The organism is Bradyrhizobium sp. CCBAU 53351, assembly GCF_015291745.1.
GTDB lineage: Bacteria > Pseudomonadota > Alphaproteobacteria > Rhizobiales > Xanthobacteraceae > Bradyrhizobium.
This window is the reverse complement of record NZ_CP030059.1, coordinates 4,133,863-4,188,948: the sequence shown is the minus strand read 5'-3', so window position 1 is coordinate 4,188,948 and position 55,086 is coordinate 4,133,863. Positions and strand designations below refer to the sequence as shown.

At 65.8% G+C, this 55,086-nt stretch carries 57 protein-coding genes (2 of these 57 cut by a window edge); 25 read left to right on the top strand and 32 right to left on the bottom strand.

Going from position 1 to position 55,086, the window contains the following annotated elements; all coding sequences use genetic code 11:
• The 3 genes from XH83_RS19795 to rpsF form a co-directional block, all read right to left on the bottom strand.
• On the bottom strand, nt 1-709 hold the 5' portion of the coding sequence (locus XH83_RS19795) for a DUF2232 domain-containing protein (protein ID WP_194402471.1). 269 nt of this gene lie to the left of the window's left edge; only the first 709 of its 978 coding nucleotides appear in the window; its start codon is at nt 707-709; the stop codon falls past the left edge of the window.
• 131 nt (nt 710-840) lie between these two features.
• Nucleotides 841-1,080 carry a 30S ribosomal protein S18 gene (gene rpsR, locus XH83_RS19790; protein WP_007592020.1) on the bottom strand — a complete coding sequence of 80 codons (240 nt, stop codon included), beginning with the start codon at nt 1,078-1,080 and terminating at the stop codon, nt 841-843.
• A gap of 5 nt (nt 1,081-1,085) precedes the next feature.
• Nucleotides 1,086-1,589 (bottom strand): 30S ribosomal protein S6, encoded by a 504-nt coding sequence (gene rpsF, locus XH83_RS19785; RefSeq protein ID WP_008133548.1) that lies wholly within the window; start codon nt 1,587-1,589, stop codon nt 1,086-1,088.
• Between the two features lie 336 nt (nt 1,590-1,925).
• Here rpsF and XH83_RS19780 point away from each other — a divergent pair, with 336 nt between their 5' ends.
• From XH83_RS19780 to gmk, 9 genes are all read left to right on the top strand, one after another.
• A complete protein-coding gene (locus XH83_RS19780) occupies nt 1,926-2,615 on the top strand; it encodes a TetR/AcrR family transcriptional regulator C-terminal domain-containing protein (protein ID WP_194402470.1) in 690 nt (229 codons plus the stop codon).
• 3 nt (nt 2,616-2,618) lie between these two features.
• A complete protein-coding gene (locus tag XH83_RS19775; RefSeq protein WP_194402469.1) occupies nt 2,619-3,644 on the top strand; it encodes a fatty acid desaturase family protein in 1,026 nt (341 codons plus the stop codon).
• 201 nt (nt 3,645-3,845) lie between these two features.
• Nucleotides 3,846-4,805 (top strand): ACP S-malonyltransferase, encoded by a 960-nt coding sequence (fabD, locus tag XH83_RS19770; protein ID WP_194402468.1) that lies wholly within the window; start codon nt 3,846-3,848, stop codon nt 4,803-4,805.
• A gap of 67 nt (nt 4,806-4,872) precedes the next feature.
• Nucleotides 4,873-5,610 (top strand): 3-oxoacyl-[acyl-carrier-protein] reductase, encoded by a 738-nt coding sequence (gene fabG, locus XH83_RS19765; protein WP_027557576.1) that lies wholly within the window; start codon nt 4,873-4,875, stop codon nt 5,608-5,610.
• Between the two features lie 312 nt (nt 5,611-5,922).
• The gene (locus tag XH83_RS19760) at nt 5,923-6,162 is read left to right on the top strand and encodes an acyl carrier protein (protein WP_008130699.1); all 240 of its coding nucleotides are present in this window, start codon (nt 5,923-5,925) and stop codon (nt 6,160-6,162) included.
• A gap of 108 nt (nt 6,163-6,270) precedes the next feature.
• Nucleotides 6,271-7,536: a beta-ketoacyl-ACP synthase II gene (gene fabF / locus XH83_RS19755; protein ID WP_194402467.1), complete on the top strand. Its 1,266-nt coding sequence runs from the start codon at nt 6,271-6,273 to the stop codon at nt 7,534-7,536.
• Nucleotides 7,537-7,659: 123 nt separating this feature from the next.
• Nucleotides 7,660-8,934 carry an endolytic transglycosylase MltG gene (gene mltG, locus XH83_RS19750; RefSeq protein WP_194402466.1) on the top strand — a complete coding sequence of 425 codons (1,275 nt, stop codon included), beginning with the start codon at nt 7,660-7,662 and terminating at the stop codon, nt 8,932-8,934.
• Nucleotides 8,935-9,049: 115 nt separating this feature from the next.
• The gene (locus XH83_RS19745) at nt 9,050-9,937 is read left to right on the top strand and encodes a YicC/YloC family endoribonuclease (protein WP_194402465.1); all 888 of its coding nucleotides are present in this window, start codon (nt 9,050-9,052) and stop codon (nt 9,935-9,937) included.
• Between the two features lie 3 nt (nt 9,938-9,940).
• On the top strand, nt 9,941-10,600 hold the full coding sequence (gene gmk, locus XH83_RS19740; protein ID WP_194402464.1) for a guanylate kinase: 660 nt from the start codon (nt 9,941-9,943) through the stop codon (nt 10,598-10,600).
• Here the strand turns inward: gmk and XH83_RS19735 are convergent.
• The 4 genes from XH83_RS19735 to XH83_RS19720 form a co-directional block, all read right to left on the bottom strand.
• Complete coding sequence (locus tag XH83_RS19735) at nt 10,533-11,774, bottom strand: hypothetical protein (protein ID WP_246776272.1); 1,242 nt, start codon at nt 11,772-11,774, stop codon at nt 10,533-10,535. The genes gmk and XH83_RS19735 overlap by 68 nt on opposite strands.
• 128 nt (nt 11,775-11,902) lie before the next feature.
• Nucleotides 11,903-12,409 (bottom strand): hypothetical protein, encoded by a 507-nt coding sequence (locus tag XH83_RS19730; RefSeq protein WP_194402463.1) that lies wholly within the window; start codon nt 12,407-12,409, stop codon nt 11,903-11,905.
• 37 nt (nt 12,410-12,446) lie between these two features.
• Nucleotides 12,447-13,787, bottom strand: coding sequence for a caspase family protein (locus tag XH83_RS19725; RefSeq protein ID WP_194402462.1), 1,341 nt, complete (start codon nt 13,785-13,787; stop codon nt 12,447-12,449).
• Nucleotides 13,788-13,919: 132 nt separating this feature from the next.
• A complete protein-coding gene (locus tag XH83_RS19720; protein WP_194402461.1) occupies nt 13,920-14,801 on the bottom strand; it encodes a GyrI-like domain-containing protein in 882 nt (293 codons plus the stop codon).
• Between the two features lie 245 nt (nt 14,802-15,046).
• On the opposite strand from XH83_RS19720, the gene XH83_RS19715 reads away from it, so the two are divergent.
• Entirely contained in the window at nt 15,047-15,301 is a 255-nt protein-coding gene (locus XH83_RS19715; RefSeq protein WP_194402460.1) for a hypothetical protein, read from the top strand.
• Nucleotides 15,302-15,379: 78 nt separating this feature from the next.
• On the opposite strand, the gene XH83_RS19710 is transcribed toward XH83_RS19715, so the two are convergent.
• Nucleotides 15,380-16,081 carry a Crp/Fnr family transcriptional regulator gene (locus tag XH83_RS19710; protein WP_194402459.1) on the bottom strand — a complete coding sequence of 234 codons (702 nt, stop codon included), beginning with the start codon at nt 16,079-16,081 and terminating at the stop codon, nt 15,380-15,382.
• 16 nt (nt 16,082-16,097) lie between these two features.
• Nucleotides 16,098-16,337: a hypothetical protein gene (locus XH83_RS19705; protein WP_194402458.1), complete on the bottom strand. Its 240-nt coding sequence runs from the start codon at nt 16,335-16,337 to the stop codon at nt 16,098-16,100.
• 157 nt (nt 16,338-16,494) lie between these two features.
• Between XH83_RS19705 and XH83_RS19700 the strand changes: the two genes are divergently transcribed.
• Complete coding sequence (locus XH83_RS19700; protein ID WP_194402457.1) at nt 16,495-17,232, top strand: Crp/Fnr family transcriptional regulator; 738 nt, start codon at nt 16,495-16,497, stop codon at nt 17,230-17,232.
• A gap of 13 nt (nt 17,233-17,245) precedes the next feature.
• Here the strand turns inward: XH83_RS19700 and XH83_RS19695 are convergent, their stop codons facing one another.
• The 9 genes from XH83_RS19695 to lptF all read right to left on the bottom strand — a co-directional run bounded on the left by XH83_RS19695 (nt 17,246) and on the right by lptF (nt 27,351).
• Nucleotides 17,246-17,962: a Crp/Fnr family transcriptional regulator gene (locus tag XH83_RS19695; protein WP_194402456.1), complete on the bottom strand. Its 717-nt coding sequence runs from the start codon at nt 17,960-17,962 to the stop codon at nt 17,246-17,248.
• Nucleotides 17,963-18,302: 340 nt separating this feature from the next.
• Nucleotides 18,303-18,539: a hypothetical protein gene (locus XH83_RS19690; protein ID WP_194402455.1), complete on the bottom strand. Its 237-nt coding sequence runs from the start codon at nt 18,537-18,539 to the stop codon at nt 18,303-18,305.
• A 77-nt stretch (nt 18,540-18,616) separates the two neighbouring features.
• Nucleotides 18,617-19,675, bottom strand: a complete 1,059-nt coding sequence (locus XH83_RS19685; RefSeq protein WP_194402454.1) for an alcohol dehydrogenase — start codon at nt 19,673-19,675, stop codon at nt 18,617-18,619.
• Between the two features lie 24 nt (nt 19,676-19,699).
• The gene (gene rsmA / locus XH83_RS19680) at nt 19,700-20,557 is read right to left on the bottom strand and encodes a 16S rRNA (adenine(1518)-N(6)/adenine(1519)-N(6))-dimethyltransferase RsmA (protein WP_194402453.1); all 858 of its coding nucleotides are present in this window, start codon (nt 20,555-20,557) and stop codon (nt 19,700-19,702) included.
• On the bottom strand, nt 20,554-21,594 hold the full coding sequence (gene pdxA / locus XH83_RS19675; RefSeq protein WP_194402452.1) for a 4-hydroxythreonine-4-phosphate dehydrogenase PdxA: 1,041 nt from the start codon (nt 21,592-21,594) through the stop codon (nt 20,554-20,556). The genes rsmA and pdxA overlap by 4 nt, the downstream gene beginning before the upstream one ends.
• A complete protein-coding gene (locus tag XH83_RS19670; protein ID WP_194402451.1) occupies nt 21,594-22,532 on the bottom strand; it encodes a peptidylprolyl isomerase in 939 nt (312 codons plus the stop codon). Before XH83_RS19670 ends, pdxA begins: the two co-directional genes overlap by 1 nt.
• Before the next feature lie 69 nt (nt 22,533-22,601).
• Nucleotides 22,602-25,088, bottom strand: a complete 2,487-nt coding sequence (locus XH83_RS19665; RefSeq protein WP_194402450.1) for an LPS-assembly protein LptD — start codon at nt 25,086-25,088, stop codon at nt 22,602-22,604.
• Nucleotides 25,088-26,185, bottom strand: a complete 1,098-nt coding sequence (lptG, locus tag XH83_RS19660; RefSeq protein ID WP_194402449.1) for an LPS export ABC transporter permease LptG — start codon at nt 26,183-26,185, stop codon at nt 25,088-25,090. The genes XH83_RS19665 and lptG overlap by 1 nt, the downstream gene beginning before the upstream one ends.
• Nucleotides 26,182-27,351 (bottom strand): LPS export ABC transporter permease LptF, encoded by a 1,170-nt coding sequence (gene lptF, locus XH83_RS19655; RefSeq protein WP_194402448.1) that lies wholly within the window; start codon nt 27,349-27,351, stop codon nt 26,182-26,184. The genes lptG and lptF overlap by 4 nt, the downstream gene beginning before the upstream one ends.
• 339 nt (nt 27,352-27,690) lie before the next feature.
• Between lptF and XH83_RS19650 the strand changes: the two genes are divergently transcribed.
• The 3 genes from XH83_RS19650 to XH83_RS19640 all read left to right on the top strand — a co-directional run bounded on the left by XH83_RS19650 (nt 27,691) and on the right by XH83_RS19640 (nt 30,327).
• Nucleotides 27,691-29,190: a leucyl aminopeptidase gene (locus tag XH83_RS19650; protein ID WP_194402447.1), complete on the top strand. Its 1,500-nt coding sequence runs from the start codon at nt 27,691-27,693 to the stop codon at nt 29,188-29,190.
• 7 nt (nt 29,191-29,197) lie between these two features.
• A complete protein-coding gene (locus XH83_RS19645; RefSeq protein WP_194402446.1) occupies nt 29,198-29,650 on the top strand; it encodes a DNA polymerase III subunit chi in 453 nt (150 codons plus the stop codon).
• Nucleotides 29,651-29,841: 191 nt separating this feature from the next.
• Nucleotides 29,842-30,327, top strand: a complete 486-nt coding sequence (locus tag XH83_RS19640; RefSeq protein ID WP_194402445.1) for a hypothetical protein — start codon at nt 29,842-29,844, stop codon at nt 30,325-30,327.
• A gap of 70 nt (nt 30,328-30,397) precedes the next feature.
• Here XH83_RS19640 and XH83_RS19635 read toward each other — a convergent pair whose 3' ends face one another.
• Nucleotides 30,398-31,318, bottom strand: a complete 921-nt coding sequence (locus XH83_RS19635; protein WP_194402444.1) for a LysR family transcriptional regulator — start codon at nt 31,316-31,318, stop codon at nt 30,398-30,400.
• Between the two features lie 125 nt (nt 31,319-31,443).
• Here XH83_RS19635 and leuC point away from each other — a divergent pair, with 125 nt between their 5' ends.
• The 4 genes from leuC (at nt 31,444) to XH83_RS19615 (ending at nt 35,882) form a co-directional block, all read left to right on the top strand.
• Nucleotides 31,444-32,868, top strand: coding sequence for a 3-isopropylmalate dehydratase large subunit (gene leuC / locus XH83_RS19630; RefSeq protein WP_194402443.1), 1,425 nt, complete (start codon nt 31,444-31,446; stop codon nt 32,866-32,868).
• On the top strand, nt 32,865-33,473 hold the full coding sequence (gene leuD, locus XH83_RS19625) for a 3-isopropylmalate dehydratase small subunit (protein ID WP_194402442.1): 609 nt from the start codon (nt 32,865-32,867) through the stop codon (nt 33,471-33,473). The genes leuC and leuD overlap by 4 nt, the downstream gene beginning before the upstream one ends.
• A 64-nt stretch (nt 33,474-33,537) precedes the next feature.
• A complete protein-coding gene (locus XH83_RS19620) occupies nt 33,538-34,860 on the top strand; it encodes a 2-hydroxycarboxylate transporter family protein (protein WP_194402441.1) in 1,323 nt (440 codons plus the stop codon).
• Nucleotides 34,861-34,916: 56 nt separating this feature from the next.
• Nucleotides 34,917-35,882: a tripartite tricarboxylate transporter substrate-binding protein gene (locus XH83_RS19615; protein WP_194402440.1), complete on the top strand. Its 966-nt coding sequence runs from the start codon at nt 34,917-34,919 to the stop codon at nt 35,880-35,882.
• 94 nt (nt 35,883-35,976) lie between these two features.
• On the opposite strand, the gene XH83_RS19610 is transcribed toward XH83_RS19615, so the two are convergent.
• The 4 genes from XH83_RS19610 to XH83_RS19595 all read right to left on the bottom strand — a co-directional run bounded on the left by XH83_RS19610 (nt 35,977) and on the right by XH83_RS19595 (nt 38,871).
• Nucleotides 35,977-37,842: an ABC-F family ATP-binding cassette domain-containing protein gene (locus XH83_RS19610; protein WP_194402439.1), complete on the bottom strand. Its 1,866-nt coding sequence runs from the start codon at nt 37,840-37,842 to the stop codon at nt 35,977-35,979.
• A 61-nt stretch (nt 37,843-37,903) separates the two neighbouring features.
• The gene (locus XH83_RS19605) at nt 37,904-38,077 is read right to left on the bottom strand and encodes a hypothetical protein (RefSeq protein ID WP_194402438.1); all 174 of its coding nucleotides are present in this window, start codon (nt 38,075-38,077) and stop codon (nt 37,904-37,906) included.
• 227 nt (nt 38,078-38,304) lie between these two features.
• Entirely contained in the window at nt 38,305-38,559 is a 255-nt protein-coding gene (locus XH83_RS19600; protein ID WP_135165369.1) for a sulfur globule protein precursor, read from the bottom strand.
• 141 nt (nt 38,560-38,700) lie between these two features.
• Entirely contained in the window at nt 38,701-38,871 is a 171-nt protein-coding gene (locus XH83_RS19595; protein WP_194402437.1) for a hypothetical protein, read from the bottom strand.
• Between XH83_RS19595 and ndk the strand changes: the two genes are divergently transcribed.
• Both ndk and XH83_RS19585 read left to right on the top strand, forming a co-directional pair.
• Nucleotides 38,864-39,286 (top strand): nucleoside-diphosphate kinase, encoded by a 423-nt coding sequence (gene ndk, locus XH83_RS19590; RefSeq protein WP_194402436.1) that lies wholly within the window; start codon nt 38,864-38,866, stop codon nt 39,284-39,286. The two genes, XH83_RS19595 and ndk, sit on opposite strands and share 8 nt — an antisense overlap.
• 44 nt (nt 39,287-39,330) lie before the next feature.
• On the top strand, nt 39,331-40,191 hold the full coding sequence (locus XH83_RS19585; RefSeq protein ID WP_194402435.1) for a TerC family protein: 861 nt from the start codon (nt 39,331-39,333) through the stop codon (nt 40,189-40,191).
• A gap of 6 nt (nt 40,192-40,197) precedes the next feature.
• Here the strand turns inward: XH83_RS19585 and XH83_RS19580 are convergent, their stop codons facing one another.
• The 5 genes from XH83_RS19580 to XH83_RS19560 all read right to left on the bottom strand — a co-directional run bounded on the left by XH83_RS19580 (nt 40,198) and on the right by XH83_RS19560 (nt 45,723).
• A complete protein-coding gene (locus tag XH83_RS19580; RefSeq protein ID WP_194402434.1) occupies nt 40,198-40,509 on the bottom strand; it encodes a DUF3240 family protein in 312 nt (103 codons plus the stop codon).
• The gene (locus XH83_RS19575; RefSeq protein ID WP_194402433.1) at nt 40,506-43,580 is read right to left on the bottom strand and encodes an efflux RND transporter permease subunit; all 3,075 of its coding nucleotides are present in this window, start codon (nt 43,578-43,580) and stop codon (nt 40,506-40,508) included. The genes XH83_RS19580 and XH83_RS19575 overlap by 4 nt, the downstream gene beginning before the upstream one ends.
• Nucleotides 43,581-44,615 (bottom strand): efflux RND transporter periplasmic adaptor subunit, encoded by a 1,035-nt coding sequence (locus XH83_RS19570; RefSeq protein WP_246776270.1) that lies wholly within the window; start codon nt 44,613-44,615, stop codon nt 43,581-43,583.
• A 257-nt stretch (nt 44,616-44,872) separates the two neighbouring features.
• Nucleotides 44,873-45,433, bottom strand: a complete 561-nt coding sequence (locus XH83_RS19565) for a cytochrome b/b6 domain-containing protein (RefSeq protein ID WP_194402431.1) — start codon at nt 45,431-45,433, stop codon at nt 44,873-44,875.
• 11 nt (nt 45,434-45,444) lie between these two features.
• The gene (locus tag XH83_RS19560; protein WP_194402430.1) at nt 45,445-45,723 is read right to left on the bottom strand and encodes a PepSY domain-containing protein; all 279 of its coding nucleotides are present in this window, start codon (nt 45,721-45,723) and stop codon (nt 45,445-45,447) included.
• Between the two features lie 199 nt (nt 45,724-45,922).
• Here XH83_RS19560 and XH83_RS19555 point away from each other — a divergent pair, with 199 nt between their 5' ends.
• The 3 genes from XH83_RS19555 to XH83_RS19545 are packed head-to-tail and all read left to right on the top strand — an operon-like array spanning nt 45,923 to nt 48,230.
• Nucleotides 45,923-46,183, top strand: coding sequence for a PepSY domain-containing protein (locus XH83_RS19555; RefSeq protein WP_246776508.1), 261 nt, complete (start codon nt 45,923-45,925; stop codon nt 46,181-46,183).
• Nucleotides 46,183-46,848, top strand: a complete 666-nt coding sequence (locus XH83_RS19550; protein ID WP_194402429.1) for a response regulator transcription factor — start codon at nt 46,183-46,185, stop codon at nt 46,846-46,848. The genes XH83_RS19555 and XH83_RS19550 overlap by 1 nt, the downstream gene beginning before the upstream one ends.
• Nucleotides 46,845-48,230 (top strand): sensor histidine kinase, encoded by a 1,386-nt coding sequence (locus XH83_RS19545; RefSeq protein WP_194402428.1) that lies wholly within the window; start codon nt 46,845-46,847, stop codon nt 48,228-48,230. The genes XH83_RS19550 and XH83_RS19545 overlap by 4 nt, the downstream gene beginning before the upstream one ends.
• A gap of 28 nt (nt 48,231-48,258) precedes the next feature.
• On the opposite strand, the gene ppx is transcribed toward XH83_RS19545, so the two are convergent.
• The 4 genes from ppx to XH83_RS19525 all read right to left on the bottom strand — a co-directional run bounded on the left by ppx (nt 48,259) and on the right by XH83_RS19525 (nt 53,453).
• Nucleotides 48,259-49,761: an exopolyphosphatase gene (gene ppx / locus XH83_RS19540; RefSeq protein WP_194408326.1), complete on the bottom strand. Its 1,503-nt coding sequence runs from the start codon at nt 49,759-49,761 to the stop codon at nt 48,259-48,261.
• Between the two features lie 15 nt (nt 49,762-49,776).
• A complete protein-coding gene (locus XH83_RS19535; protein ID WP_194408325.1) occupies nt 49,777-51,969 on the bottom strand; it encodes an RNA degradosome polyphosphate kinase in 2,193 nt (730 codons plus the stop codon).
• Between the two features lie 158 nt (nt 51,970-52,127).
• Nucleotides 52,128-52,805 carry a DnaA ATPase domain-containing protein gene (locus XH83_RS19530; protein ID WP_194402427.1) on the bottom strand — a complete coding sequence of 226 codons (678 nt, stop codon included), beginning with the start codon at nt 52,803-52,805 and terminating at the stop codon, nt 52,128-52,130.
• Between the two features lie 105 nt (nt 52,806-52,910).
• Nucleotides 52,911-53,453 (bottom strand): CDP-alcohol phosphatidyltransferase family protein, encoded by a 543-nt coding sequence (locus XH83_RS19525; RefSeq protein WP_025035876.1) that lies wholly within the window; start codon nt 53,451-53,453, stop codon nt 52,911-52,913.
• A 157-nt stretch (nt 53,454-53,610) separates the two neighbouring features.
• Here XH83_RS19525 and purM point away from each other — a divergent pair, with 157 nt between their 5' ends.
• Nucleotides 53,611-54,684 carry a phosphoribosylformylglycinamidine cyclo-ligase gene (gene purM / locus XH83_RS19520; RefSeq protein WP_194402426.1) on the top strand — a complete coding sequence of 358 codons (1,074 nt, stop codon included), beginning with the start codon at nt 53,611-53,613 and terminating at the stop codon, nt 54,682-54,684.
• Nucleotides 54,684-55,086, top strand: partial view of a phosphoribosylglycinamide formyltransferase gene (purN, locus tag XH83_RS19515; RefSeq protein ID WP_194402425.1) — the 5' portion only. Its footprint extends 251 nt past the window's final position; the window shows 403 of its 654 coding nt (coding positions 1-403); it begins with the start codon at nt 54,684-54,686; its stop codon lies off the right edge, out of view. Before purM ends, purN begins: the two co-directional genes overlap by 1 nt.

The following is a 55,086-nucleotide window of genomic DNA, read 5'->3' as shown; positions in this document are numbered from 1 at the left end:
AGAAGGCGAGCGCGATGCAGAGCCCCACCAGCGTCATCGGCGGCAGCTCCGCCGTCTTCATGTCCGGCCACGGGCGCCGCAGCCGGCCCGACGTCGCGGTGATCTTGGCGCTGAGCCAGAGGTTGAGGGTCAGCGTCATCATCGCGATGACAGTGGCCCCGGCCGGCGCGATGCGCACCAGCGCGTCGACGAACTGACCGGCTTCGCCGGAGCTCTGCGGGTCGGTGGCGCGGAGGAGGCGCATCAGGCCGCGCCGCAACGTGCCGAGGATGGTTTCGGCATCGGTCCCGAGCGTGAGCAGGGCGGCCATCGTGGTCAGCGTGGCGAAGCCCGCGAGCCATAGCAGGATGCGGCCGACCGGATACCATTCGAGTTCAGGCGCGGCGGGAGGCTGGGTAGTCGCGTCTGGCGTGACCGGTCCCACAGGACGGCTGAGCAGGACGAGATGGCCGAGCCACCACGCGGGCAGCGCGACGGTGACGGCGAAGGCGATGCAATAGGGCAGGCCGAACAGGGCGCCGAGGCAGACCGCGGCGGCGATGCCGCCAAGGCTCGCGCAAAGCGGTCCCCAGCCGATCGCGGCGACCATCAGCGGCAGCGGGGCGAGATAGAACAGGACGAGCGAGATCAGCGCGCCCGAAATGATCGAGGCGAACATCAGGGCCGACGCTGCGCCGGCGATCAGGCCAATCAGTGCAAAAGCCATCATCAGCTGTCCCGCTCCCTTCGAGCGGTTAGAGGCCACTTGCCCCAACCATCGGCGACCGGACGACCCGGAAGCCTTATGAGTTCGAAAAAGTTGCGACCGGCGGCTCAGGGCCGCCGGCCGAATTGGTCGTGTTAACGAATGACGTAGGGCAGCAGGCCCAGGAACCGCGCGCGCTTGATGGCGCGGGCGAGCTCACGCTGCTTCTTCGCGGACACCGCGGTGATGCGGCTCGGCACGATCTTGCCGCGCTCGGAGACGTAACGCATCAGCAGCTTGGAGTCCTTGTAGTCGATCTTCGGAGCGTTGGCGCCCGTGAACGGGCAGCTCTTGCGACGACGGAAAAACGGACGGCGTGCACCAGCTTCAGCCATTGGTCTTACTCCCCATCCGTCGTGGTGGTTTCAGCGTCTTCGCGCGGACGGCGCGGGCCGCGATCACCGCGGAAGCCACCACCGTCGCGATCGCCACCGCGGAAACCGCCTTCACGGTCGCCACGGAAACCGCCGCCTTCACGATCGCGGAAGCCGCCGCCACGGTCGTCACGCTCGCGGTCGCGATCGGCCTTGCGCATCATCGCGGACGGGCCTTCCTCAAGCTCCTCGACGCGGACGCTGAGATAGCGGATCACGTCTTCGCTGATGCGCTCCTGGCGCTCGATCTCGGCGATCGCCGCGGACGGCGCGTCGATGTTGAGCAGCACGAAGTGCGCCTTGCGGTTCTTGTTCATGCGATAGGTGAGGGAGCGCACGCCCCAATTCTCGGTCTTGGTGACCTTGCCGCCGAGCCCCTCGACGATACCGGTCATCTGCGCAGTCAGCTCTTCGACCTGCTGCGTGCTCGCGTCCTGACGCGCGAGAAAGACATGCTCATAAAGAGCCATGGTGGTCCTTTCCTCATGTTGGCGCATCGCCCGGCGTCAAGCCCTTAAGAGGCCTTCGGAAAGGACTCTGGGATTAAGCTCAGAAGGCGGAAACACGGGACGACGGGCCGACTGGCCCTGCCACACCAAAATCACGAATGATTTGCTGAGACCGTCCGTTCAGCTCCCGGCCGGGGTCTGCGGATGCGCGCCTTATACGGATTTTGACCGGCTTTGCAAGGTTGAGGGCTGGATTTCGGCTCGGATCGCCCAGATGGCCGGCGCCGTCCTCCAATACCAACCCATCTTGATTTCTTTGTTTGTATATCATACAAACAACTCGGCGGAGAGATCCCAATGGCGGAAAAGTCGGTCCATGAAGCGGTTGAGGCGGGCGATCCCAAGCACGCCGCGCGGGCGACGCGCTCCGCCGGCCGCAAGATGCGCTCGCTGCTGCTGGATGCGGCGAGCCCGCTGTTCCGCGAGCGGGGGCTCTCGGGCACGGCGATCGCCGACATCGCGGCTGCCGCCGACGCCTTCCCGAGCCAGATCACCTATTACTTCCGCACCAAGGAGGCGCTGTTCGTCGAATGCGCCTGCCGCGATTTGCTGTATCTGGCGCGCGCGACCGAGCAGGCGGCGCTGCAGGCGCGCACACCGCGGGACTACACGCATGCGCTGGCGCAGACCGTGACGGCAAGCGATTCCGTCGCCTTCTTCGCCGAAGCCCTGACATTGACGCGCCGGCGCCAGGATCTGGCGCCTCTGGTCGAGCGCACGATTGAGCGCCTGCACGGTGAAGGCGCACGCGCCTATGCGAGCCAGGTGGCGCGGCACGGCTGGCGCTCGCTGCGGGCGCCCGACGAAAGCTCGCGGCGTTTCTGGGCCGTCGCCATCGGCGTCATTCTCGAAGGCTACGCGATGGGCCGTTCGCCCGAGGCGCTTTGCGCCGAGATGCTGCGGGTGCTCGGTGAGCAGGCGAAATCCACCGACACGGCGCGCCTGCGCCTCGTCGACGACGCGTCACATTCGAATGAAGAGGGGTAGGCCATGACCGCGCTTCGCATGCGTGCCCGCGATTTCCTGACCGACGACCAGCTCGCCGACGTGCGCCAGCGCGTGACCTGGAAAGGCGTTGCGCTGATCGCGCACGCCTGGGCGCTGATCGTTGGGGCGGTTGCGCTGGTCGCCTGGTGGCCAAATCCCGTCACCTATGTTCTCGCCGTCGCCATCATCGGCTCGCGCCAGCTCGGTCTTGCGATCCTGATGCATGACGGCGCACATGGCTGCCTGTCCGCGGACGAGAAAACCAATCTGACCCTGAGCCAGTGGTTCTGCGCCTATCCGCTGTTCGCGGAGACGCGCAGCTACCGGCGCTACCACCTGCAGCATCATGCGCGCACCCAGCAGGAGGATGATCCCGACCTCGTTCTGTCGGCGCCGTTTCCGATCACGAAGCTGAGCTATCGTCGCAAGTTCATTCGCGACATCACCGGACAGACCGGCTACCAGCAGCGCAAGGCGCAACTGCTCAACGCGCTCGGTGCGAAGGACTGGCCGTGGCGTCAGCGCCTTTCGCATTTCTGGGACAAGCTCGGTCCGCAATGCATCGTCAATGCCGCGATGTTCGCCGCGTGCGTGGCGGCCGGCGTGTGGTGGGCCTATCCGCTGCTCTGGCTGGTGCCGCTGTTGACCTGGATGATGGTCATCACCCGCATTCGCAACATCGCCGAGCACGCCGTCGTCCCCGACAGCCGCGATCCCTTGCGCAACACCCGCACCACGCATGCCAATGTTCTCGAGCGCCTGTTCATCGCGCCGTACTACGTGAACTATCACCTCGAGCATCATCTGCTGTTCTATGTGCCCTGCTACAATCTGCCGAAGGTGCACCGGCTGCTGAGCGCAAGCCGGCATGCGGACCGCATGGAGGTGCAGCCGGGCTATGCCGCCGTGCTGTGGCTGGCGACGGCGAAGCCTGACGGGGACGACCGGCCGGGGCAGCTGGTGAACAGCGCGCGCCGTGCCCAGGCGGGGGCGAAGGTCGATGCCAACCAGACCGCCGGCGGGTTTTGACCGGCGATCCCCAGTTGAATGCCGGGGCGGGTTCCCATCTCGGCTTGACAGTCCGGCCCCGGACAGTGTCTACGGCCCCCTTTGGAGCGTGATCCGGAACCATGGCCGAGGGAGCTATGGCCAGGGAACCAGATATCAAGGCCGCGCGTAATCGGCTGCTGGTTCTTACGAGGGATCGTGCCCGACAAGCAGGGAGCGCCGATGACGGCAGCATTCACATTTCCGGGGCAGGGGTCCCAGGCGGTTGGCATGGGCAAGGCCCTGGCTGACGCCTTTCCGGTGGCGCGCGCCGTGTTCGACGAGGTCGATGCCGCGCTGTCCGAGAAGCTGACGGCGATCATCTGGGATGGTCCGGCCGAAACCCTCCAGCTCACCGAAAACGCCCAGCCGGCGCTGATGGCGGTCTCTGTCGCCACCCTGCGCGTGCTAGAGGCCGAGGCCGGAGTTTCCGTGGGACGAGACGCGGCCTTCGTCGCCGGTCATTCGCTCGGTGAATATTCGGCACTGGCTGCGGCGGGCAGCCTGACGCTTTCCGATACCGCCCGTCTGCTTCGCACCCGCGGTCTCGCAATGCAAAAGGCTGTCCCGGTCGGCGCCGGCGCAATGGCCGCGCTGCTCGGTCTCGACTACGAGGCCGCCATGGAGGTCGCCAATGAGGCGGCCCAGGGGCAGGTCTGCCAGGCCGCCAACGACAATGGCGGCGGGCAGGTGGTCGTCTCGGGCGACAAGGCCGCGGTTGATCGCGCCGTCGAGATCGCCAAGACCAAGGGTGCCAAGCGCGCGATGCTGCTGCCGGTGTCCGCACCGTTCCATTGCAGGCTGATGCAGCCCGCCGCCGACGCCATGGCGGAGGCGCTCTCGAAGGTCACGATCAAGGCGCCGGCCGCCCCGCTGGTGTCCAACGTGCTGGCGAGCGCAATCACCGACCCCGACGAGATCCGCCGCCGCCTGGTCGAGCAGGTCACGGGCACGGTGCGTTGGCGCGAGTCGGTTGCCTATATGGCAGGACAGGGCGTCACCCGCTTCTTCGAGATCGGCGCCGGCAAGGTGCTGACCGGTCTCGTCAAGCGCATCGCAGACGGTGCCGTCGGCGTTGCGGTCGGCGGCCCCAACGACATTGCCGCCGCCAAGGATGCATTGGCCGCCGCGAAGCAGGCTTGAGTTTACGCACGATCATTCCGGAAAACCGCTGCACACTTTTCCGGATCGTGCATTGGAGGAGTTATCGATGTTCGATCTGACTGGCAAAAAGGCGCTCGTCACCGGCGCCACCGGCGGCATCGGCGGCGCGATCGCGCAGGCGCTGCACGCGCAGGGCGCCACCGTCGCGATCTCAGGGACACGCAAGGAAGTGCTGGATGAGCTTGCCGGCAAGCTCGGCGAGCGCACCCACGTGCTGCCCTGCAATCTCTCCAAGGCCGACGAGGTCGAGGCGCTGGTGCCGGCTGCGGAAGCCGCGATGGGCCAGGTCGACATCCTCATCGCCAATGCCGGCATCACGCGCGACAATCTCTTCGTGCAGCTCCGCGACGAGGATTGGGAGGAGGTCATCAACGTCAATCTGACCGCGACCTTCCGCCTCGCGCGCGCCGCGACCAAGCTGATGATGCGCAAGCGCTTCGGCCGCATCATCGCCATCACCTCGGTGGTCGGTGTCACCGGCAATCCCGGACAAGGCAACTACACCGCCTCGAAGGCGGGCCTGATCGGCATGATCAAGACGCTCGGGGCCGAATACGCCAAGCGCGGCGTGACCGCGAACTGCATCGCGCCCGGCTTCATCAAGACGCCGATGACCGACGCGCTCAACGACAAGCAGCGCGAAACGATTCTGACCAAGGTTCCGGCCGCCCGTCTGGGAACGCCCGAGGACATCGCCGCGGCCGCCGTGTACCTGAGTTCGAACGAAGCAGCCTACGTCACCGGCCAGACCATCCACGTCAACGGCGGCATGGCCATGATCTGAAGCCCTCGTTCCGCACCGCCCAGATCGGCGGCGCGGATGTGGCAAACGGCCGTTTCCGGAGCGAAATGAGGCTTGTAGTCAAGGCAATTGAAGTGTGATAACCGGACCTTCAACGGATGGGCAAAGAACGCCATTGCAGGTTTTTGAAACCCTGTATATTGGCGATGCGGAGCCTTGGCCGTCGTTCGCCGGGCCCTGTATCGGTTAGGATGGGGCCAAATCAAGTTCGTAAGCGAAGGCAAGTAACACGACCACGACGGCTCGTATCGTCCCGGGGGGTCGGGTCTACAGGGAACAACACGAGGTTATGCAATGAGTGACATTGGCGAGCGGGTTAAGAAGATCGTGGTCGAACACCTTGGTGTTGAACCCGAGAAGGTTGTCGACGCTGCGAGCTTCATCGACGACCTCGGCGCCGACAGTCTGGACACCGTCGAACTGGTGATGGCGTTCGAAGAGGAATTCGGTTGCGAGATTCCGGACGACGCCGCGGAAACGATTCTCACCGTCGGCGATGCCACGAAGTTTCTCGAGAAGAACGCGAAGAGCTAAGGCTCTTCATTTTCGCGGGGACAACATTGAAACCGGACGGGCCGCTTCGCAGCGGTCAGCCGGTTTCTTGTTATTGGCCGTGAATCTTTCGATGCGGAGTTTTCTGACATGAGGCGGGTTGTCGTCACTGGTCTCGGCATGGTGTCGCCGCTCGGCTGCGGCGTCGAACCGACCTGGAAACGCATCCTCAACGGCGAAAGCGGCGCGCGCCCGATCGAGAGCTTCGATGTCTCCGATCTTCAGACAAAATACGCCTGCACCGTCGTGCGCGGCGACGGCAGCAACGGCACCTTCAATCCCGACAAGTGGATGGAGCCGAAGGACCAGCGCAAGGTCGACGACTTCATCATCTTCGGCATGGCCGCAGCCGGCCAGGCGCTCGACGACGCCAACTGGCATCCCGAGACCGAGGAGGACAAGTGCGCGACCGGCACCATGATCGGTTCCGGCATCGGCGGCCTTAGCGGCATTGCCGAGACCGCGCTGCTCCTGAAGGAACGGGGACCCCGCAAGGTATCGCCGTTCTTCATTCCGGGCCGCCTGATCAATCTCGCCTCCGGATATGTGTCGATCAAGCACGGGCTGAAGGGCCCGAACCATTCGGTGGTCACGGCCTGCTCGACCGGCGCGCATGCGGTCGGCGATGCCGCCCGCCTGATCGCGCTGGGGGATGCCGACGTGATGGTCGCAGGCGGCGCCGAGTCGCCGATCAGCCGCATCGGTATCGCCGGCTTCAACGCCGCGCGCGCGCTCTCGACCGGCTTCAATGAGACGCCCGAGAAGGCTTCGCGTCCCTACGACAAGGACCGCGACGGTTTTGTCATGGGCGAGGGCGCCGGCGTCCTCGTGCTGGAAGAGCTCGATCACGCCCGGCGCCGCGGCGCGAAGATCTACGCCGAGGTGATCGGCTACGGTCTGTCGGGTGACGCCTATCACATTACGTCGCCGTCGCCCGATGGCGATGGCGGCTTCCGCAGCATGTCGGCCGCGCTCCGGCGCGCCGGCCTGACGGCATCCGATCTCGACTACATCAACGCGCACGGCACCTCGACACCGCTCGGCGACGAGATCGAGCTCGGTGCCGTCGAGCGCCTGCTCGGCAATGCCGCCTCCAAGGTCGCGATGTCGTCGACCAAATCGTCGACGGGTCATCTGCTCGGCGCGGCCGGTGCGATCGAAGCGATCTTCGCCATTCTCGCGATTCGCGATAATGTCGTGCCGCCGACGATCAACCTCGACAATCCGTCGGTGGAGACCGCAATCGACCTCGTGCCGCACACGGCCAAGAAGCGTGAGGTCAATGTCGCCTTGTCGAACTCGTTTGGTTTTGGCGGTACCAATGCGTCGGTGATCGTCCGGCGTTTGGTCAGTTAGCTTGAGTTTGAGACGAATCCACCGTTTTGCCGTATTCGGCGATAGTCATGGACGTGGGCGTGCATTTGGCGCGGCAGGCGATTGCCGAGCCGCTATTGAACCGGCAGGATTCAGGTTGTTTCGATGAGTGAAAGGCCGCCCATTTCGCCCCGGAGTCCGCGGGCAGCGCTCGAGCCTGAACAGCTCCCACCGCCGCCGAAGCGATCGGACCGTGCGCGCAATCCCTTCGTGGTCGTCGGCAACGCCATCATCACCCTTCTGCTGATCGCCATGCTCGGCGCCGGCGGCGTCTATTATTACGGCCGGCAGGTGCTGGAATCGCCCGGGCCGCTGAAGGACGACAAGATCGTCAACATCCCGCAGCGCGCGGGCAAGCGCGACATCGCCGAGACACTGAACCGGGAAGGCGTGACCGACGTCAATCCCTGGGTGTTCATCGCCAGCGTCGCCGCGCTGAAGGCAAGCTCGGACCTCAAGCCGGGTGAATATGCATTCCAGAAGAACGCTTCGCTCCGCGACGTCATCGCCACCATCGTCGAAGGCAAGGTGGTGCAGCATGCCGTCACCATTCCGGAAGGCCTGACCTCCGAGCAGATCGTGGCGCGCTTGTCCGACAACGACATCTTCACCGGCAGCGTGCGCGAGCTGCCGCGCGAAGGCACGCTGCTGCCGGAGACCTATAAATTCCCGCGCGGCACCCCGCGCGAGCAAGTGGTCCAGCGCATGCAGCAGGCGCACAAACGTGTGCTCGCCGAGATCTGGGAGCGTCGCAATCAGGACATTCCGGTCAAGTCGCCGGAGCAGCTGGTGACGCTGGCCTCGATCGTGGAGAAGGAGACCGGCAAGCCCGACGAGCGCAGCCGCGTCGCCGCGGTGTTCGTCAATCGCCTGAAGCAGCGCATCAAGCTGCAGTCCGATCCGACCATCATCTATGGCCTCGTCGGCGGCAAGGGCACGCTGGGCCGCCCGATCAAGCGCAGCGAGATCACGCAGCCTTCGCCCTACAACACCTATGTCATCGAGGGCCTGCCGCCGGGCCCGATCTCCAACCCCGGCCGCGCCTCGCTGGAGGCCGCCGCCAATCCGGCCCGCACCCGCGACCTCTATTTCGTCGCCGACGGCACCGGCGGGCACGCCTTCACCGAGACCTACGACGCGCACCAGAAGAACGTCGCCAAGCTGCGCGCGATGGAAAAGCAGATCCAGAACGACACGGTCGAGCCGGCCGAGGACGCGGCGCCGCCCGCTGCCGCCGCGCCCGGGACCGTCGATACGCCGACGGCGACCACGCCGGCGCGGCCCAATCAGCAGAAAAAGCCGCCGGCGGCACGCCCCGCAGCTCCGCCGCCGGCGCGGCAGGGCGCGGTGCAATCCTCGCCACCGGTGGTCCAGCGCTAGGCGCGTTGCAGATCTGCCTGCGGACTTTGCGGATTCCACTTTCCTGCAAAATAGTCTTAAGATTCGCGTGGCTTGATGCCCCCGCGAATCCCGCGTTTCTGGAGAAATTGACCTGATGGCGCTGTCGTCCATGACCGGCTTTGCTCGAAGCCACGGCGCAAGCGGGCCGTACACGTTCGAATGGGAATTGAAGTCGGTCAACGCCAAGGGCTTTGATCTCAGGGTGCGGCTGCCGCAGGGCTTCGACGAGCTCGAGGCGCACGCCAAGAAGCGCGCCGGCGAGCTTTTGTCGCGCGGCACAGTCTACGCCAATCTCACCGTCAAGCGCGCCAACGCCGCAGCTTCCGTGCGCGTCAACGAGGACGTGCTCAACGCCGTCCTGAAGGCGGCGGCTGTGATCGCCGGCAAGGTCGACGCGGTGGCCCCGAGCATCGACGGCCTGCTTGCGATCAAGGGGGTCGTCGAGGTTGCCGAGCCCGAGGGCGACGAAGAGGAGGACAAGGCCGCGCGCGCTGCCGCCGCCGAGGCCTTCGACAAGGCGCTCGATGAGCTCGTCGCGATGCGCAAGCGCGAAGGTACTTCGCTGGGGCAGATCCTGACCCAGCGGGTCGACGAGATCGAGCAATTGGCGAAGAAGGCGGAAGGCGCGCCCGGGCGGAAGCCTGAGGCGATCAAGGCACGGCTTGCCGAGCAGATCGCCGCGCTGCTCGACACCTCCGATCGCTTCGACGCCGACCGTCTGATGCAGGAGGCGATCCTGATCGCCACCAAGGCCGACATCCGCGAGGAGCTCGACCGCATCGCATCCCACATCGCGCAGGCGCGTGAGTTGATCGGCAAGGGCGGTCCGGTCGGCCGCAAGCTCGACTTCCTGGCGCAGGAGTTTCACCGCGAGGTCAACACCTGCTGCTCGAAGTCGAACGACATCGAGCTGACCAATACGGGGCTCGCCATGAAGAACGTGGTCGAGCAGTTCCGCGAGCAGGTCCAGAATCTGGAGTGATCGATGACATCAGGCGGTCACGGAACTGACGGTGTCGAACGGCGCGGCTTGATGTTCGTGCTGTCCTCGCCCTCGGGCGCGGGCAAGACGACGCTTTCGCGGATGTTGCTCGAGCGCGAGCCGGGCTTGAAGATGTCGGTATCGGCGACGACGCGGCAGATGCGACCGGGCGAGGTCGAGGGGCGGGACTATTTCTTCGTCAGCAAGCCCAAGTTCGAGACGATGGTGGAGCAGGACGAGCTGCTCGAATGGGCCACCGTCTTCGACAATCTTTACGGGACGCCCCGTGCGCCCGTCGAAGCGGCACTATCGGCCGGGCAGGACGTGCTGTTCGACATCGACTGGCAGGGCACGCAGCAACTGCACCAGAAAGCAAGCATCGACGTCGTTCGCGTCTTCATCCTGCCGCCCTCGGCGGCCGATCTCGAGAAGCGGCTGCATTCGCGCGCGCAGGATTCCGACGAGGTGATCCGCAAGCGCATGAGCCGCGCCAGCCACGAGATGAGCCACTGGGCCGAGTACGACTACATCGTCATCAACCACAATGTTGATGAGGCCTTCGCTGAGGTGCAGTCGATCCTGAAGGCCGAGCGCCTCAAGCGCGAGCGGCGGATTGGTCTCGTTGGTTTCGTGCGAGGTTTGCAAGGGCAGCTTCAGGGCTAGGCTGCGGCAGCCGCGGCCCTTGCTTCGCCAGCCGTTCCAGCATTGCGGTGATCACGTCGACGTCGACGGCCTCCTCGGCCTGCACGTCTTCATCGTGATCGACCGCGTCGCGGGCAGCGGGCTTTTTGTCGTCGGTCTCCTTGGCCGCGAGCCGCGGCGGCGCCGCCTCGATCTCGAACGCACCGTTGAAGATGTCGGCCTTGTCGAGCTCTGCGGCCTCTTTGCGAAGGGAAGCGGATTGGGCCGCGATCCGGCCGATCTCCTTGGTGAAGGCGGCGAGTTGCGCGGTCTGCGGCGGCCGTGCTTCGTCGAAATCGACCGGACGCGGCTGCGTGCGCGGCGTGACGGCTGGCGTCGCACCGACCCAGGGCGCGCGGCTTCCGTCATGATCTTGCGGTGTCCAATCGTCCCAATGCCCGCGACGGTCGGCGGATTGGACGCGGACGCGTCCGCCGGCGAAGCGGTAGATCAGGCTGGCGAGGATTCCCGCGAGTGCCAGCGCGCCGCCGATCACGAGCAACAGCATCTGGACCGAGCCGCCGGGTTTGTCCGTCGTGCCGTCGGTTGCAGCGGGCGGGAGCAGAGCAGGGGATTTTGACGGCTTTGCTTTCGACTGCGCAGCTGCTGCCCCCATGGCATTTGCCGGCTGGGGCTCTGGCGTGGTGGAGGCTGCCGAGACATCGGGCCACGGAGTAGCGACGGGAGCTTGCTGCGCGCTGCCATCAGCAGCCTGGTTCCCCGGTTGTTGTGTCGGCGGCGGGGAGGTCTGTGTGGCCGGCGCAAACGCGTCCGGCGCCTTGGGGGCCGCACGCGGCCCCGCATATTCGGCACGCGCGTCCTGCACGGTCTGCGGCGGCGGTGCTGATAAATCCGGTGGCGCGTCGGCTGCGGCCTCGGCGGTCTGCGCAGCCTTCGCGTTGTCCTTGCCGCCGGCGGCGCGCAAATACCAGCACTGCCGCTTGGTCGCGCGGTCAAGACGATAGTACCAGTGCTGTCCCTGCGGCGCCGCGCCCTTTGGCGAGGCGAGACAGTCGGCGGCCGCGTTGGCCGTGCTCGGTGGGTTCGGCGCGTTCTGCGACATTGCGGCCAGTGGCAAGCCGGCAATGACGCTGCCGACCAGCGCGGATACGAATTTTGCGGTGCGGTTGCCCATCCTGGTCTCCCGGTTACGCATGACGCAACTCTTAACCAGCCCTTTGTCATCAAAGACTTGGGTGGCAATGAGCCGCAAATCCGGAGAGGATGTGGCTTGAATTGGGCCTGCGGGGCGGTTGTTCCGCGGCGAAATCGGGCGTCTTGCGGCTACTGTTTCGCCGAGCTCCAGGTTCCGCCGCAGCCGTCGGAGCGACGCCATGTGCCGGAACCGCTGCGCGAGCCGAGGCGTCCCGATCCGGTGAAGGTCACGCCGTCGCCTTGACCCACCGTGCTCACCGCGCCACTCGGGCTGACGGTGCCGGTGACGCCCTGGCCGATGACCTTACCCGAGGAGACCACGACCGCGCCGGACGTGGTGCCGCCGCAGCCGACGCTGGTGACCACCCAGGCGCCGTCAAAGCCACCGCCGCCACCTCCGCCGCCGCCGCGCCGCGACGACGAGCGCGGCTCTTCAGCCGGCCTGCTCCGGCGCGCCGACGGCGCGGGCTCGGCCGAGCGGTCCGAGGAACGATCCTGGCGCGAGCCGGACAGCGACTTCTCGTCATTGCCGATCGCGCCCCCGGCGCTGCCGGACTGGGCGAAGGCGCAAGGCGGAGCGAGGGTGACGGCGAGGAGGAAAGCGATGGCGATGGGGCGGACGACGGCAATGGGCATGAGCAAGAATCCAGCAAGAATCCAGAATGAAAAGGCATCAGCGGCCGGAGCCGTCGGCACAGACGGAACCGATAATGCGGCAAGCTTTGCCAGCCTTGCCGCATTCGTCAAGCGCGGCGTCCTTCGCGCGTTGGACGCCCTCGCGCTGGACCAGCGACCAGGATTTGTCGGAGATCGCGAAGGCGCCGCAGCTTCGGCCGTAGAAGGAAAGCTCGATCGGGCATTTGGCGCCGGCGCAATTGCCGCGCGCATCCGCCACCGCGGCGCGCCGCGAGGCGTGGTTCCAGGAGATCCCCCATTTGCTGCTGTCGGGCCCGTAGACGATCGAGCCCCAGGGCTTGAGATCCTCCATCTTGCGCATGCGCAGCAGCAGGCCTTCGGTCGGCTCCCCATTCGGCGCCATCGAGATCCGCTGCTGCAATTTCGTGATGGCGCGGGTCAGGCCGTCGGGCGTGTCAGGATCGAAATTGAGCTCGTAGAGCCGCTCGCTGAGCTCGCTGAGCAGCGCGGCATCGCGCAAGGGGACGCGGTCGGGATCGGCGCGCAGACGCTCCGCGGGCAGGGGATCCGGCTGCATCGCCGCGATCTGCGGCGGGGCGGTCTGCGTCGGAGCGACGAAATAGAAAGTGCCGTCGATCGGCGAGGACGACACCCAGGGCTGCTGCGCGCCCGCGGTGGCGCGCTTCACGGCAAGGCCGACCTGGTTGAAGGTTTGGAACACGTCGAGGCCCGCGACCCGGATCGTCGTCGCAAGCGCCTTGGTGTAAGGGCTGTGGCCATCGGCGCCGTCCTGGGCGACGTTGCCGGGCTGGGTCGCATAGGAGATCAGCGTGCCCTCGGGCGCGCGCATCTGCGCGAGGCCGCCATCGGATGATCGCAAGCCGCGTGAGCCGAACGGGTTGTTGCGGCAGGCATCGAGGATGACGAGGTTGAGCCGCGTGCCGGAGCCCTGCATCTGGCGCAGCACGAGGTTGACGTCGGTCATCTGGAAGTCGACATCCGCCTCGCGCGTCGGATTGGCGCTCACAGGCACGAGGTAGTTGGAGCCGGCTACCTGCACGCCGTGGCCGGCATAATAGAACAGCGCGACGTCGGCGCCCTGGACCTGCCGGCCGAAACTCTGCACCGCGACGTCCATCGCGCCCTTGTCGAGATCGAGCTGGGCGCGTCCGCCGATCAGGGTGAAGCCGAGCGCACCTAGCGTCTCCGCCATCAGGCCCGCATCCTTGGACGGATTGTCGAGCGGCGTGATGTTCTTGTAGGCGGAGTTGCCGACCACCAGCGCGACGCGCTTCTCCGCCGACGCCGGCTCCGCAGTGACGACGAGCAAGGCCAGCGCCGCCAGCCCCACAACGCGATTGAAAATCGCCGCGCGCATCAAAATTCCCCAAAATAATGGGGCAGTCTAGCAGCAAGGCGCGCCGGCGAAAAGCGCAAGGGAGCCGGTACCCCCGGGGCTCGCGTGCCTGCGCACGCATCCCGGAATGACGGTGGACGCGGGGACAGACGTTCATTTCAGCGGCAGGAATAAATCCGCGGTCGCCTCGTGCTCGCCGACGTCGGGGGCGAAGCTCAGCCGCTGGCAGTAGATCGGGAAGTCGCGGGCTTCCTCGCCGCTGGCCGGCAGCCAGTCGCGATAGAGGTAGAGCGCGGCCGGCTCCAGATTGTCGGTGTGGCCGACGATGCGCAGCACCGCGCAGCGTCCACCGGGGATCTCGCCGGCCTTGATCGCTGCGCCGTTCGTCTCGATCGGACGGTCGGTTCCGACACAGAGGTCCACGCTGTAGTCCCCAAGCGAGGCCGGCCGCCGCTCGGATCGCCAGACGTTGAAGGTCGGACTGTTGCGTGGGTGCAGGCCGGCGGCTTTGCGCCAGGCGATGAATCGCTGGATGGTGGCGGGAAGCGTCGCCGGGTCGCCCCGATGCTCCATGATCGCCACCGCAATCGTCGGCACATCGCGGATCGTCACGTCGTCGCTGGTGAAGGTCTTCTGCATGAACTTGCTCCTCGCGTTGTCGAGAGGCCCGAAGGCCGCAAGCCACGGCTCCCAGTCGGGAGACTTCCGGAACGACGACGGCGATTGGCCGAACCGTTGCCGAAAGGCGCGGGCGAAGGCGTCAGGTGCGTCGTAGCCGGCATCCATCGCGATATCAGTGACGCTTTCGGCCTCGCTGTAGGCGAGCCGGTATGAAGCGCGCTTCATGCGGGCGAGCTGGATATAGCGATGCACGGACAGCCCGAAGGTCGCCGTGAACTGCCGGTGGAAATGATATTTCGAATAGGCTGCGACGCTGCTCAGCGCATCCAGGTCCAGATCCTCGTCGAGGTGCCGGTCGATGTGATCCAGCACCCGCTGCATCCGGGCATGGTAGTTCTGAAGCGCCGCCGTCATCGTTCCGTTCTCCGTGGCAGCACCAGCTAAAGCGCACGCGGACGTCAATTGCTCGACCGATCTTGCGGTTTTGCCATGGGGCGCGGAGCGCCGCCAAGATGCTTTCAGCTTGGGAAACTTATGATCTCCGCCGCCGTTGAATTGTGGCTGAGGAGACGTCATGCCGATCAAGGATCAGGTCGAGAATTTCGCCAGGAAGCTGGTGGAGCACCATCCCGATGCGGCAACCTTACATGGAGATGCCCATGAAAGCGCTCATTGCCGCGGTCGCATTCGCAGCCATGTCATTTGCAACCACGTCATTTGCAGGCATGTCTGGCCCGGTCATGGCCCAGAATAAGGGTCCGGCTCCGCAGACCGGCATGGACAGGCCGGAAAATACCAACGGTGCCACGGAGAAAGGGACGATGGACACCACGGGCATGAATGCCAATCGGGCAAACCAGCCTGCAACGAAAGGCGTGTCCGGGCAACGCAGGACAGGCGACAAGAAGAAATAGCCAATCCCGCGCGCCGCGCCGTCGCCCAATGATCGATCGAGAGGATGGTGCGCCGGACCTCGCATTCATCCGCCGTGCTCAGGTCAGATAGTCCGGCGTGAAATCGGCGAGCTTGCGCAGCTCCTCGGGATGCAACAGCTCGATCTCGCTGCCTTCCCAGGCGATCAATCCACGATGTCTCAGCTCCTGGATGGTGCGATTGACGTGGACGATCGAGAGCCCGCAGGCATCTGCGACGTGCCGCTGCGTCATCGGCATCTGGAAGCAGCCGTCCGTGACGAGGCCGACGACCTCCAGCCGTGCGGCGAGCTCGCAGATGAGGTGCGCGACCTTGGGCAAGGCCGCCTGCGCGCCGAGGCGCGCGATCCATTGCCGCGAGATCGCCGCATCGATCAGCGTCTCGCGCCAGAACGCGCGCGTCAAATGGCTCGAGCCGTCGAGAAGCTGCCTGAGCTGGCTGTGCGCGACAGTGCCGACGATGGTCGGTCCGAGGCCGACGAGATCCGCATCCATCGGCGAGACCAGCAGGGTGTGCAGGCATGGCATGTCGCCGGGAACGTGGAACGCGAGGATCTGGCTGCGGTCGCCGACGATGCGGGCCTGATACAGGAAGCCGCTGACGACGAAGACGCAGCGCGAGACGGCCTCGCCCTGGCGTAGCACGATCTCGCCGTCGGCGACCTGCCGCAGCGTGGAGGGCAGGGCGGCGATCTGTCGGCGTTCGTCCTCTGACAGGACTTCGATGGCCTGCAGACGTGTGATGAGCGTTGGGTGCGGCATGAGCCTTGCGTGCTGCTCAGGCGTCGCGCGGGACCGACGCTTCGGCGAAGTGGCGCGAGAGTTTTGCAAGACTCCAGTCGCAGACCGGCGCCGAACGGAACTCGCGGATGGCGCGGGCGAGCTCCTGATCCGACATCGGTCCCACCGGCTCCCTCAACGTGCCCTTGAAGAAAGCATCTTTGATGCAGTCGAAGTGCTCGCTGGGATCCGACGTGAACAGGTTGCGGATTCGCTGAAGAATCGTCGTAGGGCTCATGAAAGGACGGCTAAGTTCGCAGTCGAGGGTGATAGTTGAACGCGACGCGGATCGGTCGCAGATCGATTAGCAACCTGTGCTTCCGAGACGCGTTCTAGTCCGCTGAACCCAAGCCGGATGTATCATTTGATAGAACCGGCGTGATTTTTGGCGGACCATGGATAAAGCCCACGACGTGTTGATCCGGAACCTGTGCGAGCACACCGCGCTCGCCGAGGAGGATCTCGCCCAGATTCGCGCGCTCACCTTCACGCTGCGCGATTTGGAGCCGAACGAGGATTTCATCCGTCAGGGCGACGAGCCCGAACATTCGGTGCTGGTCGTCTCGGGCATGGTCGCGCGCTACCATCTGCTCGCCGGCGGCGGGCGACAATATCTCGCGTTCCACCTCACCGGCGACCTGCCGGACGCGCAGGGCCTGTTCATCGACCAGATGGACCACGGATTGAGCGCGCTCGGGCCGGCCTCGGTCGCCTTCATCCCGCATCGCGAATTGTTCACCGCGTTCCGGCAGCGGCCGAACTTTGGCCTGGCTGTCTGGCGCGAGACGCTGCTCGATGCCGCGATCTTTCGCGAGGCGATCACCAACAACAGCGCTCGGCCCATGCAGGCGCGCATGGCGCATCTGTTCTGCGAGCTGTTCTACCGCGCCCGCGCCGCACAGCTCGTTCGCGGCAATCGCTGCCCCTTGCCGATCAGCCTGGCGCAACTCGGCGAGACGCTGGGTATGGCGATCGCGACCGTGAACCGGACGCTCGGTGAGCTTCGGCGCAGCGGCGCCATGGACCTGCGCGAGGGCGAGCTGATCGTGCTGAAATGGCGCGACTTGCAGCGGCTCGGCGATTTCAGCCCGGTCTATCTGCACCAGAAACGGCAGTCGCCGCCGCTAACGTGAGACTGCCGGTGCGCTAGCCATCGGCGGGTGCCGCGCCCAGCACTTCGTCAAAATGCTTCTTGACCCAGTCGTTGCAGCGGCAGGCTCTGGCGTCGAGCGCCGCCGCGTCGAGGATCAGGATGGCGCCGCGGCGGGTGGCGAGGATGCGCCTCGCCTTGAACATCTGGATGACGCGGCTGGCATAGGAGCGGGAGACGCCCAGCATGCCGGCGAGCTGCTCGTGGGTGAGGGGAATCTCGGCCTGGCCGATACGTTCCTGCGCGGAGATGATCCACTTGGCGGCGCGCTGCTCGATCGAATGCGCAGCGTTGCAGGCCGCGGTCTGCAGCAACTGCGCGAACTGGCAGTCGGCATAGCGCGAAAACACCTCCTGCAGCGCCGCGGATCTCTGCTGCGCCTGCTCGAGCGCGCGCAGCGGCAGCCGGACGAGCGTGCCGCCCAGTTTCACGACGACGCGGGAATAGGCGAGTGGCGGATTGCGGCCGGCGGCAATACCCACCGCACCCTCGCGTCCGATCAACAGGCTCTCGACCTCGCGATCATCCTCGACCGGAACGGCGAACGAGACAAGCGTAGGGCCGCAGGGGAAATGAACCGCCGCCACGGCGTCACCGGCGTGATGCAGGATGTGGCTCGCCTCGACTTCGACCGGCTGGAGATAGGGTGCGAGAAGCTCGAAATCTCGTGGGGCAAGCTGACGGAGTAGATCGTTCTGGGGCCGACCGGTCACAGTTTCTTCTCTTGTCTGGCCGGGAATCGGCGCCGCCCAGAACCCTACGTTTCCGTGGCGGAACCAACGGTTCCAAAGTGCACACAAGACCTCGCCGAGAGCTGAAAAGTTGAGGCGACGGCTTTCCGGAATTCCGGAAAGCTCGCGCGGCGGGGATTGCAGGCGGCGCCCTCAGCGTCGATTGCCGCGAGGTCTGTTCAGGAGTGAACATAGCGGGGCCGCGGATTGGCGTACCGTCACAGCGCCAGGCGCCGTACCCCGTGCGCTTGGCCCGACGGACCGCCGGCCGCAATCCGCCTGAATGCCGCCGGGCCGGCGGCCCGAGGGCGGCAAGGATCTGTCAGCCGAAGCGCGCTTCGCGATCCCATGAGGATCGGCGTTTGGCCGCATGCGCGCGATAGGCGTCGATCGCCCGGTTGGCGAGCATCAGCTGCCGGCGTTCGCCGGTCTTGAGCTGGGCTTCGATGGCGTCGAGAATGACGTTCGCGCTCTCGTCGGGAGGGCCGAGCTCGCCGCTCTGCTCCAGGCAGCTCCAGGCGATGAAGAATGCGCTTTCGACAGTGCAACGAATGGACATGCGCTGCCAACGCGGCGGGGTCGAAGGCGTTCCGTGCGGCGGGCCCGACTTGCGCCAGGCCCGCAGCAAGCGATCGGTCAGTTCTTCAGCACGATGCGGCCGACGACCTTGCCGGCACGAAGCTCGTCGATCCATTTCTGGACGTCGCCCATCGGCTCCTCGCGCATCGGCGTCGGCTTGATCTTGCCGGCGCGCGCCAGCGCCATCAGCTCCTGGGCCTCGGCGAGCGTGCCGACCATGAAGCCCTCGATGGTCATGCGCTTGTAGACCCATTGCACCATCGGCAGCGTGAACTGGCCGCCCATCAGGCCGGAGACCACGATCTTGCCGCCGCGCGCGGCAACCGCGACCGCAAAGGCCATCGATTTCTCGTTGCCGGCGAAATCGACGATCTCATCGAAGCCGCCTTCGGTCTCTTTCAGGATTCGCTTGATCACGTCGAGCTCGGACGGATCGTAGGCGACTGCGGCACCGTTGTTCAGCGCGGTGTCGCGCGCGGCGGGCGAGAGGTCGGCGACCGTGATCGGCTGCTTGAACATCGCCTGCGCGAACGACAGGCCCATCATGCCGACGCCGCCGAGGCCGATCAGCAGGAGGTTGCGCTGGCGCGGACGGTCGACCAGGCGCTTGAGCGCGCCATAGGCGGTAACGCCGGAGCACATCAGCGTCGCGGCCTGGTTGACGGGCAGGGGATCGTAGTCGAGCAGATATTTCGCGTCGGGCACCAGCACGTGGGTGGCAAATCCGCCATCGATGGACACGCCGAGGAAGCGCTGCTTCACGCAGAGGTTCTCATCGCCGTTGGCGCAATCGCGGCACTGGCCGCAGCCGATCCAGGGGAAGACGGCTTTCTTCGTGCCGACGAGATTGGCCGCGACGTCAGGGCCGACCTCGTCGACCACGCCGGCGATCTCGTGGCCCAGCGTGAAGGGCAGCGTCATGCCGCGCGTGGTGTCGAGCTTCTTGCCACCGCCGAGATCGGCATAGCCGTCCTGGATGTGCAGGTCGGAATGGCAGAGGCCGCAGCGCTCGATGCGCACCAGCACCTCGCGCCCTTGCGGCTTCGGCGTGTCGACGATGGTCTCGCACAAGGGCGCGTCGAACTTGACCAGGGACTGCCTGCGCATCAACGCCATTTTCTTTCCTCCGGAATTTCTTCGTTACTCGGCTTCGCTGCGTATATCCGCCAATTCCCGGGCCATGGCAACAAAGCCCTTTATCGGAATGGTCTCGGCGCGCCGCGTCGCATCGACGCCGGCGGCCGCAGCAAGCCGCGCGGGATCGACGCCGAGCGACTTCAGGCTTTGGCGCAGCATCTTGCGGCGCTGGCCGAAGGCGCTGGCCGCGACCTGTTCGAGCAGCTTGCGATCGCACGGCAGTGGCGCTGCGCGCGGCGTGAGGCGCACGACGGAGGAGGTTACCTTCGGCGGCGGCACGAAGGCGGATGGCGCAATGTCGAACAGGATCTTGGTCTCGCAGCGCCAGTTGGCGAGCACGCCGAGCCGGCCATAGGCCTCCTCGTCCTCGTGCGCCACGATGCGCTCGCCGACCTCGCGCTGGAACATCAGCACCATCATGTCGTACCAGGGTGGCCAGGGCTCGGTGGTGAGCCAGTTGATCAGGAGCTGGGTCGCGATGTTGTAGGGCAAATTGGCGACGATTTTTGCCCGCTCGCCATTGAGCGACGGCCGGGGATCGAAAGTCATGGCATCGCCATGCACGATCTCGAGCCTGTCAGGGTAGCGCGCGGAAATATCCTGCAAGGCAGGGATCGCGCGCTCGTCGTGCTCGATGGCGATGACGCGTTTGGCGCCGAGCGCGAGCAGTGCGCGCGTCAGCCCGCCCGGGCCGGGGCCGATCTCGACGATGGTGGAATCCTCGAGCGGCGCCGCGGCGCGCGCGATGCGCGCCGTGAGATTGAGATCGAGCAGGAAGTTCTGGCCGAGCGATTTGCGCGCCGACAGCGCGTGCCGGCGAATGACCTCGCGCAGCGGCGGGAGGTCGTCGATCGCGCTCATCGGATGTTCGCGGCCGCCATGCGGCTGGCGAGCCGGAGCGCCGCGATCAGGCTGGCCGGATTGGCCTTCGCCGTGCCGGCGATATCGAAGGCGGTGCCGTGGTCGGGCGAGGTGCGGACAAAGGGCAGGCCGAGCGTGACGTTGACCGCGTTGTCGAAGGCGACGGTCTTGATCGGGATCAGCGCCTGGTCGTGATACATGCAGACGGCGCAGTCATAGGTGCTGCGCGCGGCCTCGTGGAACATGGTGTCGGCGGGCAGCGGGCCCCTGGTCTCGATGCCGTCGCCGCGCAGGGTCCTGAGCGCGGGGGCGATGACGGTCTGCTCCTCGTGGCCGAGCGAGCCGTCCTCGCCGGCATGCGGATTGAGGCCGGAGACCGCGATGCGCGGCCGCGCGATTCCGAAGCGGGATTTCAGCTCGGTTGCGACGATGCGCACGGTCGAGACGATCAGCTCGCTGCTGAGCTCTGCCAGGGCGTCGCGGATCGAGACGTGAATGGTCACGGGCACCACGGCGAGTTGCGGCGACCACAGCATCATCACGGGCTGCGGCACGCGCCTGTTCTCCGCGGCGAGCTCGGCGAGGAATTCGGTGTGGCCGGGATGTCGGAAGCCCGCGCGGTAGAGCACGCTCTTGGCGATCGGATTGGTGACGACCGCGCCGGCGCGGCCCTCGCGGACATCCGCGACCGCCTGCCGGATCGAGGCGAGTGCGGCGGGCGCGCTTGATGCATCGGGCTTGCCGGGCTCGGCGGTGGCGCGCTCGCCGGTGGCAACCACGGGCAGGGCATCGGTGAAGGCCGAAGCGGCCTCGCCGGGGCTCACCGCCGCGGTCCTGACGTCGGCCCCCAGCGAGGTGGCGAGCGCCCTGGCGCGGCGCGCGATCAGCGCCTCGTCACCGAGCAGATAGAAGGCGGGCAGGTTCAGCTCGCGGCGCCGCAGCCAGGCCGCGATCGTGATGTCGGGGCCGATGCCGGCGGGCTCGCCCAGGGTCAGCGCAAGAGGAAGGGGAAGCGCCTTTGCTGCGGAAGCGGCCATCAGCGATGGTTGCGATATTCGATCATCGCCGCCTTGCGGAGATCGTCGAGATAGGCCTTCTGGGTCTTCTCGTACTTCTCCTGATACATCTTCTCGCGGACCTCGCGCTTCTTCGGCGTGTCGATCATGGTCGGCTTGCGCGAGCACAGCACCACCATCTCGATGCCGTTCTTGGTCAGCTCGGGCGCGGTGAGGTGGCCGATCGGCGTGTCGTCGAGCACCTTGCGCAACGCCTCCGGCAGCTCCGCGGTGGTCTTGGTGACGCTGTCGCGGATGGTGGCGTTCGGTGTCGAGCGGAACAGCGAATTGGCTTCCTCGCAGCTTCCGACACGCGACCGATAGGTCTCGGCTTCCTTCTTCCGCGTCTCCAGGAACGCGGCGGACGAGCCGCGCGGCACGATCAGCACGATCGGCTGCATCTTGTATTCGGTGCCTTCGATCTGCAGCTTGTCGCCGGTCTGGGCCTGCACGGCCTGGGCGACGTCGCGTTCGCCGACCAGCAGCTTCTCCTTGAAGCGGCCGCGCACGAGGCTGGTCCAAACCATCTCGGCCTTCATGCGGCCCTTCAGCGTTTCGGGGCGCACGCCTTTGGATTCGAGCGACTTGGTGAGCTGCTCCGGCGAGATGCGCATGCGCTGCGCCATGCCCTCGTAGGACTGGTTGACGTCGGAGACGCCGGGATCGACCCCGTACTTCCTGCCCTCCTTCATCTTCACCTTGTCGTCGATCAGCTCGTTAATGACCTCCTGCCGGCTCGGGGTCTTCTGTGTCGTCAGCTGGTCGAGCTTGGAGCGCTGCTCGATGTCGAAATCGGTGATCGGATCGCCGTTGACCATGACGACGATGTTCTGCGCGCGCGAGGCCGAGGGCAGTCCGGTCAGGATCAGCCCGGCGCTGACGGCAAGGAGGAGGCGGAAAACGGGCAATAGGGTCGTCATGATTGTCGCTCGCATGTCAGCCGCGTCGAGCCTGTGATGAGGGCAAGCGCGGCCGGCACTTCAAACCGTTCACTGGAGGCCGGAGGAACTGCTGGCCGTCGTCGAGGTTGCCAGCGTGCGCAGGCCGATCTGGAACATGAACGCATGGCTCAGCACGGGCGGCGTGGTGCCCGCTGAATAACTATACGAAGTTACGTAGTTCGCCGCCAGCACGAAGCAATCGTCGACATAGCCCGCGCCGAGCACATATTGGTTGATCTTGTTGGCCTCGAGGTCCCACCGCGCCGAGCCCGACACCACCCAATTGTTCGCGACCTTCAGCGATCCCGAGGTCAGGATACCCTCACGGCGGGTCAGATAGCCGAGCTCCGGCTGCGCTGCGTAATTGCCGTACAGTACGCTGACCGACCAGCGATTGAAGTTGGCGCGGCCTTCCGCCTCGAAGCGCTGCACGTTCCAGGTCTGCTCATCCATGCGGGAGCGGACGCTGAACGTGTACGTGCTGTTGGGCGAATAGCTGGCGCTCGCGACGTAATCGGAGCGCGGCTTGTCCAGGCCGGAATTGAGGCCGGTGTTGATGCTGTCCTGGACCGCGAAGGAATTCATGCCGAACAGCTGGTAGGACTGGCCGAACAGCACCTTGACCGCGCCGCCCCTGTCGAACTGCGTGGTGGACTGCACGCCGACATTGGCGCGGCCGCCGCCCTCGACGCGGTCGTAGCCGGAGAACTTGTCGACGCTGAACAGGTTCGAGGCGTCGAACACCATGCTCTGGGCGTCCTCGTTCGGCAGCTTGCCGGCATAGGTCTCGTTCGGCCGGATGATGATCTGCGCGATCGGCTCGAGCGTGGTCGATCCCCAGGGCTGGATGTTGATGAAGGGGTAGCGATATTCGAGACCCACGGTCGGCATCAGGCGGAACGCCTGGGTGTCGCCGACGGGAAGATAGTTCGACACGCCCGGCTGGTTGGAGACCGAGGAATTGATCGCGTCGGCGCGCAGGCTCGCGAACGGCGTCCAGATCTGGCCGAGCGGATCGGTGAAGGACTTGCGCCATTGCGCTTCCGCCGTGAGGCGGGTGTAGGTGCCGGGGAAGCCGCGCAGCAGGCACTGCGAGGGCAGGCGCGCCAGCGGATCGGCCGATGCCGTCGTGCACAGGCTGCTCGTGTTGGCGGTCGTCGTGATCGGATCGAACGCCGCCTGCTCGCGCGACAGGTTCACGAAATTGGTCTTGTAGCTGAACTCGCCGCCGAACACCGGATAGTTGAGCACGTTGGAATAGTCGATCACCGGATAGACGATCGGCACCTGGCTCTGGTTGCCCGAATAGCTCAGCCAGTACATCGTGCGGGCGTCGAAGAAGCTGCGGTTGCCGACACCGGTCAGATAGAGCTGCGACAGCGCCTCCGTCGGCAGCAGCAGGAACGAGCCGAGCGGATCGCGGTACTGATAGAGGCGGTAGTCCGAGAAGAAATAGTAGTCGGACATCACGACGCCGTCCCAGCCCCAGACCCATTTGTCGTTCAGCGCGAACTGACCCTTGGTGTCGACGGCGCCGCGGAACTGGCGGTCGCCGGGCTGGCCGCTAAACGCGCCGGGATCGAGCTGGTCGATGCCATAGGCGCGGATCTGGTAGGCGCCGTCGATCAGGCGCTGGCGGAATTCGCCCTGCAGCAGCACGCCCTGTCGCGACAGGATGCGGGGGGTGATGGTTGCGTCCATGTCGGGCGCGATCGCCCAATAATAGGGAACCTCGACGCCGTAGCCCGTGTTCGACGTGCCGGCAATGTAGCCCGGCATCAGGAAGCCGCTCTTGCGCTTCACGGTCGGGTCGGGCGTCGAGAAATAGGGCATGTAGGCGAGGGGCACGCCGAAGAATTCGAGCTGTGCCGTCTCGAAATACAGCATCTTCTCCTGCTGGTCGTGGATGATGCGCGCACCCTTGACCTGCCACAGCGGCGGCTTCTTCGGATCGTCCTTACACGGCGCGCAGGCCGTGTAGACGCCGTTCTCGAACACCGTGTAGTTGCCGCTGGAGCGGTCGGCGCGGCTGGCGGCCATGCGGGTCTGGTCGGCCGTGTCCACGCGCAGCGAATCGACGAAACCGTCGCGGTAATCATCCGAGAGATCCATGATCTCGGCATAGGTGATCTTGCCGTCGGCATCCGTCATGCGGATGTTGCCTTCGGCATGCAGCCGCTTGGTCTTCTGGTCGTAGATGACCCTGTCGGCCTCGACGCTGGTTCCGTTGTAGAACAGCTGGACGTTACCGACCGCGGAAACACGCGAATTGTTGTAGTCGTAGTCGACCTCGGTCGCCTGAACCAGCATCTGGTTGTCGTTGGCGGCCTTCGCCGGCTTCGGACGCGGCGGCAGCGGATTGTAGGTGTATTGGGCGGAGGCCGGCGCCACGGCGGCAACGTCGATCAGCGCGCCGAGCGAGGCCGCCGTCGCGACAGCCATCACGATCCTGCGAAGAGACAAGCCGCACCCGTTCGCGCGCATCACCATGCGGCGCGTCAAACGAGACACGGGTCCTCGATGGACGGCAGTCACTAACCGTCCTCCTGGTACAACAAGGCCAAAAAGCCGGTGAGGCCGCCCACCACCACGGGCAACCACGCCGCAGCGATCGGATGCATCAACTCAGCCTTGCTCAAGTCTTCAGTCACTTTCGACAGAACGTAGAGCAGAAAGCCTGCGCCCACGCCACTCAAAACCATCTTTTGCACGCCGCCCATCCGGAAGAAGCGCAACGACACGGAGGCCGCGAGCATCACCATGGCGGCCAGCAAAAATGGCTGTGCCAGAAGCTTCTGATACTGGAGTCGGTATCCCGCTGTCGCGAAGCCCGAGCTTTCGGACGAGCGGATGTAGCTCGGTAGTTGCCAAAAGGACACAGTTTCCGGGGTGGAAAAGCTGTTGCGGACCTGCGCCTCGGTCAGCGTCGTCGGAATCTCGAGCGTGGCCTGGTCGATCGGCGGGGCGTCCAGCGAAAAGCGGCGGACGCCCTTGAACAGCCAGCGGCCGGCCTCGAGCGTCGCCTCGCGCGCCTCGACCCGCTCCTTGAAGTGCTGCTCGGGGTCGAACCGGAACAGCGTCAGCCCCGTGAGCCGGATGCCCTGCTGCTCGCTGCGCGCCGCATTGATGATGGTCTGGCCGTCGCTGGTCACCTGATTGAGCCAGAAGCCGGAGGCGTCCTGGATGCCGCCGCCGGGCGCCGAGCCGAACAGCTCGGCCTCCATGCGCTTGGAGGCTTCACGCAAATTGGCCGACATCGGATTGTAGGCGACCGTGGCGATCACGCCGATCAGCAGCGCACTGCCGAGCGCCGGCGAGATGAACTGCCATGCCGAGATACCGGCGGCGCGGGCGACCACGAGCTCCAATCGCCGGGAGAGGGCGAGATAGCAGGTCATGGCGCCGATCAGCATGCAGAACGGCGTCAGCTTCTCCAGGAGCTGCGGCACCCGGAACAGCGAGGTCTCGGCCACCATGAGCGCCGAGGCGGAGGCCAGTCCGGAGGTCTTGCGCACCATCTCGATATAGTCGACCAGCACCAGCAGCAGGAAAATGCTGGCGAACACGCCGAGCGCCGCGACCACGAAGCGGCCGGCGAAATAGCGCCCGAGTGTGTTGGTGAGCATGCTCATGCGGTGGCCGGACGTCCGAACAGCCGCGCGATGCGCGCATTCGACCTGTTGATGGCCTCCATCAGGCCGGGGGGCGGCTCGACCACGACGCCGCTGATGATCATCCACAGCCCGACGCCGATGGCGCCGAAGACCATCGCATATTGCACCAGCACCGGGCTCGACGACTTCACCGCCATCACCGAGCAGGCAAAGCCCGCCATCCGCAGGCCGAACACCGCGATGATCGACGAGCCGATCGAGAAGTTGCGGCTCTGGCGGGTGGTGCGCGGCGCTCCGAGGAAGGCGAAGGTCAGCACGGCAAAGGCAAACGGATAAATCGGAGCCAACAGGCTGTCATGCAGGGCCGAGCGGAATTGCCCGGGGATCTGCTTGTAGACGGGGTCGTCCTCGGACGGCGAGAACAGCTCCCACAGATAGCGCTCGCGGATGCCCAGGGTGACGTCGCGGCCCTGGTTGGAGAATTTCGACATGTCGAAGCCGTAGCGGCCGAAAGCCACCAGCGCCGGATCGCGCTTGCCGGCCTCGAAGCGCTGGAGATTGCCGGTCTCCAGGACCAGGAACGAGCCGGTCTCGTTCTTCACGACCTCGCCGCGTTCTGCGACGATCGAGACGCGCTCGTTCGGATCGCGGCGGTCGTCGATGAAGATGCCGGCCAGGATGCCGCCGGGCTGGCGCTCGCGAATCCGGATCGTGAGGTTCTTGTCCAGCTGGGCAAAGCGGCCGGGCTGCAGGATGTTGGTGAGCACGTCCGCGGTGATCTCGGCGTCCCACTGCTTGATTCGCCGCATGCCGTCGGGGGCCAGATAGGCGGCGATGAAGGCAACCAGCAGCGCCACCACGCAGGTGGCGTAGAAGAACGGATAGAACAGCCGGAATGGCGAGAAGCCGGCGGCATTCATCACGATGATCTCGGAATCGGTCGCGAGCTTGTTCAGCGTATGCGAGATCGCGATCATCAGCGCGATCGGCGAGATGATCAGGACCAGGGCCGGGATGACGAGGCTGGTGATGCCCAGGAAGGTGAGGATGGTCTGACCCTGGCTCGTCATCAGGTCGATGCCGCGCAACGCCTGCGTAATCCAGATCACGCCGGTGAGGCTGACCAGGACCAGCGCAAACGACGCCAGCGTCGTGCGGAAGATATACTTATCGATCGACCCCATGCGCTACCGCACGAATCCCACCAAGTCCCCAATGTCGGCCGAAATTCCGCCGGTCCAACCAATCCCGAGCAGGGGATCCCCAAGGTTGGCCAGCGCCTCTTCCGCCAGCTTACTCTCTCACTACCATCCCTTTGATCCGTCAACAAAATGGCTGCCCCATGGCACCCTCAATATATGGTTAATATTTCGCTCGTTGTGGCCCGCCGGCCACGGGGGCGCTTGGCATCTGCCGGGCCGCTGGCCCATAGTGCGCAAGGCTCACTGAATCGCCGTTCAAATCCGTCGCCCCGCCAGGACCCGTGAACGGCAAAAAGACCAAGAATTTTGAAGGAGTTACCCATGTCCGATGCCATCAAGGTCGGCTTCGTCCCGCTGTCATCAGCCGCCCGTGGCATCCTGGTCGTGTTCTGCGACGACAATCTGAAGGTCGGCCCCGCGACGGCCAAGGCGCTGGGCGGCGCCGTCGACCTCGTGAAGCGCGCGGCCGCCGCTGCCGCCTTCAAGGGTAAAAGCGGGGCGGCGCTGGACGTCCTGGCGCCGGAAGGGGTGAAGGCCACCCGCCTGATCGTGATCGGCGCCGGCAAGGCGGCCGGCCTGAAGGCGAACGATTTCCTCAAATTCGGCGGTGTGGCGGCGAGCAAGCTTCCCGCAGGAAGCGCCGCCATGACCATCATGGCGGAACTGCCCGATGGTGCGATGGGAAGCGAGCAGGCGGTTGCGATCGCCTCGGGCCTGCGCCTGCGCGCCTACAAGTTCGACCGCTACAAGACCAAGAAGAAGGACGGCGAGGAGGGGGCCCCGCGCGCCGACATCTCGCTTGCGGTCGGCGATGCCGCTGCCGCGAAGAAGGCGTTTGTCGCGGCCGGCCACGTCGTCGACGGCGTGATCATCGCGCGCGACCTCGTCAACGAGCCGCCGAACGTGCTCTTCCCCGAAGAATTCGCGCGCCGCGCCAGTCAGCTCCGCAAGCTCGGCGTCAAGGTCGAGGTGCTCGACGTCAAGGCGATGCAGAAGCTCGGCATGGGCGCGCTGCTCGGCGTCGGCCAGGGCTCGGCGCGGCCGAGCCGGACCGTGATCATGCGCTGGGACGGCGGCAAGAAGGGCGAGGCGCCGGTCAGCTTCATCGGCAAGGGCGTCTGCTTCGACACCGGCGGCATCTCGATCAAGCCGGCCGGCAGCATGGAGGACATGAAGGGCGACATGGGGGGCGCAGCCTGCGTCGTCGGCCTGATGCACGCGCTGGCGGCGCGCAAAGCCAAGGCCAACGTGGTCGGCGCCATCGGCCTCGTCGAGAACATGCCCGACGGCAATGCGCAGCGGCCGGGCGATATCGTCACCTCGATGTCGGGCCAGACCATCGAGATCATCAACACCGACGCGGAGGGTCGCCTCGTGCTGGCCGACGTGCTCTGGTACGTCGCCAAGAAGGTGAAGCCGAAATTCATGGTGGACCTGGCGACGCTGACCGGCGCGATCGTGGTCGCGCTCGGCACCGAGCATGCCGGCATGTTCTCCAACAATGACGAGCTTGCCGAACGCCTGCTGGCGGCCGGCACCGAGAGCGGGGAAAAGGTCTGGCGCATGCCGCTCGGTCCCGAATACGACAAGCTGATCGATTCCCAGTTCGCCGACATGAAGAACACCGGCGGCCGTCATGGCGGCTCGATCACCGCGGCGCAGTTCCTGCAGCGCTTCGTCGACGGCACGCCCTGGGCCCATCTCGACATCGCCGGCACCGCCATGGGCGCGCCGAAGACCGACATCAACCACAGCTGGGGCGCGGGCTACGGCGTCCGTCTGCTCGACCGCCTGGTCGCCGATCACTACGAGCGCAAGTGACCTCGCGATGACGGAAGTGCTGTTCTACCATCTGCAAAACATGACGGTGGAGAACGTCTTGCCGCCGCTTCTCGAGAAATCGCTCGAGCGCGGCTGGCGCGTCGTGGTGCAGTCGACCTCGGAGGAACGGGCCGACGCGCTCGACGCCCATTTATGGACCTATCGCGACGATTCCTTCCTGCCGCACGCGACATGGCGCGTGAACGATGCCGCCGATCAGCCGATCGTGCTGGCGATCGAGGAGGGCAATCCCAACGGCGCCCATATCCGCTTCCTGGTCGACAATGCGGCCCTCCCAGAGGACGCGCAGGGCTATGCGCGCATGGTGCTGCTGTTCAACGGTGATGATCCGGATGCGCTGGCGCTCGCCCGCAGTGCCTGGACGGATTGCAAGGCGAAGGGATTTGATGTCACCTATTGGCAGGCCGACGAACGGGGCCGGTGGCAGCGTCGGAATTAGCGTCCTTGGCGATCATCCTTTGCAATCGTCCTTGGCAATTAATGATAATTTGGACTTTTCGGGCGATGCTGGCTTTTGTCACCTTCGTGCCGCAAAGTGATGTTGGGACAATCGCTTAGGGCTGGTCCTTCACGCGGGGAATTTGGTTTATCGTGCGACATCAAAAGCTTCCCAGGTCGCTCATAGTTGCGTTGGCTGCAATAGCACCGCTGGTCGCGGGCTGTTCGAGCGGGACCGACCTGTTGTCGAAGGACGCAGAATGGTTCCAGAAGCCGGGCCGCATCTTCATCAAGAACATCTCGATCGAGTCGCCGCCGCTGACCCCCGACAAGCCGGTCGGAGCTGAGGATCTCGTCAGTGCCGACGGGGCCTGTGCCGGCATGACGCCGCCGCCCGGGCCGGCCGATGCCAACGCATCGACGACGGCGCCGTCGCCGATGGGCGGCACGGTTGCGCTCGGCCACACCGAATGCGACGTGGTGCGCGGCATCGGCGCGCCCTCGAACGTCAACCTCTCCAACGATGCCGCCGGCCGCCGCGTCGCCGTCGTCACCTGGACCACCGGCCCGCGCGCGGGCATCTATACCTTCACGGCGGGCCGCCTGTCCTCGATCGAGGGCAATCCCGAGCCGCAGCCGGTGCCGAGGGCGGCCAAGCCGAAGAAGAAGCACGCGTAAGCGAATGCTCGTGCTTCCGATGCCGCGCCAATAAACGCGGCTGTCTGTACGGTTCGCGCCGCTGTCATCCCTAAGTCCGCGCGCCGTTCTTCTCGATGTGACTCCAAAACGCCTCGGCGGCCTTGGCCAGCCGCAGCTTCGGCCGGAACACGTGGATCTCGATCGGCACGTGCCATTCCGCGCCGCCTGCTGCGACGATCTCGCCGGAGGCAAGCTGATCGCTGATCAGGCTTTCGGGCAGCCAAGCCATGCCGCGGCCGTTCTGCACCATCGTCACCAATAGCTTTGCAAGATGCGAGGTGAAGGTCGGGCGTAGATAGACGTCGTCCCGCGAGGTCGCACGCACGGATTCGAGGATTCGCCCCATGCCCGATTCAGGACGGAAGCTCAGGAATGGGAGCGGCGCGGCTGCCGAGCCCGGCAACTTGAAACGCGGCTTGCGGCTCCGGCCTGAAAGCGGCACCGATGCAGGGATGAGCCTGTCGTTGCCGACGTGAAGCGAGCGGAAATGCGACGGCGTCAGCGCCGTGGCTGCCGCCGGATGGTAATGGCAGAGCAGGAAGTGCGCATCGCCCGCCAGCAGGATCCGTTCGCAGGCCTCCATGTGGTTGGCGACGAGCTGCACGTTCGGCACGAACGACAGCTCGGTCTCGATGCCGCGCAGCCAATCCGGGAAGAAGGTCAGCGACAGCGCGTTGGTCGAGGCGAATTTCAGCACGTCGGACGCGCCGCGGGCCCGCTCCTGAGCATCGAGCCGGCCGGCGGCGAGCCGGCGCAGGACGTCCTCGGCGATGTCGCGAAACCCTTCGCCGGCCGGTGTGAGATTGACGCTGTGCGTGGTGCGCTCCAGCAGCGGTGCGCCGGTCCAGACCTCGAGCGCCTGGATTCTGCGGCTCAGCGCCGGCTGTGAGCAATTGCGTTGCTCGGCCGCCCGCGAAAAGCTGCGCGTGGTCGCAACCGCGATGAAATCGTGCAGCCAGTTGATCTCCATCGCAGCCTCCCGACATCCCTGCATTGCTTATGCATGATCTGCATAATGATATCAGAACACGACATTGGATTTCCAGTGTGGCGGACGGCACGGTCGGGACAAGAGTTTTTCCGGAGGACAGCGCGATGGCAGCGCGCACGCTGTACGACAAACTGGTCGACGCCCATGTCGTCCGCAATCTCGATGAGTCCGGGCTCGTGCTGCTTTACGTCGACCGCACCGTGCTCAACGAATACACCAGTCCGCAAGCCTTCGCGGGCTTGCGCGCGGCCGGACGCAAGGTCTGGAATCCCGGGGCGGCGTTGATGGTGGTCGACCACGTCAACCCGACGGCCGCCCGGCGCACCCGCGCGATGCCGGACGGCGCGGCGGCGCGGCAGGTCGACTATTTTGCCGATAACGCCAGGGATTTCGGCATCGAATATTTCGACATCCTCGATCCCCGGCAGGGCATCGAGCATGTCGTCGCGCCGGAGCAGGGGCTGGTCATGCCCGGCATGGTGATCGCGGCGGGCGACAGTCACAGCACGGCCTATGGCGCGTTCGGTGCGCTCGGCTACGGCATCGGCACGTCCGACATCGAGCACTATCTCGCGACCTCCACAGTGCGCTACCGCCGGCTCAAGACGATGCGCATCGATCTGACCGGGAGGCTCTCGCTCGGCGTCACACCGAAGGACGTCGTCATGGAGGTGATCCGGCGGATCGGTGCCGACGGTGCGACCGGATATGCCGTGGAGTTCGGCGGTCCCGTCGTCTCCGACATGAGTGTCGAGGGCCGGATCGTGATGTCGATCATGATCGTCGAGGCGGGCGCGCGCGGTGTCGTGATCGCGCCGGACCAGAAGGTGCTGGATTATCTGAAGGGCCGTCCGCGTTCGCCAAAAGGCGAGATGTGGGAGCGCGCCGCCCGGAGCTGGCTTGCATTGGCTTCGGATCCCGGCGCCCGGTTCGACCGCGAGATCGCGCTCGACGTGTCCGAGGTCGCGCCGTTGGTGACCTGGGGCACCAGCCCCGACCAGGCGATCGCCGTCACGGAGAGCATCCCCGACCCGGCAGGTCAGGCGGCGCCCGACCGCAAGGCGGCCGCGCTGCGCGCGCTGAGCTATATGGGCCTTGCGCCCGGACTGCCCATTCAATCCGTTCCGATCGACTTCGCCTTCATCGGCTCCTGCACCAATTCGCGGATCGAGGATCTGCGCGATGCCGCCGCAATCTTTCGCGGCCGCCGCGTCGCGGACGGCGTGCGGGCCATCGTGGTGCCGGGCTCGACCCAGGTCAGGGCGCAGGCCGAGGCCGAAGGCCTCGCCAGGGTGTTCACGGATGCCGGCGTCGAATGGCGGCAGTCGGGCTGCTCGATGTGCCTTGCGATGAACGACGACGTGCTGAAGCCGGGCGAGCGCTGCGCGTCATCGACCAACCGCAACTTCGAAGGCCGGCAGGGCCCGGGCGCGCGCACGCACCTGATGAGCCCGGCGATGGTGGCGGCCGCTGCCGTCACCGGACGCATCACCGATGTGCGTTCGCTTCTGGAGGGATCAAGCCAATGACGCCGTTCCATCAGGTCACGGGCGTCGCGGCGCCGATGCTGGCGCCGAACGTCGATACCGACGTGATCATGCCGAAAATGTTCCTCAAGGGCGTAGACCGCAGTGGCCTCGGCGAGGGGACTTTCAACCTGCTGCGGTTCGGCGACGGCAAGCCCAATCCGGACTTCATCCTGAACCAGGACGGCTATCGCGACGCCAGCTTCCTCGTTGTGGGCCCGAATTTCGGCTGCGGCTCGAGCCGCGAGCACGCCGTCTGGGGACTTCAGCAACTCGGCATCCGCGCGCTGATCGGCACCACCTTCGCAGGAATCTTCAACGACAATTGCGCCAACAACGGCCTGATGACGATCTCGCTTGATCCCGCTGTCGTGTCCGAGCTTGCCACCGTCGTGGCCGACGATGCGCGCAATGACCTCACCGTCGATCTCGCCGCGCAGACGATCCGCTTCGATCGCGGCCACCGCGCCATCGCATTCGATATCGAGCCGGACAGGAAGGAGGCTTTCCTGACCGGCCGCGATTTCATCGCCTCCACGCTCGTCTTCGCCGACGACATCCGCGCCTTCGAGACGCGGCATCGCGCGGAGAATCCCTGGATTGCCTGAGACTGCACGCGCCGGGCGCGGCTCGACCCCGCGCCACGAAGAACGATAAACAGCGGAGGGACCCTTGGTAGACACGACTTATCGCGCGGCTGAAGCGCCGGAGACCGCTTCTGCGACGGAGCTTGCCCGCCTCAAGATCGGCCCCTTGCCGCTCGGCATCTACCTCGCGGCCGCGCTCGTCTGTGCCGCTGCCGTCTATTCCGGCAAGCTGCCGAACGACGTGATCGGCGGCCTTCTGGTCCTGATGCTGCTCGGCTTCCTCCTGGGCAAGCTCGGACAGACGATTCCCATTCTGAACAAGATCGGCGGCACGGCGATCCTCTGCCTGTTCGTGCCCTCGGCCCTGGTGAGCTACGGCCTGATGCCGGAGGTTGCGCTGAAGGCGATCGCGACGACGTTCCGCACCGCCAATTTTCAATATTTCTTCATCGCCTGCCTCGTCGCGGGCTCGATCCTCGGCATGCCCTACCGGGTCCTGGTCCAGGGCTTCATCCGCATGTTCGTTCCGCTCCTTGTCGGCACGATCGCGGCCGTCTCCGCGGGCATCGCGGTCGGACTTCTGTTCGGCCATAGCCCGAAGGACACGTTCTTCTTCGTCATCATTCCCATTGTCGGCGGCGGCCTTGCCGAGGGCGTGCTGCCGCTGTCGATTGCCTATTCGGAAATGCTGCACCGGCCGCAGGCCGAGCTGGTGGCGCAGATGGTGCCGGCGGCGCTGCTCGGCAACGTCGTCGCCATCGTCAGCGCCGGCCTGCTCGCGCGGCTCGGCGAGACGCGCCGCGAGCTCAACGGCAACGGCATGCTGGTCAAGACCGGAGACGGCGACATTCTCGGAGAGTCGCGGCCTGACCGGCCGATCGATCTCGGGTTGCTCGGCGCCGGCATGGTGCTGTCATGCGGCCTGTTCGTGCTGGGCATTGTCCTGGCGCCGTTCACCGGCATCCCGGGCCCCATCATGATGATCATCGCCGCAGTGGCGTTGAAGCTGACGAGGTTACTCCCGGCCGAGATGGAGCTCGGCGCCTATCAGATCAACAAGTTCATGTCGACCAACCTGACGTTTGCGATCCTGGTGGCGATGGGGACCTTGCTGGTCTCATGGCAGCAACTCGTCGCCTCGTTCAATCCGGGCTACATCATGATCTGCACGACCACGGTGCTGGCGATGATCGCGTCGGGCTTCTTCGTCGGCAAGTGGCTGAACATGTATCCGGTCGAGGCGGCGATCGTGACCGCGTGCCATTCCGGCCTCGGCGGAACCGGCGACGTCGCCATTCTCGGCGCAGCGGATCGCATGGGCCTGATGGCCTTCGCACAGATTGCGACCCGTGTCGGCGGCGCAATCATGATCGTGATCGCAACCCTCCTGATGAAGTCGCTTTCCTGATGGCCGTGCGGCCAGGAATCCGCTTTGATGGCGCCAATAACAATCTGGAGGAAATTATGCGGTTCATTGCCCTCGTGTCGGCTCTGCTCTTGCCGCTTGGCGCGGCCTTCGCCCAGGACTATCCGACGAGGCCCATCACCATGCTGGTGCCGTTCGCCGCCGGCGGGCCGACCGACACCATCGCTCGCCTGACGGCCGCGGGCATGGCGAAGTCGCTGGGCCAGCAGGTCATCGTCGAGAACGCGACCGGCGCCGGCGGCATCATCGGCTCGACCCGCGCCGCGCGCGCCCAGCCCGACGGCTATACGCTGCTGATGCATCACGTCGGCATTTCGACTGCGGCGACGCTCTATCGCAACCTCACCTACGACACCAAGACGGCCTTTGCGCCGATCGGGCTCGTGACCAACGCGCCCATGACCATCATCGCGCGTCCGGATTTCCCGGCCGACACGCTCAAGGACCTGGTCGCCTACGCCCAGCAGCAGGGCGACAAGCTGACCTATGCCAATGCTGGGCTCGGTGCGGCGTCGCATCTGTGCGGCATGCTGTTCATGACGGCGATCCAGAAGCAGCTCACCACGGTGCCGTACAAGGGCAACGGCCCGATCATGAACGATCTCCTCGGTAGGCAGATCGATCTTACCTGCGACCAGGCGACGAACACCACCGGGCCGATCTCGGCCAAGCAGGTCAAAGCCTATGCGGTGACGACCAAGGAGCGGTTGAAGAGCTTGCCCGATCTGCCGACAGCGGACGAGGCGGGCCTCAAGGGCTTTGAACTCGGCGTGTGGCACGGCCTCTATGCGCCGAAGGGCACGCCGCCGGCGATCATTCAGAAGCTGACGGCGGCGCTCCAGGCCGCACTCCAGGATCCCACGATGATCGCCCGGCTCAACGACATCAACACCGAGCCTGCCCCGAAAGACAAGGCGACGCCGGAGGCGCTCGGCGCGGTGCTGGTGAGTGAAATCGACCGCTGGGCGCCGATCATCAAGGCCGCCGGACAGTACGCCGACTGATGTGACCAGCTCCTAAGAGCTCGCTATTCAACAGCTTGTGCGCGGGTAGTTTATTACCCGTACTGTGCATGGGGTTGTTTTCGAGAATTTGAATCTACCCCGCCGCCTCGTCGAACTGCGTGCTCGCCTCCAGCCACTGCTCCTCCGCCCGTGCCAGCGCATCGGCCGCGTTGGCGCGTGCCTTTGACAACTGGGCAGCCTGCTTGGGGTCGCGCGTGAAGATGTCGGGCAGGGCCAGCGCCGTGTCGATCTTGGTGATGATCTCGCTGACGCGGGCGATCTCGGCTTCGGCTTCCGCGATGCGCTTTTTCAGCGAGCCGCGATTGTCCGACCTTGCGCGCTGCGGCTTCTCGGCTGACGCGCTGCGCTCGCGCGGGGCGGGCTCGCCGTTGCGCGTCGACAGCACCAGGCGGCGATATTCGTCGAGGTCGCCGTCGTAATTGGTCACGGTGCGATCGGCGACGATCCAGAGCCGATCGGCGCAGGCCTCGATCAGATAGCGGTCGTGCGAGACCATGATCACCGCGCCGGGAAATTCGTTGATGGCTTCGGCAAGCGCGCCACGGCTGTCGATGTCGAGATGGTTGGTCGGCTCGTCAAGGATGATCATGTTGGGGCCGAAGAAGGTCGCAAGGCCCAGCAGCAGCCGAGCCTTCTCGCCGCCCGACAATTTGCCGGCCTTGGTGTCGGCGGCCTTGCCGGAGAAGCCGATCGCGCCGGCGCGGGCGCGCACCTTGGCCTCCGGCGCCTCGCTTCCCATCAGCTTGCGGACGTGGTCGTAGGTCGAGGCGTCCTCGTTCAGCTCATCGAGCTGGTGCTGCGCGAAGTAGGCGATCGAGAGCTTGTCCGCGCGAGTCACCTTGCCGGAGAACGGCGCAAGGCGTCCGGCGAGCAGCTTGACCAGCGTCGACTTGCCGTTGCCGTTGGCGCCCAGCAGCGCGATGCGATCGTCATTGTCGATGCGCAAGGTGACGCGATTGAGCACGGGCGCCGCGGGATCGTAGCCGACCGAGGCGTTGTCGACCGCGATGATCGGCGGCGACAGGATTTTTTCGGGCGCGGGAAAGCTGATCTCGCGCACGTCCTCGGTGACCAGTGCCGTGATCGGCTTCAGCCGCTCCAGCATCTTCACGCGAGACTGTGCTTGTCGGGCTTTCGAGGCCTTGGCCTTGAAGCGGTCGACAAAGGCCTGCAGGCGCGCCCGTTCAGCCTCCTGGCGCTTGACGGCCTTGGCATCGAGCAGCTCGCGCGCGGCGCGCTGCTCCTCGAAGGAGGAATAGCTGCCCTTGTAGAGCGTGAGCTTGCCGCGCTCCAGGTGCAGGATCTGGTCGACCGAGCTTTCCAGGAGGTCGCGGTCGTGGCTGATCACGATCACGGTGCGCGGATAATGCGCGAGGTGATCCTCCAGCCACAGCGTTCCCTCGAGATCGAGATAGTTGGTGGGCTCGTCGAGCAGCAACAGGTCGGGCGCCGCGAACAGCGTGGCGGCGAGCGCGACGCGCATGCGCCAGCCGCCGGAGAATTCGGCGCAGGGGCGGAGCTGGTCGGCGGCGGAGAAGCCGAGGCCCGAGAGGATCGCGGCGGCACGGCTCGGCGCCGAATGCGCGTCGATGTCGACGAGGCGGGTCTGGATCTCGGCGATCCGGTGCGGATCCGTCGCGCTCTCGGCTTCCGTGAGGAGCGCGTCGCGTTCCAGATCGGCCTTGAGCACGACCGAGATCAGGCTTTCGGGTCCGTTGGGGGCCTCCTGGGCGAGGCTGCCGATGCTCCAGCGCGGCGGCAAAGTCACCGAGCCGTGCTCGGCCGCGAGCTCGCCGCGGATCACCTTGAACAGCGTCGACTTGCCCGTGCCGTTGCGTCCGACCAGACCGACGCGGGATCCCGGCGTGATCTGCACGGAACTCTGGTCAATCAGAAGACGTCCGGCGAGGCGGATGGAGAGGTCGGTAATGGACAGCATGCGGCCTTGTCACCGCAGCCGGCATCAAACGCAACCCGTTTCTGCAACTGCCGCCCGCAGCCTAATGGGGGTCGCGTTCGCGCCGTTCCAGCTCGTTGAGGAGCTGCTCGAGATGTGTAGGGAGCCGGGTTTCGGGGCGGAGGCTCTGCTGGAGCCGTTCGCCCACGGCATCGCAAATCGAGCGGGTGGTGCGCCGGTCGATTTGTTCGCTGTCATTGGCAAGAAGGCCAGCCATCACGCAGGTTCCGTGTTCTCAAAGTATCGACACGGTACCAAGTCATTGGCCCCCAAAATGGTTTCGCGATTCCCAGGGGATAGCTGCCATTCTCGTCAAAATTGTAGGAATCCCGCCGTATCCGCCCAAAATGCGAAGCCCCGGCGGGGGGATCGCCGGGGCTCCTCTTGGAAGGTACCTGTGGGGGGCGCAGATACCTGTCGGTCTTCAGAAAGGTGCTGTCGGGCTCAGTAGCAGCGGTTGATCAGCCGCCAGCGGGGTCCCCAGGGGGTCGGGACCAGCCGGCGCACATAGCAGCCGCCATAGCCGTAGGAGACGGGGGCATAGAACCGCGGGCCGCCCCAGCGGTAGCCGCCGTGCCAGCCGCCACCGCCATGCCAGCCCGGTCCGCCGCCATGCCAGTGAGCGGAGGCCGAGGTCGGCGCCAGCGCGGCACCGAGCGCAACCGCAGCGACAGCGGCAAGCGAAAGTTTCCTCAACATGGTGATCTCCTCAGAACTGCCGGCGCGGGGGCAATCCGCGTCGATGGAAAGGCCGCCGAAACGGTCCGCCTGATGATCAGGCTTCGGTTTCGATGGGCCAACCCTACGCCGGCGAGGCTGAACCGAATCCTGACAGAGCCTTCAGATTGGGTTCATCTGGGTGAAATTGTCGTAATCCAGGTCGGTCACGGTCCTGCGGCGAAGCGCCTGTGACGTCATACCGGCGGTCGCTTGCCGGATGGCAAAGGCGCCGATATAAGCCCCGCAACCCGCCAACCACCGGTTTTCTTCCAAGGACAAGATTATGGCCATCGAACGCACTTTCTCGATCATCAAGCCCGACGCGACCGCGCGTAACCTGACCGGCGCCGTCAACGCCGTGATCGAAAAGGCGGGCCTGCGCATCGTTGCGCAGAAGCGCATCCGCATGACCAAGGAGCAGGCCGAGACCTTCTATGCCGTCCACAAGGCACGGCCGTTCTTCGGCGAGCTCGTCGAGTTCATGACCTCGGGTCCGGTCGTCGTCCAGGTGCTGGAAGGCGAGAATGCCGTCGCCAGGTATCGCGACGCGATGGGCGCGACCGATCCGTCCAAGGCCGCGGAGGGCACCATCCGCAAGCTCTACGCGAAGTCGATCGGCGAGAATTCCGCCCACGGCTCGGATGCCCCGGAGACCGCCGCGATCGAGATTGCGCAGTTCTTCTCGGGCAACGAGATCGTCGGCTGATCGATCAGCCGCCAAGTTAAGTCGACGGGGCGAAAGGACGTATTGTGAACTGGCTCTGGCAGATCTTCGATCCCGCAACGATCGGGGCATTCTTCACCCAGTTTCGCAACGAGATGGCCGAGCCAACCTTCTGGATTGCGGTCGGCAAGATCATCTGGATCAACATCCTTTTGTCCGGCGACAACGCGCTGGTGATAGCGCTCGCGTGCCGCGGCCTCTCGCCGCGACACCGGCTGTGGGGCATGATCTTCGGTGCCGGCGCGGCGGTGATGCTGCGGATCATCTTCACCGGCATCGTCGCAACGCTGATGGAGCTGCCGTATCTCAAGCTGATCGGCGGCCTCGCCCTGATCGTGATCGCGGCCAAGCTGCTTGTGCCGGAACATGAGGACGAAGACGACGTCGATGCCGCCTCGCATCTGTGGCAGGCCGTGCAGATCGTCGTGGTCGCCGACATCGTCATGTCGCTCGACAACGTCATTGCGGTGGCCGCCGCCGCCAATGGCAGCGTGCCGCTCCTGATCCTCGGCCTTGCCATCAGCGTGCCGCTGATCGTCGCCGGCGCGGCGCTGATCATGGCGCTGCTAGAAAAGCTGCCGGTGCTGGTCTGGGCCGGTGCGGCGCTGCTCGGCTGGATCGCGGGCGAGGTGATCGCGACCGATCCCGGCGTCGCGCCGAAGCTGCACACGCTGTTCGACGGTCCGTTCGGCGCCTCGCTCGACAGCATGCTCGGCGCCTTGCGCATCCCGCCGCAGTTCGGCCATGGCGGGTCCGGCGGCGAATATTTCTGCGCCGCACTCGGCGTCGTCGTCGTGCTGGTGGTCGGCACCATCTGGCGCCGGCGCAAGCTGACTGCCGCCGCCCTGGAATCGTCCGAGCGGCACGCGCGGGCGTCGGCCGAATAGGCCGGATCACTGGATCGTGCCGCGTTCCGTCACGGGCGTGGTCCAGTAGACCAGCTTGGTTCCAGCGAACGAAACCCGCACGCGGTCGAGCAGGCGGCTGGCATCTTTCCCCGGCAGCACCACTTGCACGATTGTCTGATCGGCGTGGCCCTTCACGCGTTCGGCGGCCGTATGCAAACGGACCTCCGTGCCGTGACCCGAGCCTTGTGACGCGGTGAATCCCGAAACCAGGTCGCTCTGTTCAGTGAGAAAGTCGAACATCTCGTCGCGGAGCTGGTGAGGCACGATCAGCGTGAGACAGACGGGCTGGTCGATCATTTCGCCACCTTCGACGTCCCGCCATAGCGGCGATACAGGATCGGCAGGAGAATCAGGGTGAGCAGGGTGGAGGACAGCAATCCTCCGATCACGACCACGGCGAGCGGCCGCTGCACTTCGGATCCAGGACCGGAAGCGAACAGCAGCGGGATCAGGCCCAGCGCCGTGATGCTCGCGGTCATCAGCACCGGCCGCAGCCTGCGCAGGGCGCCTTCGACGACGATGCGATCCTCGGGAAGGCCGTGGGCGCGGAGCTGGTTGAAGTAGGAGACCAGGACGACGCCGTTGAGCACGGCGATGCCGAGCAGCGCGATGAATCCGACGGAGGCCGGCACCGACAGATACTCACCCGTCACCACCAGCGCAAAGACGCCGCCGATCAGCGCAAAGGGAATGTTGACCAGCACCAGCAAGGCCTGGCGGATGGCACCGAACGTTGTGAACAGCAGCACGAAGATCAGCCCGACCGCGACGGGCACCACGACGGACAGGCGCGCGGCGGCGCGCTGCTGGTTCTCGAACTGTCCGCCCCAGGTCAACCGGTAGCCGTTCGGAAGCGGGAGGTCGGTCGCCACCTTCTGACGGGCCGCTTCGACGAAGCCGACCATGTCACGGCCGCGGATGTTGGCGCGCACCACGCTCATGCGGGCGCCGTCCTCGCGGTCGATCTTCACCGGGCCGTCGACGCGCTGGATGCGGGCGACCTGTGACAGCGCGACATGCTGTCCGGACGCTAGCGTCAGCGGCAGGCTCGCCAGCAGGGTCGGCGCTTCCCTTGTCGTCTCGCTACCTCGGACCAGGATCGGCGTGCGGCGTCCTTCCTCGAGCGCGGTGCCGATCGTCCGGCCCTCGATCTGGGTCCGCAGCGAGTTGACGATGGAATCCACGGTCAGGCCGAGGCGGCCGGCCTCCATGCGATTGACCGCGACCGTGTAATATTGAGCGCCTTCGTTCAGCGTGGTGTAGACGTCCTCGGCACCGTCGATGCTGGAGAGGATCGCCGAAAGCTTTGCCGCGGTTTCGTTCAGCTTCGCGATGTCGGGGCCGAAGATCTTGACCGCGACGTCGCCGCGCACGCCGCTGATCATCTCCTGCACGCGCATGTCGATGGGCTGGGTGAAGCTCAGCGAGATGCCGGGAAATCCCGCCAGGACCTCGCGAAGCTTCTGCAGCAGGGCCTCGCGATTGTCGGTCGCGCGCTCGCTGGCCGGCTTGAGCACCAGGAACGTGTCGGTCTGGTTGGGGCCCATGGGATCGAGGCCGAGCTCGTCCGATCCGGTCCGGGCGACGATGCCGGCGATATCGGGCACGGCCAGCAGCGCGGTCTGCAGCCTTGCATTCATCGCAAGCGACTCGTCGAGATTGACCGAGGGAAGCGTCTCCACGCTGACGATGACGTCACCTTCGTCCATCGTCGGCATGAACGTCTTGCCGAGCTTGGTGTAGGCGAAGCCCGCCGCGACCAGGGCGATCAGCGCTGCCGCTATCACCTTGCGTTCGTTGCGCAGGGCCCAGTCCAATGCCGGCGCGTAGACCCGTTGGGCCGCCCGCACCAGCAGGGGATCGTGATGCGAGGCGGACTTGAGCACGAAAGACGTCGCAACCGGGATCCATGTGAGCGCCAGCAGCAGCGAGGCGGCCAGCGCGAAAATGATGGCCAGCGCGACCGGGATGAACAGCTTGCCTTCCAACCCCTGCAGCGTCAGCAGGGGAACGAACACGATGATGATGATCAGCACGCCGGAGGCGACCGGCTCGAGCACTTCGCACACCGAACGGTAGATCAAATGGATCAGCGGCGCAGACTTGTCCGGCTCCTGCTTGCCGAGATTGCCGACGATGTTCTCGACGACGACGACCAACGCGTCGATCAGCATGCCGATCGCGATCGCAAGGCCGCCGAGGCTCATCAAATTGGCCGACATTCCCACCAGACGCATGACGATCAACGCCATCACGATGGCGAGCGGCAGGCTGAGCGCGATCACCAGCGAAGCGCGCCAGTTGCCGAGGAAGAGCAGCAGAAGAACGATGACGAGGATTGTGGCCTCGCCGAGGGCCCGCACCACGGTGCCGACGGCGCGGTTGACCAGGCGGCTGCGTTCATAGAACACGTTGATCGACACGCTCTTCGGCAATGAGGGCTGCAGCTCGGCGAGCCGGGCGCGCACGTCGCGGATGAGCTGGCCCGCATTGGCCCCGCGCAGGCCGAGGACCAGGCCCTCGACAGTTTCCCCGCGGCCGTCCGCCGTGACGGCGCCATAGCGCGTCAGTGTCCCGACTTTGACGGTCGCGACGTCGTTGACCAGGATCGGCACGCCGTCGCGGGTGTCGACGACGATGGCCTTGATGTCGTCGATCGAACGGATGCTGCCTTCGATCCGAACCAGCGCGCTGTCCTCACCCTGGTTCACCCGCCCGGCACCATCGTTGCGGCTGTTGGCTTCGATGGCCCGGCGAAACAGGTCGTAGGGAATACCGCGCGCGGCCAGCGCGTCGTTGCGCGGCACGATCTCGAAGGCTCGGACATAGCCGCCGAGCGCGTTGACGTCCGCAACGCCCGGCACCGTCCGCAGTGCGGGGCGGATCACCCAATCGAGCAGGGTCCGGCGCTCGGCGAGCGAAAGCTCGGCACTGTCGATCGTGAACATGAACATCTCGCCGAGGGGGCTGGTGATCGGCGCAAGACCGCCGCTCACCCCGTCGGGGAAATCGCGCGCGACGTTCGACAGGCGCTCCGAGACCTGGTTGCGCGCCCAGTAGATGTCGGTGCCGTCCTCGAAATCGACGGTGATGTCGGCCAGCGCATATTTCGTGGTCGAGCGAAGCACCTTCTTGTTCGGCAATCCCAGCAGCTCGAGCTCGACGGGGACGGTGATGCGCTGCTCGACCTCTTCGGGAGTGAGACCCGGCGCCTTCATGATGATCTTCACCTGAACCGGCGAGACATCAGGAAAGGCGTCGATCGGCAGGCCGGGCAGGAGGACAGCGCCGGCGCCGATCACCAGCAACACGCTCAGCATGACGAACAGCCGCTGCGACAACGCGAACGCAACCAGGCGCCGGAGCATCTACTGCCCCAGGCCCGAGAGAATGCCGCGAAGCGCCGAGATGCCGCCGATCGCGATCGCGTCCCGGTCCGTGATGGGGCCCGACACCACGACGTGGTCCTGGTCTTCCGCAAGCAGCTTCACCGGGACCAGGCGGAAGCCGCCGTCGATGGCGACGAAGACCGAGGTCTGCTCTCCCCGCCGGACCAGCCCGCTATACGGAATCTCGAAGGCGCTTTCGCCGGCGGAGAGAAAGCCGATGCGGGCGGCGGTGGTCTGGCCGGGATGCAGCTCGCCGTCGTTGGGGACTTCGGCGCGCACCAGAATGGTCTGGGTGGCAGCGTCGATGGTCTCGGACACCAGCACGACTTTGCCGGGGACGGAATAGCCCTCGATCTCGACTTTCGCTTCGGTGCGGATCGCTCGAATATTGGCGGCAGGAACCGCGATCTCCGCCCATAGCGGCGAGAGCCGCGCCAGCTTGACGAGCGGCGCGGATTGTTCGAGCCGCTGCCCTGGCGACACCGCGACCTCGACCACGGATGCGGTCTGCGGCGCGTTGACCGTGAGCGTGCCGCTGATCGCCGCTTCCTGGGACAAGTGAGAGATGGCTTCGTCGGACATCCCGCTCAGGCGCAGCATCTGGCGCCGCTCGGCGACGACGAGAGCGGCCTGGCGCGCTTCGGCCTGGCTGGCCTCCAGCACGCGTTGCGGCACGGCCTTGCCCTCGAACAGATCGACGTTGCGCTTGAGCTGCTGGCTGGCGAGGTGCTCCTGCGCGATCGCATGCAAATAGTCGCGTTGCTGGGAGACGAAGCTCGGACTCTCCAGCGTGACCAGCGGCTGGCCGGCCGTGGCGCGGTCACCGCGCCCGACCAGAAGGTTGGCGACCATGCCGGCCACTGGCGCACTGACGACCCACAATTGCTGGGTGGGGATCACGATCTGGACGGGGTAGGGCAGCGTCAGGTCGGTGCGGCTCGCGACCGGATGGGTCACGCGGACACCGAGATTGCGCGCCTGCGCATCGCTCAGCTTCAGTTCGTCCTGCGCCATCGAAACGGAAGGTGACAGACAGAGTGCAACGGCTAAGAAGGTACGAACCAACGCGCTCCCGATGGAGGGGCGAAGAAGATTTCTGCGAAGGATTCGCATGAGGGACGTCCCAAACCCACGAGCGGGCGAAGCCCGGCCTGCTTGAAAGTTTCGACTACTCCACCGGCATCTCGGCGGGTTGATTTGCCTCAAGCGGACCAGCCGTTGCGGCAAGCTGCCGGCTCTTCGCGGGGCGCCAGCCGAGTGACCAACCCTGCTCACGACGGACGCTTCCTCCCGGTGATCATCGCTCTCACCAGGTTTTCGCGGTGCTCGAAGCTCGCGACCAGGACGCCAAGCACGTGGACGACGACAAGGCCGATCGTGAGGTTGGCGAACGCCTCATGCACCTCCTCGACCCATTTTGCTCCCCAGAAGCTGGCGGTTGTCATGATGTAACCGGTGATGCAGGTGCCGATCAGCATGAGGATCAGCGTCACGACCATCGCACCGCCCGCGGGGTTGTGGCCGAGATAACGTCGCGCCCTGAGGAGCGCCACATCGCGTAGGTAGGCGAGCACTGCGCGCGGCGAGCGCACGAAATCGCTGAAGCGCGCATGGCGCGGCCCGACAAGGCCCCACAGAATTCGCAGCATCAGCAATCCGGCAATCGTATAGCCGGCTGCGATGTGAACGGTTTCGATCTCGTCCCCGGTCGCGTAAGCGAGCAGAAACAGCCCGGCCAGCGACCAATGGAACACGCGCACGAAGGGGTCCCAGACCTTGATCGTCGCCGGCGGCGTTGCGCCGGCGACGATCGTGTCGTGAATGGTGCTCATGATGCAGCCCCTTACAGCTGACCGACGATCTTGCCGCTGGTCGGATCGACGAACAATTCGACTCGGCTGCCGGACTTGTCGATCGTGTAGAGTTCGCCACAGGCGTTCTTGAGCTTGGCCTTCTGGACCTTGTATCCTTGGGCTTCGATCTTGGCCTGCAATTGCTCGAGCGGAAGCCAATCTGTCGGCGGCGCCGCGGTGCAGGGGCGCCCGAGACTCCCGGCATGAGCGGTTGCGGCGGCTGCGAGCAAGGCGGCGGCGGTGACAGTGGAGACGGTGATCTTTCGCATGGTTCTCTCCGGCTTGTGGCGCCCGGCCGCGTCATGCGGCGAGGCGATGAGCGGAACTTGGCAGAACAGCCCTGACCGGCGCCTGTTGATCCACGTCAGCTATCTGTCAGCTTGATTGGGGCATTCTCTGCCAATGCGATCCTCTGGTTTTGTGGAATTCCTCGCGGTGCCATTGCTGGCAGGCGTTCTGCTCGCGCCGATGCCTGCGGCCGCAGGCGATCAGGATAAAGGCGCGCCCGATGCGGTTCGCCGCGCAGTCGAGGCGGGCGAGATCAGGTCCCTGGCCGACATTCTCGCATCGCTTCGCGGCGAGCTGCCGGGCGAAATTGCGGGGGTCGAGATCGAGCGCGAGCGCGGTCGCTGGATTTACGAGTTTCGCCTCGTCGACGACAAGGGCCGGCTCTACGAAGCGCACGTGGACGCGCGCAGCGGCGAGATCGAACGCATCAAGGAGAAGTGATGCGCCTGCTGCTCGTGGAGGATGACCGACGGATCGCGGCCGATGTGGAGAGGGCGCTGCGCGCGGCCGGTTATGTCGTCGAGACCGTCCGCAGCGGCGAGGAAGCCTGGTTCCGCGGCGACACCGAAGATTACGGCGCGATCGTGCTCGATCTCGGCTTGCCCGGCATGGACGGTCTGGCGGTCCTCAAGCGCTGGCGCGCGAACGGGCGGTCTATGCCGGTGCTGATCCTGACGGCGCGCGGCAGCTGGGCCGAGCGCGTCGACGGCATCGACGCTGGCGCGGACGATTATCTGCCAAAGCCGTTCCGAATGGAGGAATTGCTGGCGCGGCTGCGTTCGATCGTGCGTCGCTCGGCCGGGCATGCTTCCCCACGGATTATCGCGGGCGACGTCGAGCTCGACGAACGTCAGATGAAGGTGACGCTGCGCGGCGTACCCGTCGCGTTGTCGCCGTTGGAATACCGCCTGATTGCGTTTCTCCTGCACCATCGTGGCCGAGTGGTGTCGCAGCAGGAGCTCGATGAAAACGTCTATGGCCACGGCGAGGATCACGAGTCGAACGCGCTCGAGGTGCTGGTCGGCCGCGTGCGCAAGAAGCTGGGTTCCGATCTGATCGAGACCCGGCGCGGCTTCGGCTATCTGGTGCCGGAGACGACGCCGTGAGCTGGGGCTCGCTGCGGCTCCGACTGATCGTCGGCGGACTGCTGGCGATCCTGATCGCGCTGACGATTGCCGGCGCCGGGCTGACCCTGCTGTTCGAACGCCATGTCGCGCGCACCATCGGCGACGACCTCGACGTCTATCTGAAGCAGCTGGTCGCGGGCATCGATGCCGATGCACAGGGCAAGCTGGTGGTCGGCCGACCGCCGGCCGACCCGCGTTTTGCCGACCCGCTTTCGGGCTTGTACTGGCAGGTCTCGGACGACGCCGGTCAGGTGCTGCGTTCACGTTCGCTGTGGGACACGGCGTTGGACCTCCCGCGGGACGAGCCGTCGCCTCGCGAATTGCACCGCCACATCATCCCCGGGCCTGCAAACGCACGCCTCTTGGTCAGTGAACGCCGCGTGCTGCTCACCCTGGGCGACCGCCGCGCGCCGGTGCGCGTCGCGGTGGCGGCCGATCTCGCCCGCGTATCGGCTGCCGCCTCGCATTTCGCCAGGGATCTGGCGCTGGCGCTTGGCGTGCTGGGTCTGGTGCTGGTGGCTGCCACCTCGATCCAGGTCGGACTGGGCCTGCGTCCGCTGGACGCGCTTCGTCGCGGCGTCGCCGACGTCCGCTCCGGGCAATGCAAGCATCTCCCCGTCGATGTCCCTGCCGAGGTCAGGCCGCTGGTGGAAGAGGTCAACAGCCTGATTGACGCCCAGGAACGCGAAATCGAGCGGTCGCGCAGCCGCGCCGCCGACTTGGCGCACGGGTTGAAGACGCCGCTTGCCGCACTCGCGACCGATGTCGCGCTGTTGCGCCAGCGCGGAGAGCTGGAGGTCGCGCAGGCGATCGAAGCCGTCGGCGAGACAATGAGCCGTCACGTCGACCGCGAGCTGGCGCGTGCGCGGGCGAGGGGGACGGCACGACTGCGCGGCGGGATTTCCACGTCGCTCAGACCGCTCGTCCAGTCCCTGATTCTGACGCTGGCGCGTACGCCTGCAGCGCAGCGGCTCGACTTCGAGATCCGCATGACGGGCGAGCCGAGTGTGCCACTCGATCGCGCAGATCTGGCGGAAGTGCTGGGCAATCTCATGGAAAACGCCGCCCGCTACGCCAGGAGCCGGGTGCGCATTGCTGCGGATGCGGCAAAACCGGCGATCTCGGTCGAAGACGACGGTCCGGGTATCGCGCCTGCCGAACGTGCACGCGTGCTCCAACGCGGAGTAAGGCTGGACGAGCGTGGCGAAGGGGCTGGCCTCGGCCTTTCCATCGTGCAAGACGTGCTCAGCGCCTATGGGTGGCAGCTTGTTCTTGCCGAGTCCGAGCTTGGCGGACTGAAAGCCATGGTCGCGCCCGAGGAGGGCCGCGATCGGATGACTGCTGCTGGTCCGGCAACCTAGCCGTTCGCTCGCCGCGCTGTTCGGTTGGTCAGCGCCGCACGATCGAGCCGGCGCGATTGATCAAGCGGGCGAGCTGGCGGAAACGGCTGCCGACGCGGTCGGCGACGAGGTCGCCGAGGCGGTGCTCGAACACGAGCATCAGTTTACGTCCCTGGCTCCGGAAGTGCGTGGCCGGCAGCACGCCGGGGCGCGCCGCCGAGATCAGATGCGCGACGCGGAACGCAGCGCCCAAGAGGCGCGCGCGTTCGAGCTGCGCCGGCGTCAGCAATTCCTGCATCGTGACCGGCGGCTGGTTTTCCTCGCTCAGACCCGCATAGCGATAGAACACCGACAGGCCGACGAAGGCGCGCTCGGTGTGGGTGATCGCGCCGAAATTGCCGTTGACGACCAGGCTCAGCGTCTGCTCGCCGCGGTGATCGGGATGCACGCGCCAGCCGATGTCGGACAAGAGGCACGCGGTGTGGCGCAGCCGGCGGTCCTCCTCGGTCTCGCGCAGCTTGACCACGCGCGCGAGGCGATCGGTCCAGGCGATCAGCTCGTGGGCGTGCTTGGCCGAGCGTGACAGCAACCGGTTCAGCTCTTCCGCGGCGCAGATCAGGCCGTCCTTGTTGCGTTCCCCCTCGGGCAGCTTCTCGTGCAGCAAGCCCTCGCGCACGCCGAAGGTTGAGAACACGATGGTCTTCGGCTTCGCCACGCGGATGATGTGCTCGAGCACCAGCGCCGCATAGGTGAGGAGCGGGCGGCGCGCGTCCGCGACGCTCTCGATGTCGGCGAGCATGTCCGCGGCCGCCAGGCGCCGCAGCCTGCGGGAGAAGTCGAGCGCTTCAGCCGCGGACAGCGAATAGCCGTGCATCACCTGGAGCGGATAGCCGCTCTGGATGATGTGGATGCGGGCGAGGGCGCGCCAGGTGCCGCCGACCGCGTAGAAGGTGCGGCCGCGGCCCGCCGTGAGTTGCGGCACCTCGTCGAGCTCCTCGCGCACGATGCGATCGGCGCGCTTGAGCGATTTGTGCGCGAGGTCCTGCAGCGCGAGCCCGCCGAGCGGCAGCGTCACGCCGCTGCGCACGCTGTTCTTGCGCACGTCGATCAGTTCGAGCGAGCCGCCGCCGAGGTCGCCGACGATGCCGTCCGGATGATGGATGCCGGAGATCACGCCGAGCGCCGACAGCCGCGCCTCGCGCGGGCCTGACAGGATCTCGATCTTCACGGCGCAGATGCGCTCGGCCTTCGCGATGAAATCGGGACCGTTGGAGGCGTCGCGGCAGGCCGCGGTCGCGATCGCGAAGACGCGGCCGACCTGCATCACACGGCACAAGGCGCGAAAACGCTTGAGCGAGGTCAGCGCCTTGTCGACGGCGTCAGGGGCGAGCAGGCCGGTGCTCTGCACCTCGCGCCCGAGACCGCACAACGTCTTTTCGTTGAAGATCGGGATAAGGCTCCGCGTCAGTCCCTCGTAGACGACGAGACGGACCGAATTGGAACCGATATCGATGACCGCGACGCTCGAGCCGCGCTTGCGCGGCCGCTTCACGTCGGACATCCCCGATCAGGATTGATGACGTTCGTTCCGGCGCGTGAGACGACGCGGCGAGGATTCCTTGAGCGACTTTCCACGGCCAGACAGACTCGGATTTGTCATGAAGTAGTTGTGGACGTTGAAAGGCTCCTCGCCCTTCGCGGTCTTCATACGCGTTGAAGACCCATCCGGCAACAATTGCCAGCTCTGCTCATTGTCCTTGAGATTGGCGACCATGATCTGTTCGAGAACCTGCTGATGCACCGTCGGATTTTGCAGCGGACACAGCACTTCGACGCGGCGGTCGAGGTTGCGCGGCATCATGTCGGCGGACGAGATATACACAGCCGCTTTGGCACTCGGCAGACCCTGGCCCATGCCGAAACAGTAGATTCGGCCGTGTTCCAGGAAGCGTCCGATGATCGACTTGACGCGGATGTTCTCGGACAGGCCGGGAATGCCGGGGCGCAGGCAGCAGATACCGCGCACCACGAGCTCGACCTGCACGCCGGCCTGAGAGGCTTCGTAGAGCGCGTCGATGATGTCGGGATCGACCAGCGCATTCATCTTCATCCAGACCGCACCGTGGCGGCCGTGCCGCGCATGCGCGGTCTCGCCCTGGATGTGCTCGATGATGCGCTTGCGCAGGGTGAGCGGCGACACCGCCATCTTTTCCAGATCGCTCGGCGCGGCATAGCCGGTGATGAAATTGAACACGCGCGCGGCATCGCGGCCGATGGTCGGATCGGAGGTGAAGTAGGAGAGGTCGGTGTAGATGCGCGCGGTGACGGGGTGATAGTTGCCGGTGCCGGTATGGACATAGGTGGTGAGGCTGCCGCCCTCGCGGCGCACCACCATCGAGAGCTTGGCGTGCGTCTTCAGCTCGAGGAAGCCGTAGACGACCTGCACGCCGGCGCGTTCGAGGTCGCGCGCCCAGCGGATGTTGGCTTCCTCGTCGAAGCGCGCCTTCAGCTCGATCAGCGCGGTGACCGATTTTCCGGCCTCGGCGGCTTCGGCGAGCGTGCGCACGATCGGCGAGTTGTTGGAGGTGCGGTAGAGCGTCTGCTTGATCGCGACGACGTCGGGGTCGCGCGCGGCCTGCTGCAGGAACTGCACCACGACGTCGAAGGATTCGTAGGGGTGATGGACGACGAGGTCCTTCTGACGGATCGCGGCAAAGATGTCGCCGCCGTGCTCGCGGACGCGCTCGGGGTGGCGGGGTACGTAAGGTGTGAATTCGAGGTCGGGGCGGTCGAGGCGGGTGAGCTGGGAGAGCTCGTTCATCGCCTGCACGCCGTCGACCAGGAAGACCTCGTCGTCGGCGGCCGAGAGCGCGTGCTGGACGAAGCTGCGCAGCTGCTCCGGCATCTTGGCGTCGATCTCGAGCCGGATCACCGACCCGCGGCGGCGGCGCTTCAGCGCGGTCTCGAACAGGCGGACGAGGTCTTCGGCCTCTTCCTCGATTTCGAGCTCGGAGTCGCGGATGATCCGGAAGGCGCCCTGGCCGTGCAGATTGTAGCCGGGGAACAGGCGGTTGATGAACAGGGCGGTGGCCTGCTCCAGCGAGATCAGCCGAACGGTCTTGCCCTCGGACGGCAGGCGGATGAAGCGGTCGATCTTGCCGGGCATGCGGATCAGCGCGTTCATCTGCCTGCCGTCGGCGGCGCGCGTGAGCTGGAGCGCGATGGTGAAGCCGAGGCTCGGGATGAACGGGAAGGGGTGCGCCGGGTCGATCGCCAGCGGCGTCAGCAGCGGGAACACGTTGTTGAGGAAGTAATCCTCGATCCAGGTCCGTTCCGCCTTGGTGACGTCCTTGCCGTCCACCAGCACGATGCCGACATCGGCCAGCGTGCCGCGCAGGTCGCGCCAGATCGCCTGCTGGTCGGAGGCGAGTTCGGAGACGGTGCGGTTGATCAGGGCGAGCTGCTCGGATGGCGTCAGCCCGTCGGGGCTGCGTTCGGCGATGCCCTCGCGGATCTGCGCCTTGATGCCGGCGACCCGGACCATGAAGAACTCGTCGAGATTATTCGCGGAAATCGACAGGAATCGTACCCGCTCGAGCATGGGGTGGCTGGGATTGACCGATTCCTCCAGGACGCGGCGGTTGAAATGCAGCCAGGAGAGCTCGCGATTGATGAACCGTTCGGGGCTCGACGCGATTGCCGGCGGGCCTTCGGCTTCCGGGGCTTTTTCTTTAGTTTCAATAGCTTGCGCAGAGTCCATCAGAAGCCGGTCCATCCTGTCTCGCCTCACTTTGCGATCTATGCGCAAAACCTGCGGGAGCATGTGTTAGAGCGATGACGTTTCGATGACATTGATGTTCCGCCGCTTGGCTGCGTCAAGCGGGCTTCGCCCCGCCCTTGGAGCGGGGCAGACCGGGGTCAGGCGTCCCGGAGCAGCTCCGCGGCCAGCGCCCTGGTGACGGGACGGCCGAGCCGCAGGGCCTCGCTGTCGAGCAGTTCCACGGCCTGGCGGGCCGCGGCCGAGGACCGCTCCAGGCGGGTGGCGAGGTAGCCGACCACGCTCTCGTCCACATTGAGCTGGCGGTCGGCGCAGAATTTGACGATCAGGCCGCGGAAGAGCTGGTCGTCGGGCGGCAGCAGCGTGACAACAGGCACGGCGCGCAGACGCGAGCGCAGGTCGCGAAGCTCGATCTCCAGCGCGGCCGGCACCTCGCGTCCGGTGAACAGCACATAGGCGCCGTCCTCGCGGGCGAGGTTCATCAGGTGGAAGAGGGCGCGTTCGTCGAAGTCCTTGGCCCTGATATCCTCGACCACCAGCGCGCCGGTGGCGAGCGCGCCCGGCACGCCTGCGGCCGTCAGGGCGTTGGCGACGGTCGAGCGTGCCCCCGACATTTCGGCCCAGATCGCGGCGAGGTGGCTCTTGCCGCTGCCTTCCGGGCCGGCCAGCCACATGATCCGGTTCGGCCATTCCGGCCAGCGCTCGATCAGGGCCAGACCAGCCGCGTTGGCGGGGCCTTCAAGGAAATTGTCCCGGCTGAGGCTTTCCGCATGCGGAAGCGAAAACGCCAATTGTCGGGGATGGACGCGGCCTGCCACGCTTGCTTTGCTCCATGCCGGCGCGCCGGCCCGTTTGAAGAATGCGACTTGATCGAGCGGAGTTGGCCTTTTGCGCGGCCGCTTCTCCTCTCACTTGGTCTGCTCTTACTTGGCCTCGATCGTGCTCATGTGCCGCAGCCACTCGACGAGATAGAGCGACACCGAGGAGAGCGTGAAGACCGTGACGAGGCCCATCAGGATGATATCATAAGGAGCCGGCTTGAAGCCGAAGGCAAGCGCCGCCAGCACCAGCGCCGCGAACGCCACTTGCGCAACGGTGTTGAGCTTGGACACTTTCGACGGCTTCATCTCGACGGGCCGGTCGAACAGCCAGGACACGATCACGGCGGCGACGATCATGATGTCGCGCGAGACCACCAGGATCACGATCCAGCGCGGAATCGCCCCCCAGATCCCCAGCGCCATGTAGATCGAGACCAGCAGGGCCTTGTCCGCGAGCGGATCGAGCAGGGCGCCGAGCTCGCTCGTCATGTTGAAGCGCTTGGCCAGGAAGCCGTCCACGGCATCGCTGATACCGGCGATCAGGAAGACGGCGAACGCGACCTCCATTTGGCTCGATACGATGGCCCAGACGATGATCGGGACCAGCATGATGCGGCCCAGGGTAATGATGTTCGGAATACTCACGAAAGCGCTTCCCGGCACCCGGTCTGACCTCGAATCCGGCCTCTCGGGAGGCTGAACCGGTTGATATCTCTACATAGTATATGGCGGTGCGCCATGCGAGCCATTGCGCGTCCCCGGAATTCGACGTAACCAGCCGCAAACCCACTGGAAATCGGGCATGACCGACCGCAAAAACGGCCTCACTTACGCCGATTCAGGCGTCGATATCGACGCGGGCAACCGCTTGGTCGATCTGATCAAGCCGATGGTGCGCGCCACGGCGCGGCCCGGCGCCGACGCCGAGATCGGCGGCTTCGGCGGACTGTTCGACCTCAAGGCGGCCGGTTTCAAGGACCCCGTCCTGGTGGCCGCGACCGACGGTGTCGGCACCAAGGTCAAGATCGCCATCGAGACCGGACTGCATGGCGGGATCGGCATCGACCTCGTCGCCATGAGCGTTAACGACCTCGTGGTGCAGGGCGCCGAGCCGCTGTTCTTCCTGGACTATTTCGCCTGCGGCAAGCTCGACCCCGAGGCCACGGCCTCGATCGTCGCGGGCGTCGCGGAAGGCTGCCGCGAATCCGGCTGCGCCCTGATCGGCGGTGAGACCGCCGAGATGCCAGGCCTCTACAAGGACGGCGATTACGATCTCGGCGGCTTTGCCGTCGGTGCCGCCGAGCGCGGTACGCTGTTGCCGCGCAAGGACATCGCGGCTGGCGATGCCGTGATCGGCCTCGCCTCGTCGGGTGTGCATTCCAACGGCTTCTCGCTGGTCCGCAAGATCGTGGAACAATCGGGCCTCGGCTTCGCCGCACCGGCGCCGTTCGCACCGGTCATGACGCTCGGCGGCGCGCTGCTGACGCCGACCAAGCTCTACGTCAAATCCTGCCTGCGGGCGATCCGCGAGACCGGCGCGGTGAAGGGCCTTGCCCACATCACCGGCGGCGGTTTCACCGACAACATCCCGCGGGTGCTGCCGAACGGCCTCGGCGTCGGCATTGATCTGGCGCGCCTGCCGGTGCTGCCGGTGTTCAAATGGCTGGCAGCGCAGGCCGGCATCGCCGAGCTGGAGATGCTGCGCACCTTCAATTGCGGCATCGGCATGATCGCGATCGTCGAGCCCGACAAGGTCGAGCAGGTCATGCAGGTCTTCACCGAGGCCGGCGAGACGGTGGCGCAGCTCGGCACAGTGATCCCGGCCGACGGCGAGCACCGCGTCGTCTATAACGGCCATCTCGATCTGGCGCTGTGATGAAGCGCCGCGTCGCCATCCTGATCTCCGGCCGCGGCTCCAACATGGCCGCGCTGATCAAGGCCGCGAGCGCTGCGGATTTCCCGGCCGAGATCTCGCTCGTCATCTCGAACAAGGCCGATGCGCTCGGGCTCGAACGTGCCAAAGCGGCCGGCGTCAATACGCTGGTGATCGAGAGCAAGCCGTTCGGCAAGGATCGCGCCGGCTTCGAGAAGGTGTTGCAGGCCGCCCTCGACCAGCACGGTATCGAGCTGATTTGCCTCGGCGGCTTCATGCGCCTGTTCACGGCCGAGTTCACCAGGGCCTGGTACGGGCGGATGCTCAACATTCATCCCTCGCTGCTGCCGTCCTTCCCCGGCCTCGATCCACACGGCCAGGCCTTGCGCGCCGGCGTCAAGCTGT

Coding starts and splice junctions, on each gene's coding strand:
- XH83_RS19550 (WP_194402429.1), top strand. CDS start 46,183: ATGCGCCTGCTGCTCGTGGAGGATGACCGACGGATCGCGGCCGATGTG.
- pdxA (WP_194402452.1), bottom strand. CDS start 21,594: ATGGCCGCTTCCGCAGCAAAGGCGCTTCCCCTTCCTCTTGCGCTGACC.
- fabG (WP_027557576.1), top strand. CDS start 4,873: ATGTTCGATCTGACTGGCAAAAAGGCGCTCGTCACCGGCGCCACCGGC.
- XH83_RS19565 (WP_194402431.1), bottom strand. CDS start 45,433: ATGAGCACCATTCACGACACGATCGTCGCCGGCGCAACGCCGCCGGCG.
- XH83_RS19780 (WP_194402470.1), top strand. CDS start 1,926: ATGGCGGAAAAGTCGGTCCATGAAGCGGTTGAGGCGGGCGATCCCAAG.
- XH83_RS19745 (WP_194402465.1), top strand. CDS start 9,050: ATGGCGCTGTCGTCCATGACCGGCTTTGCTCGAAGCCACGGCGCAAGC.
- XH83_RS19715 (WP_194402460.1), top strand. CDS start 15,047: ATGAAAGCGCTCATTGCCGCGGTCGCATTCGCAGCCATGTCATTTGCA.
- ndk (WP_194402436.1), top strand. CDS start 38,864: ATGGCCATCGAACGCACTTTCTCGATCATCAAGCCCGACGCGACCGCG.
- rsmA (WP_194402453.1), bottom strand. CDS start 20,557: ATGAGCGCGATCGACGACCTCCCGCCGCTGCGCGAGGTCATTCGCCGG.
- XH83_RS19705 (WP_194402458.1), bottom strand. CDS start 16,337: ATGAGCCCTACGACGATTCTTCAGCGAATCCGCAACCTGTTCACGTCG.
- XH83_RS19720 (WP_194402461.1), bottom strand. CDS start 14,801: ATGACGGCGGCGCTTCAGAACTACCATGCCCGGATGCAGCGGGTGCTG.
- gmk (WP_194402464.1), top strand. CDS start 9,941: ATGACATCAGGCGGTCACGGAACTGACGGTGTCGAACGGCGCGGCTTG.
- XH83_RS19580 (WP_194402434.1), bottom strand. CDS start 40,509: ATGATCGACCAGCCCGTCTGTCTCACGCTGATCGTGCCTCACCAGCTC.
- XH83_RS19575 (WP_194402433.1), bottom strand. CDS start 43,580: ATGCTCCGGCGCCTGGTTGCGTTCGCGTTGTCGCAGCGGCTGTTCGTC.
- XH83_RS19605 (WP_194402438.1), bottom strand. CDS start 38,077: ATGGCTGGCCTTCTTGCCAATGACAGCGAACAAATCGACCGGCGCACC.
- XH83_RS19700 (WP_194402457.1), top strand. CDS start 16,495: ATGGATAAAGCCCACGACGTGTTGATCCGGAACCTGTGCGAGCACACC.
- leuD (WP_194402442.1), top strand. CDS start 32,865: ATGACGCCGTTCCATCAGGTCACGGGCGTCGCGGCGCCGATGCTGGCG.
- XH83_RS19600 (WP_135165369.1), bottom strand. CDS start 38,559: ATGTTGAGGAAACTTTCGCTTGCCGCTGTCGCTGCGGTTGCGCTCGGT.
- XH83_RS19555 (WP_246776508.1), top strand. CDS start 45,923: ATGCCTGCGGCCGCAGGCGATCAGGATAAAGGCGCGCCCGATGCGGTT.
- fabD (WP_194402468.1), top strand. CDS start 3,846: ATGACGGCAGCATTCACATTTCCGGGGCAGGGGTCCCAGGCGGTTGGC.
- XH83_RS19690 (WP_194402455.1), bottom strand. CDS start 18,539: ATGTCCATTCGTTGCACTGTCGAAAGCGCATTCTTCATCGCCTGGAGC.
- rpsF (WP_008133548.1), bottom strand. CDS start 1,589: ATGGCTCTTTATGAGCATGTCTTTCTCGCGCGTCAGGACGCGAGCACG.
- XH83_RS19570 (WP_246776270.1), bottom strand. CDS start 44,615: ATGGCGCAGGACGAACTGAAGCTGAGCGATGCGCAGGCGCGCAATCTC.
- XH83_RS19645 (WP_194402446.1), top strand. CDS start 29,198: ATGACGGAAGTGCTGTTCTACCATCTGCAAAACATGACGGTGGAGAAC.
- XH83_RS19615 (WP_194402440.1), top strand. CDS start 34,917: ATGCGGTTCATTGCCCTCGTGTCGGCTCTGCTCTTGCCGCTTGGCGCG.
- XH83_RS19535 (WP_194408325.1), bottom strand. CDS start 51,969: ATGGACTCTGCGCAAGCTATTGAAACTAAAGAAAAAGCCCCGGAAGCC.
- XH83_RS19775 (WP_194402469.1), top strand. CDS start 2,619: ATGACCGCGCTTCGCATGCGTGCCCGCGATTTCCTGACCGACGACCAG.
- XH83_RS19725 (WP_194402462.1), bottom strand. CDS start 13,787: ATGCGCGCGGCGATTTTCAATCGCGTTGTGGGGCTGGCGGCGCTGGCC.
- XH83_RS19560 (WP_194402430.1), bottom strand. CDS start 45,723: ATGCGAAAGATCACCGTCTCCACTGTCACCGCCGCCGCCTTGCTCGCA.
- purM (WP_194402426.1), top strand. CDS start 53,611: ATGACCGACCGCAAAAACGGCCTCACTTACGCCGATTCAGGCGTCGAT.
- XH83_RS19760 (WP_008130699.1), top strand. CDS start 5,923: ATGAGTGACATTGGCGAGCGGGTTAAGAAGATCGTGGTCGAACACCTT.
- XH83_RS19710 (WP_194402459.1), bottom strand. CDS start 16,081: ATGCCGCACCCAACGCTCATCACACGTCTGCAGGCCATCGAAGTCCTG.
- XH83_RS19670 (WP_194402451.1), bottom strand. CDS start 22,532: ATGACGACCCTATTGCCCGTTTTCCGCCTCCTCCTTGCCGTCAGCGCC.
- XH83_RS19610 (WP_194402439.1), bottom strand. CDS start 37,842: ATGCTGTCCATTACCGACCTCTCCATCCGCCTCGCCGGACGTCTTCTG.
- XH83_RS19735 (WP_246776272.1), bottom strand. CDS start 11,774: ATGCGTAACCGGGAGACCAGGATGGGCAACCGCACCGCAAAATTCGTA.
- XH83_RS19595 (WP_194402437.1), bottom strand. CDS start 38,871: ATGGCCATAATCTTGTCCTTGGAAGAAAACCGGTGGTTGGCGGGTTGC.
- leuC (WP_194402443.1), top strand. CDS start 31,444: ATGGCAGCGCGCACGCTGTACGACAAACTGGTCGACGCCCATGTCGTC.
- XH83_RS19685 (WP_194402454.1), bottom strand. CDS start 19,675: ATGGCGTTGATGCGCAGGCAGTCCCTGGTCAAGTTCGACGCGCCCTTG.
- XH83_RS19635 (WP_194402444.1), bottom strand. CDS start 31,318: ATGGAGATCAACTGGCTGCACGATTTCATCGCGGTTGCGACCACGCGC.
- fabF (WP_194402467.1), top strand. CDS start 6,271: ATGAGGCGGGTTGTCGTCACTGGTCTCGGCATGGTGTCGCCGCTCGGC.
- XH83_RS19650 (WP_194402447.1), top strand. CDS start 27,691: ATGTCCGATGCCATCAAGGTCGGCTTCGTCCCGCTGTCATCAGCCGCC.
- rpsR (WP_007592020.1), bottom strand. CDS start 1,080: ATGGCTGAAGCTGGTGCACGCCGTCCGTTTTTCCGTCGTCGCAAGAGC.
- lptF (WP_194402448.1), bottom strand. CDS start 27,351: ATGGGGTCGATCGATAAGTATATCTTCCGCACGACGCTGGCGTCGTTT.
- XH83_RS19730 (WP_194402463.1), bottom strand. CDS start 12,409: ATGCCCATTGCCGTCGTCCGCCCCATCGCCATCGCTTTCCTCCTCGCC.
- lptG (WP_194402449.1), bottom strand. CDS start 26,185: ATGAGCATGCTCACCAACACACTCGGGCGCTATTTCGCCGGCCGCTTC.
- mltG (WP_194402466.1), top strand. CDS start 7,660: ATGAGTGAAAGGCCGCCCATTTCGCCCCGGAGTCCGCGGGCAGCGCTC.